Here is a 51800-nt window from a genome sequence, read left to right as displayed (position 1 = left end):
GTTGAGCAGCAGCGCGTCGGTGGCCTGCACCGGCCGCTCGAGAACGTGCGCGAGCACGCTCGGCTGCCCGGTGAGCCAGTCCAGCGGACCGACGGCCGCCTTGCCCAGCTCGAGGTAGATCTCCCAGTGCGAACCCGCAGGACCCGTGGTGTCCCGGTCGTCGACGGCGGTCATCGGGCACCTCCTACGGGTTCGGCTGGGGTTCGAACGAATGTAGGAATGCTACCCGAGGCCACCGACAGGCACAACCCCCAATCCCCAGCAATCCCAACGGATTTCGCCGATTCGTCGTCCACACCCTGTGGAGGAGCCGACGGGGGTCGACGCCGCGGAGCCGACAAGGGTCGACGCCGCGGAGCTGACAAGGGTCCACGCCGTCGAGACGTCGTCGGACGACATTCACCGGGACCAGCGCCACCCCCTCCTCGGCCGAACGTCGCCCCAGCGTGGGACGCAGCAGCGTGGCTCGTGACGGTCACCCTCGAGCCCGGCAGCCGGACCCGTGCGGTGCACGGCTCCGGCAGCCGGACCCGTGCGGTGCACGGCCGCAGCCAGCCGAGCCTCCGGGTGCGGTCGGCGCCTCGCGACCCTCCGCAATACAGTCGCGGCATGGCTGATCTGCTGCTCGGCGGGCGCATCGACCCCGCCACGGGCTCCCGCACGCCGGACGGTGCGACGAGTGCCGTCGCCTCCGCGGACCTGACGACGCACGGCGTCATCGTCGGGATGACCGGCTCGGGCAAGACCGGCCTCGGCGTGGTGCTCATCGAGGAGTGCCTGTCCAGCGGCGTGCCCGCGCTGCTCATCGACCCCAAGGGCGACCTCACGAACCTGTGCCTGATCTTCCCGGAGCTCGTGGGCAGCGAGTTCCGCCCGTGGGTCAACGCGAGCGACGCGCAGAAGGCCGGCCTCGACCTCGACGCCTTCGCCGACCAGCAGGCGGCGGCCTGGAAGGAGGGCCTGGCCGGCTGGGGGATCGAGCCGGAGCGCCTCGCGCAGCTGCGCGAGAAGGTCGACTTCACCATCTACACACCGGGATCGAGCGCCGGGCGCCCGGTGAACATCGTGGGCTCGCTGGCAGCCCCGCCCGCCGGCACCGACCCCGAGACGATGAGCGACGAGATCGACGGCTACGTCACGACGCTGCTCGGCATGCTCGGCATCGACGGCGACCCGCTCTCCTCGCGCGAGCACATCCTGCTGGCCAACATCATCCAGGCAGCGTGGTCGCAGCAGCGCGACCTCGACCTGCCCACCCTGCTCGCCCAGGTGCAGCAACCGCCCATGCGCAAGCTGGGCGTCCTCGAGCTCGACGTGTTCTTCCCGCCGGCCGACCGCGTGGCCTTCGCGATGAAGCTCAACGGCCTGCTGGCCTCGCCGTCGTTCCAGACGTGGCTCACCGGCGACCCGATCGACATCGGCCGGATGCTCATGACCGAGGACGGCCGTCCGCGCTGCGCGATCATCACCACCGCGCACCTCGACGACGCCCAGCGCCAGTCAGTGACCTCGCTCGTGCTCTCGAAGCTGGTCACCTGGATGCGCCGGCAGAGCGGCACCAGCGACCTGCGGGCGCTGCTCTACATGGACGAGGTCGCGGGCTACCTGCCGCCCACCGCGAACCCGCCCACGAAGAAGCCGATCATGCTGCTGCTCAAGCAGGCGCGCGCCTTCGGCGTCGGCGTGGTGCTCTCCACGCAGAACCCCGTCGACGTCGACTACAAGGCGCTGTCCAACGCCGGCACCTGGCTGGTGGGCCGTCTGCAGACCGAGCAGGACAAGGCCCGCCTCGTCGACGGCCTGTCGAGCGCGGCCGGCGACGTCGACGTCGCGCAGGTGGGGTCGGTGATCGGCGGGCTGGGCAAGCGGCAGTTCCTGCTGCGCCGGGCCGGCGGCGGCGCACCGGAGGTGCTCACCACCCGCTGGGCGATGAGCTACCTGCGCGGCCCCCTCGACCGCGCGCAGATCGGGCTCGCCCTCGCCTCCGGCGTCGCGTCGGGCGCCCCCTCCGCGTCACCGGCACCGGCCACGGCCGCGCCGGCCGCAGCCGCCCCGGCGCCCGCCACGGCGCCCGAGCCCAGCGCCACCGCGACAACGTCGCCCGTGCCGGCCCCCGCACCGGCAGCCGACCCGGCCGCGGCCACCGCGCCGCTGCCCTCCGGCCCGCCGGCGGTGGCCGGCGACGACGAGACCCCGGTGATGCCGGCGGTCGCCGCCGGTGTCCCGGTCGCGTTCGTCGACCCGGCCACGCCGTGGCTGGCGCAGGTCGGCGGGGTCCCCGGCGGTCAGCACCTGCGCGCGGCAGCGGTCGCACGGGTCGACCTCACCTACGACGACGGCGCGGTCGTCGTGGCGGAGGAGGAGTACGAGGCGGTGCTGCTCCCGCTCACCCAGGTGCCGGACCCGCGCGCGTTCCTCGCCGTCGACTACGACGACCGCGACCTCGTGGCGCAGGCGCCGCCCGGCGTCGTCTACGGCCTCGTGCCCGCGGAGGCCAAGACCAAGACCTACTGGACCCGGATGCAGAAGGCCCTCGTCGACGAGCTGGTCCGCTCGCGCACCACCGAGATCCTGGTGAACACCGACCTCAAGGCGGTGTCGCGCCCGGGCGAGACCCGCGAGGACTTCGTGGCCCGCTGCCGCACCCTCACCGAGGACGCGTCCACCCAGCAGATGACGGCGCTGCGGGAGCGCTACGGGCGCAAGCTCGCGGCCGCGCGCCAGAAGGTGACCGACGCGCAGATCAACGCGCAGATGCTCCAGACCGAGTACGACTCGGAGTTCGGGCTGGCGGCGACGTCGATCTCCATGCTGGGCAGCCTGCTCGGCGGACGACGGTCGCGCTCGTCCATGGCGGCGCAGGCCCGGCGCCAGTCGACCGCGAGCGCCAAGGTCGGCGCGGCCCAGCAGAAGGCGGTGGCGCAGGCCAACGCCTACGACGCCCTCGAGCGCGAGCTGGCGCAGGAGCTCACCGAGCTCGACGCCGAGTGGAACCGCAAGGCCGAGAACGTCACGACGAAGTCCGTGCCCCTGGAGAAGGCGGACGTCGTGGTGCGCGACTTCCGGCTCGTCTGGATCCCGGTGGCCTGACCCGCGCGGGTCAGGAGGCGGTGGGCGAGGGCGCGGCCGAGGCGGTCGGCTTGGTCGCGGTGACCGGCCCGGTCGTCGCGCACCCGGCACCGGTGGCCACGGGCACCGGCTTGGCGAGGCTGGCGTTGACCTTCTTCTGCGGGGCGACCGCGACGTACTTCTGGCCGAGCACGACGTCGATGCTGGCGTCGGTGCGCTTGTCGAGCACCAGCTTCATGCCGGGGACGTAGTAGCGCATGAGCAGGGCGTTGTCCCGCCCGCTCGGGCCGTAGCGGATCTCGCCGACGTTGGTGAGGTTCTTGCCGAGCGGGTCGTTGGCGATCGTGCCGATGACGAAGCCGCGGGCCTTGAGGTCGTTGGAGGTGCGCCGTGCGAGCCCTGCGCGGTTGGTGGCGTTGTAGACGTTGACCGTCACCGTCGCCGGCTTGGGCAGCACCGTGGAGGCCTTCACCGTGGTGGTGACGCAGGGGGCCGGGGAGCTCGTGGTGGGGCTCGGCGCCGCGGAGTCGGTCCCCTTGAGCAGGCGCACGGCACCGTAGGTGGCGCCGAACAGCACCGCCATCATGAGGACGACGATGATCGTCGTGGCGACGGGGTGACGCCGGCGCGGTCCCTCACCGCTGGGCCCGAGCACCGTTCCCGACAGCATGCTCAACGCCGTGCACCCCCCGTGGTCGCGGTCGTCCCGGCGAGGACCGCGGGGTCGTCGAGGTCGAGGACGCGCGCGTGCAGCACGGGCCGGCCGTGCAGCGCGCTGCGCAGCGCCCGGTGCAGCCCGTCCTCGAGGTAGAGCTGCCCCTGCCACTGCACCACGTGGGCGAACAGGTCGCCGTAGAAGGTGGAGTGCTCGTCGAGCAGCGCCTCGAGGTCCAGCGTGCGCTTGGTGGTGACCAGGTCGGAGAGCCGGATCTGGCGGGGGGCGCACGCGGCCCAGCCGGCGCCGTCGAGGCCGTGCTCGGGGTAGGGACGCCCGTCGCCCACCGACTTGAAGATCACCTCGGCGAGTCTACGTGGGGCGGTGCGCGCGCCCGTCCAGCGACGCCGTGTCGGCTGCGTCGCAGATGCGTCGTAGGACCGGCGTGGCGCGGCCCCGGGCGGCTCGCGTACAGTCGTGAGCGACCCCCCGTGCGGCGTCATCCCGCTGAACCCCCCCAGGGCCGGAAGGCAGCAAGGGTAAGCAGGCTCTGGCGGGTGTGCGGGGGGTCACGCGCGTCCCGGCCCGGGCGTCGCGCCGCACGCGCCCCGCGATTCGGCGTACGAGGCCGGCCCCCGTATCCTCCTCCGCGGAGGATTCGCCTAGTGGCCTAGGGCGCACGCTTGGAAAGCGTGTTGGGGGAAACCCCTCAGGGGTTCGAATCCCCTATCCTCCGCGGACCGAGGGCGGGAGCAGCGCTCCCGCCCTCGTCGCGTCCCCGGCGGGCCCGTCGGGTCGGAGGCGCCGCGTAGGGTGACGCCGTGTCCCTCGCCCTGTACCGCACCTACCGTCCGGGCCGCCTCGCGGACGTGATCGGGCAGGAGCACGTCACCGTGCCGCTGGCCCGGGCGATCGACACCGGCCGCGCGCACCACGCCTACCTGTTCACCGGCCCCCGCGGCTGCGGCAAGACCTCCACCGCACGCATCCTGGCCCGCTCGCTCAACTGCGAGCAGGGGCCCACGTCCGAGCCGTGCGGCCGGTGCGCCAGCTGCGTCGACCTCGCCCCCAACGGCCCCGGGTCGATCGACGTCGTCGAGATGGACGCCGCGAGCCACCGCGGCATCGACGACGCCCGCGAGCTGCGCGAGAAGGCGATGTACGCGCCGGCGGCGTCGCGCTTCAAGGTCTACATCATCGACGAGGCGCACCAGCTCACGGTCGACGCCGCCAACGCGCTGCTCAAGCTCATCGAGGAGCCGCCGCCGCACCTGATGTTCGTGTTCGCCACCACCGAGCCGGACAAGATCCTGCCCACCATCAAGTCGCGCACCCACCACTACCCCTACCGGCTCGTGGCCGCCCGCCCGCTCCAGGAGCACCTCGCGTGGGTCGCCGAGCAAGAGGGCGTGGCCGCCCAGCCGGAGGCGCTGGCGCTCGTGGCCAAGGCCGGCGCCGGGTCCGTGCGCGACGCGCTGTCGGTCCTCGGCCAGCTCGTGGCCGGCGCCGGCCCCGAGGGGCTCACCTACGCCGACGCCGTGGCCCAGCTCGGCTTCACCGACGCCGCGCTGCTCGACGAGGTGGTCGAGGCGCTCGCCGGGTCCGACGGCCCGACGATGTTCTCCGTGGTCGACCGCGTGGTCGAGGGCGGCCTCGACCCGCGGCGCTTCGCCGGCGACCTGCTCGAGCGGCTGCGCGACCTCCTGGTGCTGCACGAGGTGCCCGACGCCGTCGAGGCCGGGCTGATCGACGCCCCGGACACCCAGGTGGCCGCCCTGCGCGAGCAGACCGAGCGGCTCGGCCTCGCCCAGCTCTCGCGCGCGGCCGATCTCGTGAGCACCGGCCTGTCCGAGCTCAAGGGCGCCACGGCGCCGCGGCTCCAGCTCGAGCTGCTGTGCGCCCGCCTGCTGCTGCCCGCCGCCGACGACACCCAGGCCGGCGTGCTCGCCCGCGTCGACCGGCTCGAGCACCGGCTGGCCTACCTCGCCGACGCCCCCGCCGGCGCCGCGCACCCGCCGGTGACGCCGCCCGCCGTGCCCGAGCGCCCCGAGCCCGTGTCCCGGCCCGCCGCGACGCCGGCCGCCCCGCCGCCCGCGGCCGCCACCTCCCCGGCGCCCGCGGCTCCCGCCGCCTCCCCGGCCGCGCCCGCCCCGGCCGCCGCCGCGGGCGGACCGCCGCGGCTGTCGTCGGTCGCGCCGAGCACGGCCCGGCGCGCACCGGGGCCCGAGGCGCCGGCGTCCGACGCACCGGCGCCGGCCGATCCGCCCGCCCCCGCCGACCCGCCGTCCAGCCCGGCGTCGGAGGCGCCCGAGGCGGCACCGGCGCCGGCCCCCGCGGCGGCGGACCCCGGCTCCGGCCCCGGCGCACCGACGACGGCCGGCGACCTCGGCCCGGTCGTGGCCGGGTGGCCCGCGGTGCTCGAGGCGCTCAAGACGTCCAGCCGCGTGGCGCACACACTGGCCGAGGGCACCGTGCCGATCGGGCGCACGGCAACCGGCATCGTCGTCGCGCACCCCGACCGCGCGCGCATGGACTACCTGCGCACCAACAAGGGCCATTACGAGCAGCTGCGGCTCGCGGTGCTCGACGTCCTGCGCCTCGACGTCGAGCTCGACATCGTGCTCGACCCGGCGCGCGCCGCCGCCGACCCGGCGCCCGCGGCCCGCCCGGCCGCCCCGGAGCGCCCGGCCCCGGCCCCTGCCGCCCCTGCGGGGCCCTCGCCCCGTGAGCGGGCCGCCACGCAGGTGGCGCAGGAGGAGTCCGAGGCCGTCGCGCCCGCCGACGACGTCGTGAGCGTCGACGACCCCGACGCCGAGGGCGACCTGTCCGGCCTCGCGCTCGTGCAGCGCGAGCTCGGCGGCACCGTCATGACCGAGTACGACAACGGCTGAGGCGGGAGCGACCCGTGTACGAGGGCATCGTCCAGGACCTCATCGACGAGCTCGGCCGCCTCCCCGGAGTCGGCCCCAAGAGCGCGCAGCGCATCGCGTTCCACCTGCTCCAGGCCGACCCGGTCGACGTGCGCCGGCTGGCCCAGGTGCTGCTCGAGGTCAAGGACCGCGTGCGCTTCTGCTCGGTGTGCGGCAACGTCGCCGAGGACACCGAGTGCCGCATCTGCCGCGACCCGCGCCGCGACCCGTCGGTGATCTGCGTGGTCGAGGAGAGCAAGGACGTCGTCGCCATCGAGCGCACCCGCGAGTTCCGCGGCCGCTACCACGTGCTCGGCGGCGCGATCAGCCCCATCGAGGGCATCGGCCCGGACGACCTGCGGGTCAAGGAGCTCATGGTGCGCCTCGCCGACGGGACGGTCACCGAGCTCATCATCGCCACCGACCCCAACCTCGAGGGCGAGGCCACCGCCACCTACCTCGCCCGGCTGGTCAAGCCGATGGGCCTGGCCGTCACCCGGCTGGCCAGCGGACTGCCGGTCGGCGGCGACCTCGAGTACGCCGACGAAGTCACCCTCGGGCGCGCGTTCGAGGGCCGTCGCCGCCTCGACGTCTGACAGATTGGTGCCATGACCGACGAGCGCACCCCCAGCACCGGGACCGACGTCGAGCGCGGCGAGGGCGCACCCGCCGACCTCGCCGACATCGCCGCCGACATGGCGCACGCCTCGGCCCGCTTCGTGTCCTCGGTCGAGGCCGTCGCGGCCGCGGCCGACCCGGACGCCGCGATCTCGATCCTGCTGCTCGAGCTCTCCGCGCTGCTCGCCGCCGGCGCCCCGCTCGGCGCGCTGGCCGACGTCACCCCGCGCGACGAGTACGAGCCGGACGCCGGGGCCGAGCCCTCGCTCGACCGGGTGCGCGACGCCCTGCGCGACATGCTCGGCCCCGCGGACGAGTACGCCGAGGTGTTCGACCCGTTCTCCGGCCCCGAGGTCGTCACCGCGCGGCTGTCGGACGACCTGGCCGACGTCACGGCCGACCTCCTGCACGGGCTGGCGCACCACGCCGCGGGCCGCACGCTCGAGGCGCTGTGGTGGTGGCAGTTCAGCTACCTCAACAACTGGGGCCAGGCGGCGTCGGCCGCGGTGCGCGCGATCCAGTCGCTCATGGCGCACGTGCGCCTCGAGGTGCCGATCGACGTCGAGGCCGCGGACCCGGTCTGAGGCCGCGGCCGCCGCAGCGGCCCGGCGCCCGTCACGCGGACGGAGCACCCGGCACGTGCGCAGGGCGGACGAGGTCCTCGACGTTCAACCGCACCCGTGAGACGGTCGATGCTCATCGAGACGACCCCGCGGCACCCCGCCCGGGGTCGCGTCGGGCACGGGCGAGCGAGTGAGGCGGACCGGACCATGAGAGCGAGGCGCTCCCTCGCGGCGATCGCCGCCGTGCTGTGCGCGGCCGTGGTCGCGGGGCCGGCCTACGCCGCGGGCCCGACGGCGCCGGTCGCGGTCGACGACGCCGCCTCGGCACCGCTGGCCGCCACCCCGGAGCCCCTCGTCGTCGACGTGCTCGCCGACGACACCCTCGACGGCGACGCGGTGCTGGCCCTCGTCGACGCCGCGCCGCCGCAGCACGGCACCGCGTCGGTCACCACGGTGAGCACCGACGGCACCACGCGGCCGGCGCTGAGCTACCTGCCCGACACCGGCTTCACCGGCACCGACTCCTTCCGCTACGCCGTCACCGACTCCACGGGGCTCACCGCGCAGGCCACGGTGACGGTCTCGGTGCTCGGGCCGGCACCCGTCGTCGCCGACGACCAGGCGACGACCGGCCCCGGCGCCCCCGTGCGCGTGGCCGTGCTCGACAACGACAGCGACCCCGCGTCGGGACGGCTCACCGTCACCGCCGTCACCGCGCCGGGGCACGGCACCGCGGTGATCGACGCGGGCACCGCCGTCACGTACACGCCGGCCGACGGCTGGGCCGGCCAGGACACGTTCGGCTACACGGTCACCACGAGCTCGGGGGGCACGGCGTCGGCCACCGTCACGGTGACGACCCTGGACTCGACCCCCGGCCACACCGTGGAGTTCTCCGCGCCCCCGGCGGTCGCCGTGCTGCGCACCGTGACCATCACCGGCGCGGCGAGCCCGACCGACGCCGCCGTGCCGAGCGTAACGCTGCGGGTGCGCCGCACGACCTCCTCCACGTGGATCACCCTCGGGCACCCGGAGGTGGACGCCTCGGGCTCGTTCACGCTCACCTGGCAGCCCTCGAACCCCGCCTTCATGGTGCTGCGCGCCGACGTCGTGTGGCCGGACGGCTCCTCGGCCACGAGCAGCGCACGGATCACGATCAGCCGCTCGGTCGACCCGGAGGTCTCGGGTGCGCTCACCCGCGCGGACGTGCCGTGGTCCTACCGCCTCGGGTGCCCCGTGGGCCCGTCGTCGCTGCGGCGGCTGTCGGTGAACTACTACGACTACCGCGGCCACATCCGGCGCGGCGACATCATCCTGCGGTGGGACGCCGTGCCCGCCGTGCAGTCGGTGTTCGTGCAGGCGTTCCGGGCCCGGTTCCCGTTCAAGCAGATCGTGCCCACGGACCACTTCTACCGGAACGGCACGGTGAGCTCGACCGGCTCGGACATCGCCGCGATGAACGCCGGCGCGACGTCCGCGTTCAACTGCCGCAAGGTGACGGGCAACCCCAAGCGCGTGAGCCAGCACTCCTACGGCAACGCGATCGACGTCAACACCTACGAGAACCCGTACGCCACCGGGCGCCACGTGTACCCCGCGGCCGCGGCGCACAACTACTACTACTTCCGCGCGCACTACCTGCACCGGCGCGGCGTGATCCGGCCGGGTTCCGTGGTGGCGCGGGCCTTCGCCGCGCGGCACTGGTACTGGGGAGCACGCTGGTCCCACCACGACTACCAGCACTTCAGCTCGAACGGCGGGTGAGGTCATGAGCGGTCGGGTGCGTCCCGGTCTCGCCGCGGCCCTGGCCGCGGGCGCGCTGCTGCTCTCCGCCTGCGGCCAGGCGCAGGACTCCGCCTCGCCCGCGGCCGCGTCCTCGGCCACGGCGGCCACGGAGTCCGCGAGCGCGTCGGCCCCGACCGCGCCCGAGCCGTCCGCGTCGGCCACGGCGTCTCCCTCCGGCTTCGACCGCACGGCGGTGCCGGCCACCACGAGCGGCCCGCTCGGCGCCTCCACCATGCCCAGGGCAACGGCGCTCGGCCCCGGGTGGAAGGCGTACGTCGACAACGGCAGCCCGGAGGAGGGCTACACCGGCAACGGCACGCCCGTGGTGGCGCGCGACCCGCGCGACGTCACCGACGCGATGCTGCCGTTCGGCTGCCAGGAGGCCACGTACGCCACCCCCGTGCCCGTGCCGGTGCACGCGCTCGAGGCCGACTACCGGCACACCAGCGGCCGCCACGCCGTGGGCATCGCCCTGGACTACGGCACGCCCGAGGCGGCGCAGCGCTTCGTCGACGTCTACACCGCCGCGATGCGCGCCTGCGTCGCCGGCGGGGGAGCCACCACCGTGGTCACCGTGACCCCGGTGGCCGTGCCCGGCGCCTTCGCCGACGTCCAGCGCGACACCACGGACGGCACCGTCTACCGCGAGCTCGTGGTGCCGGCCGGCCGGGTGGTGCGGCTGCTCGACGTCGAGGGGGAGCACACCCCGCTCGCGCCGTGGACCGAGATCGCTGCGGCGTTCCCGCCTGCTCCGGCCTGAGGAATTCCGGCCGTGCGCGCCCCCGGACGGACATCCCACCAGTCGGACGCACGGGGCGTGCCGTTCTTGCGCCGGTAGGATGACGGCCGTTCGAACGTCGAGTCAGCGAAGGCGGATCCCACCGTGGGACTCGTGGTCCAGAAGTACGGCGGGTCCTCCGTGGCCGACGCCGCGAGCATCAAGCGCGTCGCCCGCCGCATCGTCGAGACCAAGCAGGCCGGCGACGACGTCGTGGTGGTCGTCTCGGCCATGGGCGACACGACCGACGACCTCATCGACCTCGCCGAGCAGGTGAGCCCGCACCCCGCAGCCCGCGAGCTCGACATGCTGCTGACCGCGGGCGAGCGCATCTCGATGGCCGTGCTCGCGATGGCGATCCACGACCTCGGGGTCGAGGCGCGGTCCTACACCGGCTCCCAGGCCGGCCTCATCACCGACTCCGTCCACGGCCGCGCGCGCATCATCGACGTCACGCCGGGCCGCATCCAGAGCGCGATCGCCGACGGCGCGGTGCCGATCGTGGCCGGCTTCCAGGGCGTCGCCCAGGACACCAAGGACATCACCACCCTCGGCCGCGGCGGCTCGGACACCACGGCCGTGGCGCTCGCCGCCGCGCTCGGCGCCGACGTCTGCGAGATCTACACCGACGTCGACGGCATCTTCACCGCGGACCCGCGCATCGCCCCGCGCGCCCGCCAGGTGCCGGCCATCACCTACGAGGAGATGCTCGAGCTCGCGGCCAGCGGCGCCAAGGTGCTGCACCTGCGCTGCGTCGAGTACGCCCGCCGCTTCGACCTCCCGATCCACGTGCGCTCGTCGTTCTCGGCGAAGACGGGCACGTTCGTGGTCTCCGACACCTCACGACCCGAAGGGGACGACGTGGAGCAGCCGATCATCGCCGGAGTCGCGCACGACCTCGGCGACGCCAAGATCACCGTCGTCGGCGTGCCCGACAAGCCGGGCATGGCGGCCGCGATCTTCCGCGCCGTCGCCGACGCCGAGGTCAACCTCGACATGATCGTGCAGAACGTCTCCGCGGCGGCCACCGGCCGCACCGACGTCACGTTCACCTGCCCCACGTCCGACGGGCAGAAGGCCCTCGCCGCCATCGAGAAGATCCGCCACGAGATCGAGTTCGAGGACCTGCGCTACGACGACGACATCGCCAAGGTGTCGCTCATCGGCGCCGGCATGCGCTCGCACCCCGGCGTGTCCGCGACGTTCTTCGCCGCGCTGTCCGAGGCGGGCGTCAACGTCGAGATGATCTCCACCTCGGAGATCCGCATCTCGGTCGTGACCCGCACCCAGGACGCCGGGCCGGCCGTGCGCGCCGTGCACGCGGCGTTCGGCCTCGACGCCGACGGCGAGGCCGTGGTCTACGGCGGCACCGGCCGCTGACCCTCCCGAGCGGCGCGAAACCGCGCCGGGCCGGGACGTACGCACGACCTACAGTGGGCGGGACCCGCGAAGGAGTGACCATGCGCAGCAACCCCACCGTCGCCGTCGTCGGCGCCACCGGGCAGGTCGGCGGCGTGATGCGCCGCCTGCTCGACGAGCGCGGCTTCCCCCTCGGTGCCGTGCGCTTCCTCGCCTCGGCCCGCTCGGCCGGCACCACCCTGCCGTGGCGCGGCACCGACGTCACCGTCGAGGACGCCGCCACCGCCGACCTCACCGGCATCGACATCGCGCTGTTCTCCGCCGGCGGGGCGACCTCGCGCGCGCTCGCGCCCCGCTACGCCGAGGCGGGCGCCGTCGTGATCGACAACAGCTCCGCCTGGCGCATGGACCCCGACGTCCCGCTCGTCGTGAGCGAGGTCAACCCGCACGCGCTCGACGAGGTCCGCAAGGGCATCGTCGCGAACCCCAACTGCACCACCATGGCCGCGATGCCCGTGCTGCGCCCGCTGCACCAGGAGGCCGGTCTGCGGCGCCTGGTCGTGAGCACCTACCAGGCCGTGTCGGGCAGCGGGCTGTCCGGCGTCGAGGAGCTCGAGTCGCAGGTGCGCGCCGCCGTCGACCAGGACATCGCCGGGCTGGTGCACGACGGCCGCTCGGTGATCCTGCCGGAGCCCAAGAAGTACGTGCGGCCGATCGCGTTCGACGTGGTGCCGCTGGCCGGCAGCATCGTCGACGACGGCTCCCTCGAGACCGACGAGGAGCAGAAGCTGCGCAACGAGAGCCGCAAGATCCTCGGCATCCCGGACCTGCTCGTGAGCGGCACCTGCGTGCGCGTCCCCGTGTTCACCGGCCACTCGCTGTCGATCAACGCGGAGTTCGACCGGCCGCTGCCGGTCGCGCGCGCGACCGAGCTGCTCGAGGCCGCGCCCGGCGTGGAGGTCACCGACGTCCCGACGCCGCTGCAGGCCGCCGGCGCCGACCCGTCCTACGTCGGCCGCATCCGGCAGGACTCCTCCGTGCCCGACGGCCGCGGCCTCGTGCTGTTCGTGAGCAACGACAACCTGCGCAAGGGCGCGGCCCTCAACGCCGTGCAGATCGCCGAGCTGCTCGTCGGCCGCTGAGGCGCGCAGGCCCGACCCCTGGGGGCCGCGCCCCGGCGCGCGGGCGGTCCGAGGCGCCGACCTACCCTGAGCGGGTGGAGGACGAGGCACCGGCGCGACGCCGGCACCCGGTGCTCGCCACCGTCGCGGTGCTGCTGTGCGCGCTCGTCGCCGTCCCCACCGTCTCGCGCGCGCTGGGCGCCGAGCCGGGGCTGCTCGGGGTGCTCACCGCCGTCATGCCGTTCGTGACGGTCGTCGCCGTCGTCGCCCTGCTGGTGGCGCTGCTGTCGCGCAACCTCGTCGTCATCGGCGTCGCGGCGCTGCTCGCGGTGGTCAACGTCGCGTGGCAGGTGCCGATCTACGTCGCCGACCCCGGCGACTCGGGCCACCCCGTGCTGCGGGTGATGGCGAGCAACCTGCGCTTCGGCAGCGCCGACGCCCAGGACGTGGTCGACCTCGTGAAGGCGCAGGACGTGGACGTGCTGGCCCTCGAGGAGCTGACGCCGGACGCCGTGCGCCGGCTGCACGACGCGGGGCTCGACGACCTGCTGCCCTACCACGTGGCCCGGCCGGAGGACTCCTTCACGGGCACGGGCCTGTGGTCGCGGCTCCCGCTCACCGACGAGCGCACGCTGGCCGGCACCATCTCGCAGACGGTGGCGGCCCGGGCGACCGTGGCGGGCACGGTGGTGACCGTGGTCGCCGTGCACCCCCTCGCGCCCGCGCCCTACGACCACACCGGCCGCGGCGAGGACTTCGCCGCACTGCGCACCGACCTCGCGCAGGTGAGCGGTCCGGTGGTGGTGGCCGGCGACTTCAACGCCACGCGCGACCAGGCCCCTTTCCGCGGGCTGGAGTCCGACGGCTTCCGCGACGCCGCGGACCAGGCGGGCGCGGGCTTCCAGCCGACGTTCCCGCACACCGGTGACAGCCGGCCGCTCGTGGCGATCGACCACGTCGTCGGGCGGGACCTGCCCTGGCGGGCCACCTCGTGGCAGACCTTCCCGGTGTTCCGCACCGACCACCTCGCCGTCGTCGCGACCTACGGCTGAGCGGGCCGCCGCCCCCGGGAGCGGCTCAGGGCCGCCGGGCGCCGAGCAGGGCGGCCGAGGTGAGCTTCGCGCCGTCGACGGCGTCCTCCACCGTGACCGCGAAGCGCCGTCCGTCCTTGAGCCGCAGGACGATGCCGGGACCCCGGCGGATCACCGCGGCGGACGCGCGGGCCCACGGGATCCAGCGGTAGCCCCAGCCGCCCCACTCGAGCGGCTCGACCACCACGGCGCTCGCGTCGGCGACGTCGGCGAGGGCGATCGTGCGCCGCGGCACGCCGACCGGGCCGAACCGCACAGTGAACGTCTCCTCGGTGAGGACGGCCACGAGCGAGGAGGCGACCCAGCCCGCGACGCCGACGACGAGGCCCACGACGGCGACGAGCCAGCCGACCCAGGCGGTACCCGCACCGCGCAGCGCGATCGCCGTGCCGGCGCCGACCGCCAGCACCACGAGCCCGATGCCGATGCCGAGCACGGCCAGGCCGCGGCTCTCGCACCGGCCGGTCCAGTAGGTCTGCACGGGGTCCACGCGCTCCACGGCGTCCACGCTACGGCCTCCGCCGTTCGGCCCCATCACGGGCGGTCCGGCCCGCGGCCGTCCCCGCGCCCCTAGGCTGCCCCGGTGCGCCTCGTCCTGCTCGGCGTGCGGGGGGCGACCCCCGCACCCGGAGCCGAGTTCGTCCGCTACGGCGGCCACACGTCGTGCGTGGCGGTGGTGCCCGACGGCGGTGACGTCCCCACCCTCGTCCTCGACGCCGGGACCGGCCTGCGCGAGCTCACCCCGCGCCTGGGCGGCGCGGCCTTCCGCGGCAGCATCCTCGTGAGCCACCTGCACTGGGACCACGTGCAGGGGCTGCCCTTCTTCGCCGCGGGGGACCGGCCCGACGCCGAGGTCGCGCTGCACGTCCCGGCCCAGGACGGCCGGTCCGGCCGCGACCTGCTGGCGACCTCGATGGCCCCGCCCAGCTTCCCGATCACGCCCGACGGGCTGCAGGGGTCGTGGGAGTTCCGCACGGTCGAGGAGGGCGAGCAGCTCGTCGAGGGGTTCCACGTCCGGGCGGCCGAGGTCGCGCACAAGGGCGGGCGCACCTTCGGCTACCGGGTCAGCGACGAGCAGGGCTCGATCGCCTACGTGCCCGACCACGTCATCTCCGCCGGCGTCGGGGAGCGGGTGCGCGACCTGCTCGACGGCGTCGACGTGCTGCTGCACGACGCGCAGTTCGTCGAGAGCGAGCGCCGCTGGGCCGACGCCTACGCGCACTCCACCGTGGAGGACGCCGTGGCGCTCGCCCGCGAGTGCGGCGTACGTCGGCTCGTGCTGTTCCACCACGGCCCGGCCCGCACCGACGACGCGCTCGACGCCATCGCCGAGTCCTACGCCGGCGACCGGCTGGTCTCGGTGGCGCGTCAGGGCGACGAGCTCGTCGTGCCCTCGCCCTGACCGACCCCGCTCAGCGCAGCAGGTGACCGGCCTGCTCCAGCAGCGCGCGACCGGCGGCGCGCCCGGACTCGACCATGCGGTCGAGCTGGTGGAACTCCAGCAGCCCCACGCCGCGCGAGGACGGCGTCACCACGACGGCGCCCGCCTCGCGCGCCGCCTCCGCGGCGCCGCCGCTGCCGATGAACAGCGTGCGCATGAGGGTCTCGCCCAGCGCGGGGATGCGCACCGGCCGGGGCGGGCCCGACGCCGAGGCGTCGCCGCGACGGGCCGGCGCCGCGCCCATGCCGATGTTCACGGCCACGACCGGGCCCTCGTCGCGCTCGGTCAGCAGGCGCACCGGCAGGTTGTCGAGGATGCCGCCGTCGAGGAGCAGGTGCTCGCCGTGGCGGCGCGGCGGGAAGAGCACCGGGAGCGCGATCGACGCCATCACCGCGTCGACCAGGTCGCCGCGCCGGTGGTCGAACGGCGAGCGGGTCTGCAGGTCCGTGCTGGTGCAGCGGAACTGCCGCGGCAGCTCCTCGATGTGCGCGTCGCCGAGGTGGCGGCGCAGCAGACGCTCGGTGCGCCGGCCCTTGGCGACCGACACCATCGGGAAGGTGAAGTCGTGGAAGGGGCGGCCGCGCACGAACTCCTGGTAGCACGCGGCCTCGACCTCGGCCGCGTCCAGGCCGGAGGCGTACAGCGCCGCCACGATCGAGCCCTGGCTGGCCCCGGCGACCCGGTCGACGACGACGCCGGCGTCCTCGAACTCGTGCAGCACGCCGATGTGCGCGAACGCCCGGGCCCCGCCGCCGGCCATGACCAGGCCTGTCGATCGCCCGGCGAGCCGGGCGGCGAGCGGGCGCAGCGCACCTCGCAGGTCGATCCCGTCGCTCTGCGTCACGGCGTAGGGCGCCACCGCCTCGGACCAGGCGCGCACGACCGAGCCGGCCGCCCGCGACGGCCCCACCAGCACGAGGTCGGCGTCCTCGCGGTCGAGCGCCGGGACGCTCCCGGGCGGCTGGTCCGCGCGGGCCACGAGCACGAGCTGGTCGGCCTGCCGCACGCAGCGGACCCACCAGTCGCTCGCGGCCTCCTCGGCCACGAGCAGCACGCGGTCGTGCTCCTGCTCGGCCCGCTCGAGCCCGTCGGGGCCGATCTCGCGCGACACGGTGACCCGCAGCGTGCGGGCCAATGCCGCGGCCAGCTCGTCGGCCACCTCCGCGGCGGGGGCGCCGGGGCCGGCGGCGACCACGGCCACCACGCGCGGCTGCGGCGTGCGGGCGCCGTCGTCCTCGGGCCGGTGCGCGTCGCGCAGCTGCTCGGCCAGCACCTCGGTGAGCGCGGACCGCGCGGCCGGGTCGGCGTCGAGGGCCGCGGTGAACGACGCGTGCGAGACCCGGAGCAGGTGGCTGTCGCGCTTGGCCCGCACCGTGGCCGACCTGCGTCCCCCGGTGAGCAGGGACAGCTCGCCGATGACGGCACCGGCGCCGAGCTCGCGCAGCACCGCGCCGCCGGAGACCACCTCGAGCCGGCCGGAGGACACGACGTACATGTCGTGCGCCGGGTCGCCCTCGCTCACGAGGACCTCGCCGGCGGGCAGCAGCACGGGGGTCGACCCCGCGGCCAGCCGCGCGCGCGACCCCGCGGGCAGACGGGACAGCAGCGGCGCCCCGGCCAGCGGCTCGGCGGCCGACGCCGGCTCGCGCGGCTCCGGCAGCCGCACGCTGGGCGGCGCCTCGTCGGCCTGCTGCTCGTCGCTCACGTCCGCGCGCACGCGGCCGACGAAGAGCGCCACCACCGCCGTGAGCGCGAAGCACGCGGCCGACAGCAGCCAGCCGTGGCGCAGCGAGTCGACCACCGCCGTGGGCGCCTGCGCCGTCGGCGAGCCGATGATGATGACCAGCACGGCGATGCCCAGCACCGCGCCGATCTGGCGGGCGCTGGAGTTCACCGCGGACGCCGTCGCGAAGCGCCCGCCGGGGACGGCGGCCAGCGCCGCCGAGCCCAGCACGGGCAGGGTGGCCCCCACGCCGATCCCCGACAGCAGCTGGCCGGGCAGCCAGGTGCCGAGGAAGTCCGGCGTCACCTCCACCCGCGTGGCGTACCAGAGGTAGGCCAGCGCCCACACCAGCGCGCCGGGGACGATCACCAGCCGGTAGCCGCGCCGCTGCGCCACCGGGCCGAGCACGGCTGCGAGGACCGCGGCGACCAGCGCGCCCGGGACGACCGCGAAGCCGGAGGCCAGAACGCTGTAGCCCCAGACGTACTGGAGCCACAGGATGTTGGTGAGCAGGTAGGCGTAGAAGCCCGCCCCGGCGACGATCGTCGCCGCGTTGCCCACGGCGAACGACCGGATGCGCAGCAGGGCAGGGTCGAGCAGCGGCACGGGATGGCGGCGCGAGCTGAGCACGAAGAGCACGAGCAGCACGGCCGACGCGCCGAACGAGACCAGCGTCCCGGTGGACGTCCAGCCCCAGTCGCCGCCCTTGACCAGGCCGAGGGTGAGCAGGCCGAGCATCCCGCTGGACAGCAGCGCGCCCGCGAGGTCGGGCATCCGCCGGCGTCCCGGCGCCCGGCTCTCGACGAGCAGGGTGCGCCCGGCCCACAGGGCGGCGATGCCGAACGGCACGTTGACCAGGAACGCCCAGCGCCAGCCGCCGGCCTCGACGAGCGCGCCCCCGATCGGCGGCCCGAGCCCGGAGGCCAGGGCCGCGGAGGCCCCCCACAGGCCGACCGCGTGCGAGCGCCGGTCGGACGGGAACGCCTGCACCACGAGCGCGAGCGAGGCGGGGACGAGGATCGCGGCGCCGAGCGCCTGCACGACGCGCGCCGCCACGAGGAACCCGACCGACCCCGACGCCGCGCACACCGCCGAGGCCAGCGTGAACACCAGCACGCCCGAGGTGAACGCCCAGCGCCGACCGAGGAGGTCGGCCAGGCGGCCGGACACCACGAGGAAGGCTGCGAACACGATGCTGTAGGCGTTGAGGATCCACGACAGCCCCGCGATGTCCGAGCCCGGGAACGAGACCCGGATGCTCGGGAACGCGACGTTGACGATCGTGGCGTCGAGGAACGCCAGGAACGCGCCGAACGAGGCCACCAGCAGCACGGTGCGCCCGGGGATGCGGCCCTTGGTGATGGCTGCCGGGCGACGGCGCTCGAGCGTGGTCGACATGAGTCCCTTCCGCGACGACCGTGGGCGGGCCCGCGCACGACACGGGCGGTGGCCACGGCGCCGAGGACGGGTCGTTCGACAGCGACGGAGGCCCGGACTCCGCAGCGCTGTCACCGTACGCTGCCGTCCCACCGGGCGCAGCAAGATCAACCATCGCGCCGAGGCCGCCCTCGCGACGGCGGGGACGGGACCCGTTTTGGCCGCCCCGGGGCGGACCCGTAGACTTCCCAGGCTCCACCGGGGTGTGGCGCAGCTTGGTAGCGCGCTTCGTTCGGGACGAAGAGGTCGTGGGTTCAAATCCCGCCACCCCGACATACGACGAGGGCCCGGCTTCATGCCGGGTCCTCGTCGTATCTCCGGGCCTCGGATTTGGGAGGAGGCGCACTCTCGTGCGCCGACGGCTCCCGCCACCCCGACATATGACGAGGGCCCGGCTTCATGCCGGGTCCTCGTCCCCTTTCCTGGGGTCCACGGCCCCGTCCGCTGGCGCGGAACGCGGAGGTCGGCGTCCGGGGGGCCGTGGTGGAATGCGCCCGTGCCGCCGTCCCGCTCCCGCCGCCCCCGGGCGGGTGGCCGGTGAGCCGGGCCCGGGCGCTCGTGCCGCCGGCCGGCCCGCAGCGCGTCCTCGCGCTCGGCACGCTGGTCAACACCACCGGCAACGGCATGTTCATGACGACGAGCGTCATCTACTTCACGCAGGTGGTGGGGCTCTCGGCCGCGCAGGTCGGGCTGGGCCTGACGATCGCCGGCGTGGTGGGCCTCCTCGTGTCGACGCCCATGGGCCACCTCGCCGACGTGCGCGGCCCGCGCGAGGTCTACGTCGCCCTCACCGTCGCGCTGGGCGTGCTGTCCCTGGGCTACCTGGTGGTGGGGTCCTTCGCCGGGTTCGTGGCCGCGGCGACGCTGGTGACCGTCGTCGACCGCGCGTCCGCCGGCGGACGCGGCGCGCTCATCGCGGCGCTGGGCACCGGCGAGGAGCGGGTGCGGCTGCGCGCCTACCTGCGCGCGGTGACCAACGTCGGCATCAGCGTGGGCGGCGTGGTGGGCGGGCTGGCCCTGGTGGTCGACACCCCCGCGGCCTACCGGGGCATGGTGGTCCTCGACGCCGTCACGTTCGTGGCCGCGGCGGCGATCGCGACGCGCCTGCCGCACGTGCCGCCCGTGCCGCACACGGGCGAGGGCCCGCGCCTGGTCGCCCTGCGCGACCGCCCGTTCCTCGTGCTGACGGGGCTCAACGCGGTGATGGCCCTGCACTACGGGCTCACCGAGGTGGCCCTCCCGCTGTGGGTCGTCACGCGGACGGAGGCGCCGCGGTGGATCGTCGCGGTGCTCGTGCTCACCAACACCGTGACCGTCGTGCTGCTCCAGGTGCGGGTGAGCCGCGGGATCGGCTCAGTGGGGCTCGGCGCGCAGGCCACCCGCCTGGCGGGGCTCGTGCTCGCGGGCTCCTGCGTGGTGTTCGCGTCGTCGGCCTCGGGCGGCGAGACGTGGGCCGTCGCCCTGCTCGTGCTCGGGGCGCTGGTGCAGGTCGGCGGCGAGATGCTGCAGGCGGCCGGCTCGTGGGCGATCGGGTTCGGGCTGGCCCCGGACACCGCCCAGGGGCAGTACCAGGGCCTGTACAACACCGGCTTCTCGATCAGCTCGATGCTCGCCCCCGCGGTGCTCACCGCGCTGGTGGTGGGCTGGGGCTGGCCGGGGTGGCTGGTGCTCGGCGCCCTGTCCGTGGTGGCCGGAGCCCTCGTGCCGCCGGCGTGCCGGTGGGCCCTGCGCGTGCCGGCCGGCCCCGGACTCGTGCGCTCGGAGGTCGCCGCCGCCTGACCGGGTTGCACCCCCCGGTGGGCGCCGGCGGGGTCAGGGCGTGGCGGTGAGCGTGAGCAGCGTGGCCTCGGGCGGGCAGGCGAAGCGCACCGGGGCGTAGGGCGAGGTGCCCAGCCCGGCGGAGACGTGCAGCACCGTGCCCCGGCCGTCGGCGCCGCCCAGCGACGGGTCGTCGTCGCGCGCCGGGCGGGCGTGGCGCGAGAGGCCCTTGGCCTGGGCCGGCGGCAGGTCGCAGTTGGTCACCAGGGCACCGACGCCGGGCACGCAGAGCTGGCCGCCGTGGGTGTGCCCGGCGAGCACGAGGGACGCGCCGTCGGCGGCCATCGCGTCGAGCACCCGGAGGTAAGGGGCGTGAGCGACGCCGAGGGCGAGGTCGGCATCGGCCGCGAACGGGCCGGCGACCTCGGCGTAGCGGTCGCGCCGGATATGGGGGTCGTCGACGCCGCGCACGTCGACCTGGCGGCCGTCCACCTCGAGCGTGGCGCGGGCGTTCGACAGGTCGGTCCAGCCCGCGCCGCCGAGCTCCTTGACCAGCTCGCCCCACGGCAGGGTCGGGCGCTGCTCGTCGAGGTCGGAGGGGCCGGTGAGGTAGCGCCAGGGGCGCACCACGCCGGGGGCGAAGTAGTCGTTGGACCCGAGCACGAACAGGCCCGGCCGCGCGAGCAGCGGCCCGAGGGCGTCGAGCACCGTGGGCACCGCGTCCGGGTGCGCGAGGAAGTCGCCGGTGACGACGACGAGGTCCGGCTCCAGGGCGTCGAGCCCGCGCACCCACGCCGCGCGGCCGCGGTGGCGCGGGGTCAGGTGCAGGTCCGACAGGTGCAGCACCCGCAGCGGCGGCTGCCCGGCCGGCAGCACCGGGGCGCTGGCGCGGCGCAGCGTGTAGCGGTGCGCCTCGGCGACCGACCAGGCGAGCCCGGCGGCGGCGAGGCCGGTGAGCCCGAGCAGGGCGGTCCCGGTGCGCGACATGCCGCCCAGGATCCCACGGACGGCGCCGGGCGCCGGCACGCACCGGCACCGGGCCGGACGCCGGTGCGCCCGGGCTACCCGGTTGCGGCCTGCGGGAGGATGGGCCCATGAGCGCTCTCGAGACCCGGCTGCACGACGACCTCACCACCGCGATCCGCTCCCGCGACGAGGTCGCGGCCGCCACGCTGCGCATGGCGCTGACCGCGGTGAAGAACGAGGCGGTCTCCGGCGACGAGGCCCGCGAGCTCTCCGACGACGAGGTGGTCGCCGTCCTCGGGCGCGAGGCGAAGAAGCGCCGCGAGTCGGCCACCGCCTACGACGACGCCGCCCGCCCGGAGCTCGCCGCGCGCGAGCGGGCCGAGCTCGCGGTGCTCGAGACCTACCTGCCCGCCCAGCTCTCCGACGACGAGCTCGCGACCCTGGTGGCCGCGGCCGTGGCCGAGACCGGCGCGGACTCCCCGCGGGCCATGGGGCAGGTCATGAAGGTGCTCACGCCTCGGGTGGCCGGCCGGGCCGAGGGCGGCCGCGTGGCCGCCGCGGTGCGGGCGGCGCTGGCCGGCTGAGCCCGGCCTGCCGGCCGACCCCGACGCGTCAGGGGCTCGCGCTCGAGGACGCGCGCGTGCTCGACGACGCGCGGGCGCTCGTGGTGGCGTGCGCGCCCGCCGTCGGGCTCTTCGAGGTGGTCGGCGTCGTGCTCGGGCTCGGCGTCGGGTCGTGGCTCGGCGACGGGGTCGGCGACGGCGACTTCGAGGGGCTCGGCGAGCCCGACGGCGAGCCGGACGCCGACGGCGAGGCCGAGGACGAGGGGCTCGGGCAGTCGGTGGGGCTCGCCCCCGGCGACGGGGTGCCGGTGGCGGCCGGGCTCGCCGACCCGGACGGCGAGGCGCCCGGGCTCGGGCAGGAGCCCGGCGGCGGGGGCGGGGTGATCGTGCCGATGCCGTCGAGCGGGCGCAGGTCGAAGTGGGTCGGCGGGGTGCCCTCGAGGGCGCCGAGCATCGCCATCTTCCAGATCGGCCCGGGCAGCGTGGAGCCCCACACCTGCGGGTAGTAGTGGCCCCCGATCGTCACGTTCTGCATCGGGTAGCGCGCCGCGCCGCGGGGGTCGTAGGTGGCGACGGCCGCGGCGAGGTCCGGGGTGAACCCGACGAACCACACCGACGCCGAGCTGTTCGTGGTGCCCGTCTTGCCGGCGGCGTCGCGGCCGAGCGACATGGCCTGCCCGGTGCGGCCGGGCAGCGGCCCGTCGACGACCTGCTTGAGGACGGCGGCGACGGAGTCGGCGACGGGGCGCGAGATCGTGCGCTTGCAGTCGGCCTGCGGGACGGCGAGCTTCTGGCCGTCGCGCGTCTCCACCGAGAGGATCGCGGTGGGCTGGCACAGGGTGCCGTGGTTGGCGAACACGCCGTAGGCCGAGGCCATGCCGAGCGGGGTGACCTCGTCGACGCCGAGGGTGAAGTTGGGCACCCGCAGCAGCGAGGAGCCGTCGCCCCGGCGCAGGCCCGCCTTCTCGGCCATGTCGGCCGCGGCGCACTGGGTGGTCTGCTGCTCGAGCGCCATGAAGTAGGTGTTCACCGAGTAGGCGGCGCCCTGGAGCATGTTGAAGGTGCCGGAGCTCGTGGAGTTGTGGATGGTCACCGGCGCGTAGGGCGCCCCGGTGTCGCAGTTCTTGAACCCGTCGAAGGTGTTGACCGACGGCGCGTCGATGTAGTCGTAGGGCGAGATGTTCTGCGCGAACGCCGCGGCCATCGTGAACGCCTTGAACGTCGAGCCGGCCTGGGCGCCGAGGCTGCCGCCGTACTGCGTGCCGACGTTGAAGTTGTACGTGGTGTGGCCGATGCCCTTGACGCCCCACGTGCGGTTCTCGGCCATGGCCACGATCTGGCCGGTGCTCGGCTGCACCATGCTGATCGCGGCGATCTTGCGGCTCGGGTCCTTCGGCGGGACGTACTTGTCGACGGCGCGCTGCGCGGCCCGCTGCGCCTTGGGCTGCAGCGTGGTGCGGATGATGAGGCCGCCGCGGTTGAGCAGCGCCTCGCGGTCGGCCGGCGTCTTGCCGAACGCGGGGTCGGTCTTGAGCAGGCGGTAGACGTAGTCGCAGAAGTACGGGGCGTAGGACGTCGTGCACCCGTTGTGGGGGACCGAGGGCTTGAGGAACGTCTTGGTGGGCACCGCCGACGCCGCGGTGGCCTGCGCCTGGGTGATGTAGCCCATCTCCACCATGCGCGTCAGCACCTGCTTGCGGCGGTACTGCGAGGACTTCGGGTTGCGGGTGGGGTCGTAGGCGACCGGCTGCTGCACCGCGCCGGCGAGGGTCGCGGCCTCCACCAGGGTGAGCTGGTTGGCGTGCTTGGAGAAGTACCGGCGCGCGGCGGCCTCGACGCCGTAGGCGCCGGCCCCGAAGTAGGCGATGTTGAGGTAGCGCTCGAGGATCTGCGCCTTGGTCAGCTCGCGCTCGAGGGCGAGGGCGTAGCGCATCTCCTTGAGCTTGCGGGTGACCGAGCGGGCGCGGGCGGCCGCGGCCTCCTCCGGGGTGGCCGCGGACTCGACGAACACGTTCTTCACGTACTGCTGGGTGAGGGTGGACCCGCCCTGCACGACGCCGCTGCCGCCGGCGTTGCCGATGAGCGCGCGGGTGAGGCCGCGCAGGTCGACGCCGCGGTGCTCGTAGAAGCGGCCGTCCTCGATCGCCACGATGGCCTGCTGCATCACCGGCGCGATCTTCGACAGCGGCACCTCGATGCGGTTCTGCTCGTAGATCGTCGCGATCGTGGTGCCGTCCGCGGCGAGGATGATGGAGCGCTGCGGCAGCGGCGGCGTGGTCAGCTGGTCGGGCAGCGCCTGGAAGTCCTCGAACGCGGTGCGCGCCGCGACGCCGGCGCCGCCGACGAAGGGCAGCGCCGTGCCGGCGATGACCACGCCGGCGACCATGCTCACGACGACGAACAGCGCGATGCGCGCGGTGGTGGCGGGCAGGCCGTGGCGGCGCCGCGGAGCCGGCTCCGGGGGGGCCACGCGCACGGCCGGCGCGGGGTGCTGGGGCTCTGACATGGCCTGACGAGGGTACGTCGGGAAGCGGCCCACCACCCACTCCGCACCGCGGCCGTGACCGTGCCGCAGCCCGCGTGCGGTCCGCAGGTGGCCGGTCCGGCGTCCGTCCATGGCACGAAATAACTACCAGATATGGTCAAGTCGAGCCTGACTCCCCGATCTTGATGTGCGTAGCGTCACCGTGTCGGCGCGACGGCGCGCCGGCGGCGTCGACGGCGCAAGACCGGGGCCGGTGCCGGGGGCTGGGGCTCTGACCTGCGTCGCAGCGTGGACGAGCGTGTGGGGGTGAGCTCCAGCGATGACCTGGACACCGGACTGGACCACGTCGGCGGCGTGCCGGTCGAGCGACCCGGACGCGCTGTTCGTCCAGGGGGCCGCGCAGAACCGCGCCAAGGCGATCTGCCTGTCGTGCAGCGTGCGCACCGAGTGCCTCGCCGACGCCCTCGACAACCGGATCGAGTTCGGCGTCTGGGGCGGGATGACCGAGCGCGAGCGCCGGGCCCTGCTGCGGCGGCGGCCGCAGGTCACCTCGTGGCGCCGCCTGCTCGAGACCGCGCGCGAGGAGTACGACGTCACCGTGGTCGACCTCAGCGACCACGCCCAGGACCCGCGCGTCGCCTCCTGACCCGCGCTCGCGGCCGGCGGCTCGCGGCCCCGGTCACTGCACCGCCAGCGACTCCCCGATCTCGCGCAGGCCGGTGAGGTCGACGACGTCCCCGGCCAGGGCCGGCACGGCCGCCACCGCGACGCCGCGGTGGGCGCTGGTGAACCGCTCGGCCAGCCGGCGCTGACGGGCCAGCGTGGCGACCCGGTCGGCGTGGATGCGCAGCAGCGCGGCGGTCACCGACGTCCCCGAGCCGGACTCCAGCCGGGTGGCCGCGGCCTGCGCGGTCGCGGCGTCGAGGTCCGGCACGGCGGTGGTGGCCACCCGGTTGAGCACCAGCCCCGCCAGCGGCATGTCGTCGCCCTCGAGCCGCTCGACGAAGTAGGAGGCCTCGCGCAGCGCGTCGCGCTCGGGCGCGGCCACCACGAGGAAGCGGGTGTCCGGCGCCTGGAGCATGGCGAAGGTGTCGTCGGCCCGCTGCCGGAAGCCGCCGAAGAGCGTGTCCACCGAGCCCACGAAGGTCTGGACGTCGGTGAGCACCTGGCCGCCGATGATCTTGCTCAGCACCGAGGTGAACATGCCGAACCCGGCGGTGATCACCTTGAGGTAGGCCTTGCCGCCCGCCTTGGCCGGCGCCGCGAGCAGCCGGATGAACCGCCCGTCGAGGAAGGAGCCGAGCCGCCTCGGTGCGTCGAGGAAGTCCAGCGCCGACCGCGACGGCGGCGTGTCGACCACGATGAGGTCCCACGCGTGCTCGGTCTCGGCCCGCCCGCGCAGCTGGCCGAGCTTCTCCATGGCCATGTACTCCTGCGTCCCGGCGAACGAGCTCGACAGCGACTGGTAGAAGGGGTTGGCCAGGATCGTCGCGGCCCGCTCCGGGTCGGCGTTGGACTCGACGAACTCGTCGAACGTCCGCTTCATGTCCAGCATCATCGCCGCGAGCGTGCCCTCGCCCCGGACGCCGTCGACCGGCCGCGGGTCGTTGTCGAGCTCGGTGAGCCCGAGCGACTGCGCCAGCCGGCGGGCCGGGTCGATCGTGAGCACCACGACCCGCCGTCCGCGCTCCGCGGCGCGCAGCCCGAGGGCGGCCGCCGTCGTCGTCTTGCCGACGCCGCCCGAGCCGCAGCACACGATGACCCGCACCTCGCGGTCGTCGAGCAGGGAGTCGACGTCGAGGCTGCGGCTGCGCGGGACCACCTCGCGCGCGTTCATCCGAACCCCTGTCCGCGCAGCGACTCCGCGAGGTCGTAGAGGGCGCCGACGTCGATCCCGTCCGGGAGGAACGGCAGCTCGTAGGTGGGGCGCTCGAGCTCCTCGAGCGTGTCGCGGCTGCGCTGCTCGAGCGCCACCCGCTCCGCGTGGTCGGCCGCCTCGGCGAGCAGCGCCGAGACGACGTCGTCGGTGGTGACGGCGCCCCGGGCGGTGGACAGCCAGCCGGCGGAGGTGACGACGTCGACCTTCTCGAGGTCGGCAGCCACGGCGGCCGCGTCGAGCTTGCCCTTGCGCGCCTTGGTCTGCGCCGAGGCCGACAGCAGCGGGCGGCGCACCTGGTTGACGATGACGCCGCCCACGGGGAGGTCGGCCTCCAGGAGGTCGCGGATGCCGTCGGCGGTCTCCTGCACCGGCATCTCCTCCAGCAGCGTGACGAGGTGCACGGCCGTGAGCGGCGAGGCGATCACCTCCATCACGGCGTCGGCCTGCGAGCGGATGGGGCCGGTGCGCGCCAGCCCGGCCACCTCGGTGTTGACGTTGAGGAAGCGGGCGATGCGCCCGGTGGGCGGCGCGTCCATGACGACGGCGTCGTAGACGTGGCGTCCGTCCTTCTTGCGCCGCACCGCCTCCTTGGTCTTGCCGGTGAGCAGCACGTCGCGCACGCCCGGCGCCACGGTGGTGGCGAAGTCGATGGCGCCCATGCGGCGCAGGGCCGTGCCCGCACGGCGCAGGTTGTAGAACATCTCGAGGAACTCGACGAGCGCCTCCTCGGGGTCGATGGCCAGCGCGTGCACCTCGCCGCCCCCGGGCGCCACGGCCACGCGCCGCTCCTCGTAGGGCAGCGGTGGCACGTCGAAGAGCTGGGCCAGGCCCTGGCGCCCCTCCACCTCCACCACGAGCACCCGGCGTCCGCCCGTGGCCAGCGCCAGCGCGAGCGCCGAGGCGACGGTGGTCTTGCCGGTGCCGCCCTTGCCCGACACGACGTGCAGCCGGACGCCGTCCCACTCGGGCCGCGGCACGGCACGGTCGGCGTCGGTGGGCACGGGGTCGAGCGTAGAGGCCCGGGCACCGGCTGGCAGGCCGGTCCCCGGGGCGCGGGCGACGCGACGGCCCTGACGGCCTAGGGTCGCCCCATGACGACGTGGGAGTACGCGACCGCACCGCTGCTGGTCCACGCGACCCAGCAGATCCTCAACACCTGGGGCGAGGACGGCTGGGAGCTGGTGCAGGTGGTGCAGGGCCCCAGCCCCGACCAGCTCGTGGCCTACTTCAAGCGACCGAAGGGCTGAGGCCGATGTCCGCAGTGGAGGACCGCCTCGCCGGCCTGGGCCTCACCGTGCCGGACGTCGTGCCGCCGGTGGCCGCCTACGTCCCGGCGGTGCGCAGCGGGTCCTACGTCTACACCTCGGGCCAGCTGCCGATGGTCGACGGCGCGATGGCGCACACCGGCAAGGTCGGCGCGGACGTCACCCCGGAGCAGGCGGTGGAGCTCGCCGCCACGTGCGCGCTCAACGCCATCGCCGCGGTGAAGTCCGTGGTGGGCGACCTCGACCGCGTCGTGCACGTCGTGAAGGTCGTCGGCTTCGTCGCCAGCGACCCGGGCTTCACCGGCCAGCCGGGCGTCGTGAACGGCGCGAGCCAGCTGCTCGGGACGGCCTTCGGGGACGCCGGGGTGCACGCGCGCTCGGCCGTCGGCGTCGCCGCGCTGCCGCTGGACGCGGCCGTCGAGGTCGAGATGATCGTCGAGGTCGCCGACTGAGCGCGACGCCCGAGCCGGGCCGGGTCGAGATGCCCCGGCTGCCCTCGCGGATGCGCGAGCGCGCCGAGGCGCTGGCGCGCGGGCAGGCCTCGTGGCAGCCCCCGGAGCCCCGCGACGCCGCCACGGTGTGCCTGCTGCGCGAGGCGGCGGCCGGCCTCGAGGTGTTCGTGCTGCGCCGCACCACGGCGATGGCCTTCGCGGCGGGCATGCACGTCTACCCCGGCGGCGCGGTCGAGGCCTCCGACGACGACGTGCCCCTCGCCGGCCGCGCCGACCTCGCGGCGGTCGGACGCCGTGTGAGCAGCCCCCGGCCCGGCGCCCTGCTGGCCGCTGCGGCGCGCGAGACGTTCGAGGAGTGCGGGGTGCTGCTGGCCCTCGGGCCCGACGGCGCCGCGGCGACCCCGGACGAGGGGCTCGAGCACGACCGCGCGGCACTGGTCACGGGCGACGTCGGCTTCGCCGCGCTGCTGGCCCGGCGCGGCCTCGTGGTGGACGACACCGCGGTCGTGCCGTTCGCGCACTGGGTCACCCCCGAGGTGGAGGACCGCCGCTACGACACCCGCTTCTTCATGGCCGCCGTCCCGGGCGGGCAGTCCGCCCGGCACGTCGGCGGCGAGTCGGAGGTGTCGGCGTGGTGGCGCCCGCAGGACGCGCTGACGGCGTACGACGCCGGCTCCATGGCGATGCTGCCGCCCACCCGCGCCGTGATGCACCTGCTGGCGGCGTGCGACGACGTCGCCACCGCGCTGCGCCGCGCGGCCGCCGCACCCGTGGTGCCGTTGATGCCCGCCCCCGTGCTGGGGGCCGCCGGCGAGGTCGAGTGGCGCATGGTCGACGCACGCACCCGGGCGGTGCTCGACCTCGGTGAGGAGCCCGCGGGCAGCGAGTCCGACGGCGTCGGCCCGGAGCCGGTGTGAGCGGCACGCCCGTTCCGCTGGGCGACGGCCGGCCGTGGACCGGCGGGCGGGCGACGGCGTACGCGGTGTGCGTCCTGGCGCCCAACCCGGGCCCGATGACGCTCGAGGGCACCAACACCTGGGTGCTGGCCGACGCCGGATCCGATGCGGTGGTGCTGGTCGACCCGGGCCCCGCGCTGCCCCGGCACGTCGAGGCCGTCGCGGCCGAGGTGGGGCACCGCCGGGTGGCCCGCATCCTGCTCACCCACGGCCACCCGGACCACGCCGAGGGGGCCGCGCAGTTCGCCGGCCGGTTCCGCGCCCCGGTCGCAGCCCTCGACCCGGCGCACCGGCTCGGCGACGAGGGCCTCGTGGGCGGCGACGTCGTGGCGGCGGCCGGCGTGGAGATCGAGGTGGTCGCGACGCCCGGGCACACCGCCGACTCGCTCACCTTCCGCCTGCGCGAGGACGGCGCGCTGCTCACCGGCGACACGGTGCTCGGGCGCGGCACCACGGTGGTGGCGCACCCGGAGGGACGCCTGGAGGACTACCTCGCGTCGCTGCGGCGGCTGGGCGACCTCGCCGCCGGCGACCGCCACGTGGTGCTGCCGGGGCACGGCCCCGCGCTCGAGGACGCGGCCGCGGCGGCCGCGGCCTACCTCGACCACCGCCGCGAGCGGCTCGAGCAGGTGCGCGCGGTGCTCGAGGCGGGCGCCGTCACCGCCGACGACGTCGTCGCCGAGGTCTACGCCGACGTCCCCCGCGCGGTGTGGCCGGCCGCCCGGCTCTCCGTGCTCGCGCAGATCGCGTACCTGCGCGGCGAGTGACGCGACCGCCTGACAGGCGGTGGGCCGCTCAGCGCGCGCGGCGCTGGAGGCGCTCGACGTCGATGAGCACGACCGAGCGCGACTCGAGCCGCAGCCACCCGCGCGAGGCGAAGTCGGCCAGCGCCTTGTTGACCGTCTCGCGGGAGGCGCCGACGTACTGCGCGAGCTCCTCCTGCGTCATGTCGTGCGACACGTGCAGGCCGTCGGGCTGCGACTGGCCGAAGCGCTCGCCGAGGTCGAGCAGCGCCTTGGCGACGCGACCCGGGACGTCGGAGAACACGAGGTCGGCCAGCGCCTCGTTGGTGCGGCGCAGCCGCTGGGCGAGCGCCTGGAGCAGCGCCTCGGCCACCTCGGGCCGGCCCGTGAGCCACGGGCGCAGCGCGGCGTGGCCGAGGCCGAGCACGGTGACGTCGGTGAGCGCGGCCGCCGTCGCGGTGCGCGGACCCGGGTCGAACAGGGAGAGCTCGCCGAACATCTCCCCCTCGCCCATGATCGCCAGCAGCGTCTCGCGGCCGTCGTTGGCCGCGTGGACGAGCTTGATCTTGCCGTCGGTGACGACGTAGAGCCGGTCGCCCGGGTCGCCCTCGGCGAAGAGGATGTCGCCCTTGAGCAGGCGGCGCTCCTCCATCGACGACTTGAGCGCCGCCGCGGCCTCGACGTCGAGTGCGGCGAACAGCGGTGCGCTCATGAGCACGTCGTCCACGTGCGGTCCTCTCTGGGGCGGCCGCGCAGGCGGCAGGTCCGACGCGCACAGTGTGGCGCATCCCACGCCGCGCGCGGTCAGGACTCCCCGGTTGCGCCGCCGCGTGGCGGACGCGGGTGCGCGGGACGGCCCGGGCTCAGGCGCCCATCGTCCGGCGCAGGGGGTCGTCCGGGAGGATCTGGAGCGCGAGCAGCGGCTGCTCGCGGTAGCGCGCGATGAGCTCGTCGGTCACCAGGTCGATGCGGCGGTGCAGCTCGCGGCGGTAGTCCGAGAGCTCCTCCTCGGCGTCGGCCAGGTCCTCCTCGAGCCGCGCCATCGCCAGCTCGTCGGACCGGTCCACCTGGCGGGCCCACACCTCGGCGAGGTCGGGCAGCGGCGGGATGTCGTCCACGGGGCGCACGTCGAGGTGGGCCAGCCGCCCCACCGACGACCGGGCGTCGGAGAGCACCCGGGTGAGGTCGGCCACCGGCGTCCCCTCCGGCAGGTGCGAGCGCACGACGTCGAGCCGGGCCTGGATGATCCGGCGCCAGTACGAGACCCGGGTCTCCTCGTCGCCGAGCTCGGAGCGCAGGCCGCGCAGGTCTCCCAGCGACAGGCTGTCGTAGACGGCGTCGCGCTCCGGGGGCGGCGCCGCGGCCCGGGCCGCCTTGCGGGCGGCACGGCGCTCCTTGGCCAGCCGGGCCCGCTCCTCGGGGGTGATCGCCGTGGCCGGCTCGGGTGGAGCGCCGGGTGCGTCGAGCCCGGTCCTGCGCTGCGCGGGCACCGTCTGCTGCGTGGGCACGGCGGCGGGCCGCCCGCCCGTGCTGCTCATGACCGCCTCCCTCGCCGGCGATCTGCCCCGCGCCGACCCGGCCAGGCTAGGAGTTCTGCCGGGCCGGAGGCCCGCCGAGCGCCGATTCCGGGGTGTCGCGAATCCGACACCCGGATGGCTCAAGCCCCGCGCTCGTGCGGTGAGGGGCCGGCTCGGGCTGCCTCGTCGCGGGACCGCGGCGTCGGGAGGCCGACGTAGGCTGAGCGCGCGATGACGACAGCCGAGCTCACCACGCCCACGGGCGAGACCCGGACGGCGCTGGTGCGCCGCGCCCGGCGGATGGACCGCGTCCTGGCCGACACCTATCCGGACGCGCGCTGCGAGCTGGACTTCACCAGCCCGCTCGAGCTGCTCGTCGCCACCATCCTCTCCGCGCAGACCACGGACCGCCGGGTCAACCTCGTCACCCCGGCCGTCTTCGCCCGCTACCCGGACGCCGCGGCGTACGCCGCCGCCGACCGCGACGAGCTCGAGGAGCTCATCCGCAGCACCGGGTTCTTCCGCAACAAGGCCACCTCGCTGATCGGCCTGGGCCAGGCCCTCGTCGAGCGCTTCGACGGCGAGGTCCCGGGCCGCCTGCGCGACCTGGTGACCCTGCCCGGCGTCGGGCGCAAGACGGCCAACGTGGTGCTGGGCAACGCGTTCGGGGTCCCCGGCATCACGGTGGACACCCACTTCGGCCGGCTGGTCCGCCGGTTCGGCTGGACCGAGCAGACCGATCCGGACAAGGTCGAGGCCGAGGTCGGCGCGCTCATCGCGCGCAAGGACTGGACCATGCTCAGCCACCACGTCATCTGGCACGGCCGCCGGCGCTGCCACGCGCGCAAGCCGGCGTGCGGGGCGTGCCCGCTGGCGCGGCTGTGCCCGTCCTACGGCGAGGGCCCCACCGACCCGCTCGAGGCCGCGGCGCTGGTCACCACCGAGGGTCGGCTGTGACCGGCCCCGCCCCGGCCGCGCCCCGGGGCCGGTCGTGCTGAGCGACGCCGCGGACCCCGTCGTCCCGGACCTCCCCGACTGGATGCGGCCGGTGCTCGACGTGGCCCGCACCGTCACCGCCGAGCAGCTCTCCCGGTTCGTGCCGCCGGCCGAGGGCGGGCGGCAGTCCGCCGTCCTCGTGCTCTTCGGGGAGGGCTCCACCGGTCCGGACCTGCTGCTCATCGAGCGCGCGGCCACGGTCTCGAGCCACGCCGGTCAGCCGGCGTTCCCCGGCGGGGCGGTCGACGACACCGACGCCGACGTCGTGGCCGCGGCGCTGCGCGAGGCCCAGGAGGAGACCGGGCTCGACCCGTCCGGGGTCGCCGTCGTGGCCACGCTGCCCCCGCTGTGGCTGCCGCCGAGCGGGTTCGTCGTCACCCCCGTGATCGGGTGGTGGCGGCACCCCTCGCCGGTGGGCGTGGTCGACCCGGGCGAGGTCGAGCGCGTCGTGCGCGTGCCCCTCGACGAGCTGCTCGACCCCGCGCACCGGGTCTCCGTCCGCCATCCGTCCGGCTACCTCGGCCCCGGGTTCGCCGTGCAGGGCCTGCTCGTGTGGGGCTTCACGGCGCTCGTGCTCTCCCGCCTGTTCACCCTGTGCGGCTGGGACCGGCCGTGGGACGCCGACGTCGTCGTCGACCTGCCGGCCCGATGAACCTCGTCGACCTCCTCCTCGTCGTCCTCGTGGCGCTCTCGGTCTGGACCGGCTGGCGCAACGGGCTCGTGGCCGGCGTGCTGTCCTTCGCCGGGTTCCTGGGCGGGGCGCTGGCCGGCGCCACCCTGGCCCCGCACCTCGTGGGCGGTCTCGACGGGTTCCTCGCCGCGGCCCTGGGCATCGGGATCGTGGTGGTGTGCGCGGGCATCGGCAACGCGCTGATGTCGGTGCTGGCCCGGTGGATCCGCTCCCGCGTCACCTGGCGCCCGGCCCGGCTGGTCGACTCGGTGGGCGGCTCGGTGTTCGGCGTTCTGTCGGTGCTGCTGCTCGCGTGGGTGATGGCCTCGGCGCTCGTGGTGGTGCCGCTGGGCCCGGTGTCCTCCGAGCTGCGCGGCTCACGGGTGCTCGACGGCGTCGACCACGTGCTGCCCGGTACGGCCAAGGACTGGGTGAGCGGGCTGCGCTCGGCGCTGGACTCCACCGGCTTCCCCGAGGCGTTCGGCGGCTTCTCGCTCGACCCCCTCATCCCCGTCGCGGCCCCGGACCCGGCGCTGCTCAAGGTCCCCGCGGTGCGCGCGGCGTGGGGCTCGCTGGTCAAGGTGGAGGGGATGGCCGCCGCGTGCGGCACGCAGGTGGACGGCTCGGGCTTCGTCTACGCCCGCGACCACGTGATGACCAACGCCCACGTGGTCGCCGGGCTCCTCGACCCCGTCGTGCTGGTGCGCGGCGTGGGCGAGCGGTGGCAGGCCCGCGTCGTCTACTTCGACCCCGACATCGACGTCGCGGTGCTCTACGTGCCGGGCCTGGACGCGCCCTCGCTCGGCTTCGCCCCGCCCGCGTCGCGCGGGGACGCGGCCGTGGTGGCCGGGTTCCCGGGCGGCGGCGCCCTCGACGCCTCGGCCGCGCGAATCCGCGGCACGATCACGGCCCGCGGCAGCGACATCTACGGGCGCGGCACGGTCACGCGCGAGGTGTACTCCGTGCGCGGCACGATCCGGCCGGGCACCTCCGGCGGCCCGCTGCTCGACCCGCAGGGCCGGGTCGACGGCGTCGTGTTCGCGGCGTCCGTGCAGGACCCGGACACCGGCTACGCGCTCACCGCGGCCCAGGTGTCCTCGGCGGCCACCGCGGGGGCCCGGGCCACCCGTGAGGTGGCCACCGGGTCGTGCGCCACCCGCTGAGCCGCTCGGCGCGTCGGCGTCCCGGTCAGGTCTGGCCGATGTCGCTGGAGGCCAGCCCCTCCTGCCAGGCGCGGGAGGCGGCGTCGTGGCCGTACTCGGACTCCAGCCGCTCCCACAGGCTGCGCAGCGCAGCCGGGCCCTCGGGCGCGGTCGCGGCCACCAGCGCCACGAGCTCGTCGTGCTCCGGGCCCGCCGACCTGCGCAGCTCGTCCGCCATGGGCACCTCCCGGGGTCCGCTCCCCACTGTAGGTGCGGTCCCGGGCTGCCGCAGGGGCGTGCGCGGGCGCCGTCGGAGGGCGGACGCCGGGGGTCAGCCGGGCAGGGCCGCCAGCGAGTCGCGCTGCTGGGCCACGAACTGCCCGATCGCGGCGGTGTCGGCCGCCGAGAACGACGAGCGCTGGCTCACCCAGACCACGCTGAGGTAGCGCCCCTTGACCTGCACCGTGGCGCTCGACCACAGGGTCACGCGGGTGCTGCCCTGCTGGGCCGACCACCGCGCGACGACGGCGCGGCCGGAGACCCCGGACTGCGTCGGGATCGCGTCGCTGCTGGTCACGGTCTGCGTGGCCGGGGAGCCGGCGACGGTGACCGTGACACCGCGGCAGCTCGCCGAGTTGCGGGTGAACTCCGCGAGGGCCGCCCGGGCCGCCGCGGGGGAGCGGTAGGCGACCGCCTCGATCGACAGCCCGGTCGACTGGCCGGCCTGGTCGAGCGTCCACTGACGCCGCGCGACCCGGTCCTTCTCGCTCGCGTAGGAGTCCGAGCACCAGCCGTCGAGGGTGGCCTGCCCGGTGACGGAGTCGCCGTTCGGGATCAGCGTCATGGCCATGCCCTGGGGCAGCAGCGCGTCCGTGGGCACCAGGCTCTCCAGCGCCGCCGCGTCGCCGGTGGCGGCGGGAGTGGGCGACGCCGACGGTGCCGACGACGAGCCCTGCCCGCCGGGTGCCGTCGGCGTCGCGCCGACCGCCGGGCCGCCGTCGTCGCCCGGGCCGGCGATCGCGCCCGGGCGCAGGTCGGAGTCGCCGCGGGCGTTCCACACGAGCACGCCCGCCACCGCGGCGATGAGCAGCGCGAACGCCGCGACGCCGGCGATGAGCCCGGCGCTCGAGCGCCGTCGGACCGGGTCGGCGGCAGCGGCGGAGCCCACGGTCTCGTAGCCGCCCAGCGGCGGGACGAAGGCCGGGTCCGGCCCCGCGTCACCGCTCGGGGGTGCCGGGGGGACCCAGGTGGGCGGTCCGCCGACCGGCTGGGTGGTGCGGTCGACCACCTGCGTGTCGACGGCGTCGACCGGCAGCGCCAGGGTGTCGTGCCGGACGTCGCCGGCCGTCGTGTCCTCGGGCTGCTGGGGCGCCCACACCGAGAGCGGGTCGCCCGCCGCGGCGGCGGGAGGGGTGGCGCCGTCCTCGACCACGTGCGCCGTCGCGGCGCCGTCGTACGGCCGGGTGTGCTCGGTCCAGCGCTGCCCGTCCCACCAGCGCACCAGCCCGCTCGCCTGCGGGTCGGGGTACCAGCCTGCGTCCGGCATGTCGTCCTTCGCTGCGAGGGCCCGGCCGGCGCCGACCACGGACGCGGTCGCGGCCCGGACCTGTGACGTCCAGTGTCTCAGGCGGTCGGCAGGGCGCCCAGCCACGGCAGCAGGGCCGCATCCAGGGCCTGCGGCGCCTCCTCCTGCGGGAAGTGCCCGACGCCCTCGAGGTCGACCCGGGTGTAGGCCCCGCCGGCGTAGGACTCGGAGCCGTCGACGCTGCGGGCGAGCACGGCGCGGTCGCCGACGCCGTGCACCTGGAGCACCGGCACCGCGACCGGGGCCGCCACCGCGGCCAGGAACCGGCGCCCGTCGCGGCGGGGGATCGAGCGCACCGCCCAGCGGTGCGACTCGATCGAGCAGTGGGCGGTGTTGGGCACGAGCATCGCCGCGCGGTAGGTGGCGGCGGTGGCCTCGTCCGGCCAGTCGGAGCCCGACCAGCGGCGCAGCAGCGTCTCCACGAGCGCGGCGTCGTCGCGGGTGAGCTGCCGCTCGGGCACCCACGGCCGCTGGAAGCCCAGCACGTACCGGGCCAGCCGGCGCTGCTCGCGGTCGGAGAGCAGGGCGCTACGCAGCACGGCGGGGTGCGGCATGCCCACGGGGACGATCGCGCGGACCACCTCGGGGTGGGTCGCGGCCAGGGTCCACGCGACCAGGCCGCCCCACCCGTGCCCCACCACCACCGCGTCCGCCTCGCCGAGGGTGCGGATCAGGCCGGCGACGTCGTCGGCCAGGGTGAGCGGGTCGTAGCCGTGCGGTGTGTGGTCGCTGCCGCCGTAGCCGCGCAGGTCGACGGCGACCGCGCGGTAGCGGTCGCCGGCCAGCGAGCGCAACTGGTGGCGCCAGGTCCACCAGAACAGCGGGAAGCCGTGCAGGAGGACGACGAGCGGGCCGTCACCGGCCTCCACGAGGTGGAACCGGCAGGCGTTCGCGGTGACGTCGCGATGGGTCCACGGTCCGTCGGCCCGCACGACGTCGTTCGGGTCCGGGAGCACGGCGGGCTGACCTACCCGACGTCGGGGGTGCTGCGCTGCAGGACGGCCTTGGTCTTGGCGATCGAGGCCTGGGTCAGCTCCGGGCCCTTCACCTTCTGGAGCCGGTTGCGGCCGAGCAGCGCGAGGATCCCGGTGACGACGAGCAGCAGCAGGGCGACGATGCCGAACCCGGCCCAGGTGGGCAGGCCGAGCGCCACCAGCACCCACGCGAGCGTGAGCAGCACGAAGATGAGGCCCAGGAACCCCAGCACCGCGGCGCCCACCAGCAGGCCGGTGCCCATGCCGGCGCTGCGCGCCGACTCGGCGAGCTCCGCCTTGACCAGCTCGATCTCGCCGCGCACCAGCGTGGAGATGTCCTCGCCCACGCCGGACACGAGGGACCCGAGCGTCTGCTTCTCCGCCATGTCCGGTCCTTCCTGTCCTGCCGAGTGGGGCCTCCGGCCAGGCTATCGACTGGGCGGCGGTTGCGCCCCGGCACCGTCGGAGACGTCCGGCAGGCCGTCGTCGTCGGAGTCGTCCGCGTCGTCCGCCAGGTCGTCCTCCCCGCCGGACCCGGCGTACGCGCGCCGGCGCAGGGCGAGCACGACCGAGGCGACGAGGGCCGCGAGGACCGACGCCGCGAGCACGCCGATCTTGGCCGAGGTCTCGCGCAGGGCGTCGTCCTCGAAGGCGAGCTCGGAGATCAGCAGCGACACGGTGAAGCCGATCCCGGCCAGCACGCCCACCGCCAGGACGTCGGCCCAGCGCAGCGACGCCGACAGCGACGCCCGGGTGAAGCGGGCCACCAGGCGGGCCCCGCCGTAGACCCCCAGCGGCTTGCCCAGCACCAGGCCGACGACGATCGCGACCGCCACGGGCTCGGTGATCGCGGAGGTCTCGAGCCCCACGAAGGTGACGCCGGCGGAGAAGAACGCGAACAGCGGCACGCAGACGCCGGCCGACAGCGGCCGGACGGCGTGCTCGTAGCGATCGGCCGGCGACGCCGCCTCGCCCGGATCCGGGCGCACCCGGGTGAGCAGCCCCAGCGCGACGCCGGCGACCGTGGCGTGCACGCCGCTGGCGTGCTCGAGGCCCCACACGACCAGGGCGAGCGGGACGTAGACGAGCCAGGTGTCCACGCGCATGCGCTGGAGCACGAACCACAGCGCCATGCCCAGCACCGAGAGCGCGAACGGCACCGCCGAGAACCCGTGGCTGTAGAACACGGCGATCACGAGGATCGCGCCGAGGTCGTCGACGACGGCGAGCGTGAGCAGGAACGCGCGCAGCGCCACTGGCAGCCGGGACCCCATGACGGCGAGCACGGCCAGGGCGAACGCGATGTCCGTCGCCATGGGGATGCCCCAGCCCAGGGCGTCGCGCGAGTCGCCCATGACGCTGACCGTGACGGCGTAGAGGATCGCCGGCACCGCCATGCCGCACAGCGCGGCGACGACGGGGACGACGGCCTGGGAGGCGTCCTTGAGCGTGCCGAGCACCAGCTCGTGCTTGAGCTCGAGTCCCGCGACGAAGAAGAACACCGCGAGCAGGCCGTCCGCGGCCCACACGGACAGCGGCAGGTCGAGGTGCAGCGCCGCCGGGCCCACGACGGTCTGGGTCAGCTCGTGGTAGCTGTCGCGCCAGGGGCTGTTGGCCCACACGAGCGCCAGCACGGCGGCCCCGAGCAGGAGGGCGCCGCCCACGGTCTCCTGCCGCAGCGCGGCGAGGACGTGCCGGCGCTCCGCGCGCGGCACCCGGCCGAAGACGACCTTGTCGGTCCCCACCACGCCTCCGTCGGTCGGTCGTCAGGGCGTCGTCGTACGACGCGCCGACCAGGCTTCCCGGCTCCCCGGTCCCAGCCTGTCACACCCCGGAGAAGCAGCAGGACGGGCCGCCCCCAGGGGCGGCCCGTCCTGTGCGGTGCGGTCCGGCGTCAGTCCTCGCTGGCGCTGCTGCTCGCGAGGCCCTCGCCGATGAGCGCCATGATCGCGGGGTCGGCCAGGGTGGTGGTGTCGCCCACGGCGCGGTTCTCCGCGATGTCGCGCAGCAGGCGCCGCATGATCTTGCCGGACCGGGTCTTGGGCAGCTCCGGCACGACGAGGATCTGGCGCGGCTTCGCGATCGGGCCGATCTCGTGCGCGACGTGGTTGCGCAGGTCCTTGGCGACGTCGTCGACCGGTGCGACGCCCTGCCGCAGGATCACGAACGCCACGATGCCCTGGCCGGTCGTGTCGTCGGTGGCGCCCACCACGGCGGCCTCGGCCACCGACGGGTGCGAGACGAGGGCCGACTCCACCTCGGTGGTGGAGATGCGGTGGCCGGAGACGTTCATGACGTCGTCCACGCGGCCGAGCAGCCAGATGGCGCCGTCGTCGTCGAGCTTGGCACCGTCGCCGGCGAAGTAGAGGCCCGGCCAGCGCGACCAGTACGTGTCGACGTAGCGCTGGTTGTCGCCCCAGATGCCGCGCAGCATCGAGGGCCACGGCTCGGTGAGCACGAGGTAGCCGCCGCCGCCGTTGCCCACCGCGTGGGCCTCGTCGTCGACGACCTGCGCGCTGATGCCGGGCAGGGGGCCCATGGCCGAGCCGGGCTTGGTGGCGGTGACGCCGGGCAGCGGGCTGATCATCATGGCGCCGGTCTCGGTCTGCCACCACGTGTCGACGATCGGGCAGCGGTCGCCGCCGATGACGCGGCGGTACCACATCCACGCCTCGGGGTTGATCGGCTCGCCGACCGACCCGAGCACGCGCAGCGAGGACATGTCGAACTTCGCCGGGATGTCCTCGCCCCACTTCATGAACGTGCGGATCGCGGTGGGCGCGGTGTAGAGGATCGACACCTTGTACTTCTCGACCAGCTCCCAGAACCGGCCGTTGTGCGGGGTGTCGGGCGTGCCCTCGTACATGAGCGAGGTGGAGCGGTTCGCCAGCGGCCCGTAGACGACGTAGGAGTGGCCGGTGACCCAGCCGATGTCGGCCGTGCACCAGAACACGTCGGTGTCGGGCTTGAGGTCGAACACGTTGCGGTGGGTGAAGGCGGCCTGGGTGAGGTAGCCGCCGGTGGTGTGCAGGATGCCCTTGGGCTTCCCGGTGGTGCCCGAGGTGTAGAGGATGAACAGCGGGTGCTCGGCGTCGAAGGCCTGCGCCTCGTGCGTGGCGGGCTGGGCGTCGACGAGCTCGTGCCACCAGGTGTCGCGCTCGGTCCACTCGATGTCCGACTGCCCCGTGCGCTTGACGACGAGGACGTTCTTCACCGAATGCGTCTGCGCCACTGCCTCGTCGACGGCGGGCTTGAGCGCCATCGGCTTGCCCTTGCGGTTGCCGCCGTCGGCGGTGATGACCAGGACCGCCTCGGCGTCGTCGATGCGGCTGCGCAGCGCCTCGGCCGAGAACCCGCCGAAGACCACCGAGTGCACCGCGCCGATGCGGGCGCACGCGAGCATGGCGACCGCGGCCTCCGGGATCATCGGCAGGTAGATCGCGACCCGGTCGCCCTTGCCGACGCCGAGGGACTCGAGCGCGTTGGCTGCGCGGCACACCTCGTCGAGCAGCTGCGCGTAGGTGATCTCGCGGGTGTCGCCGGGCTCGCCCTCGAAGTAGAAGGCGACCTGGTCGCCGTGGCCGGCCGCGACGTGGCGGTCGACGCAGTTGACGGCGATGTTCAGGGTGCCGCCGTCGAACCACTTCGCGAAGGGGGCGTTGGACCAGTCGAGCGCCGTGTGCCACGGCGTCTCCCACTGGAGCTCGCGCGCCTGCTTCTCCCAGAAGGCGATCCGGTCCGCCTTGGCCTCGTCGTACATGGCGGCGGTGGCGTTGGCCTGCGCGGCGAAGTCCGCGGGCGGCGGGAACGCGCGGTCCTCCTGCGACAGGTTCTCGATGGCGTCGTGGCTCACGTCGCTCCTCGTCGGTGTGCGGGGCTGTCCCGGTGCGGTGACGGTCTCCTCACGTTCTACCTCACCGTGGGCGGCCGGGGGGAGGGGTCGGGGATACGGGTGCTGGGCCCCGGAGCCGCCCTACGGCCGCGGCTCCGGGACCCAGGCATGGGGTCAGCGGGGGGCGCCGGTGGGCAGCACCTGCCGCTTGAAGGTGGACGCCGTCACGCCGGCGGCCGAGGCGTACCAGGCGAGCAGGGCGGTGAGGATGCCGGCCCAGCCGCCGAGCTTGTGGATCGCGTCGCTGCCGGCGAACTCGCCGATCGTCAGGAGCAGGAAGGTGATCGAGAGGACGACGAACACCGAGATGAGGATCGGCGTGGTCTTGAGCGCGGCCAGCGTCATGTAGAGCGTGAAGATGGTCCACGCGAGCAGGAACACGCCGACGCCCTTGGCGGCGTCGGCGGCGGGCAGGTCGCCGGCGATGAACTTCACGAGCGCGGCGAACGAGAGCCAGAAGGCGCCGTAGGAGGTGAACGCCAGGGCGCCGAACGTGTTGTTCTTCTTGAACTCCCACATGCCCGCCAGCACCTGCGCGGTGCCGCCGTAGAAGAGCGCGAGCGGCAGGACGACGGCCGAGACGGTGGCCGGGAGGATGCCGGAGTTGAACGTGCTCAGCACGAACGTCGTGAGCGCGAACGCGGCCAGGCCGAGCGGGCCCGGGTCGGCGATGGAGGCGCTGTCGGACGCCGGGGCGGGAGCGGACGAGCGGTCGTTCTCGACGACGGTGGCCATGGAGGTCCTCCGAGAGTGGGGGCTTGTGACGCCCGTCACGCTAGGAGCGCCGGCACCGCCACCGAAGGGCTTCGCGCGCCGGTGCGCCTTGCGGTGCAACCGCGTCGACGGGCGGGGACCGGGCACCGCTCGTCGCACGACGAAGGGTCGGTCCGGCGCGACGAGCGGTCGGGCGGCGTCCGGCGGATGACGGGCGGGCCACCGTCGCGTGACGCGCGGGTGACGTCGTCAGCGGCGCAGGTCGAGCTCCTCGGGCGCGTGCAGCCGCACCATGGCCGCCGCCGCGGCGGACGGGTCGCGGTCGCGCGTGAGGACGGACACGACCACGGCGGTGACGAAGGCGAGCGGGACCGTCCATGCCGCCGGCTGGTCGAGCAGGGCGCCCACGAAACCGTCGAACGGACCGAGTGCGAGCACCAGCGACACCGCCACGAGAGCCGTGACGCCCCCGACGAGCAGCGCGGCCATCGCCCCGGACGTGCTCAGCCTCGGCCACCAGATCCCGAGCACGAGCAGGGGGCAGAAGGTGGACGCGGCCACGGCGAACGCGAGCGTGACGGTCTGCGCCAGGTCGAGGCGGCCGGCCGAGAGCGCGAGCACGAACGGCACGAGCACGGCGATGACGGCGCCGATCCGGAACCGGCGCACCCCGTCGCCGAGCTCGCGCCCGCGGCCGAGGAGGTCCTGGCTCAGCACCCCGGCGACCGACACCGACAGGCCGCTCGCGGTCGACAGGAACGCCGCGAACGCGCCGGCCGCGACCAGCGCCGACAGCGCCTCGCCGAGCCAGCCGTGGAACACCCGCCCCGGGAGCAGCAGGACGACGGTGTCCGACACCCCGGGCGTCGCGAGGTCCGGCGCGTACACGCGGCCGAGGGCGCCGAACACCGGCGGGAACAGGTAGAAGAGGCTGAGCAGCCCGAGCACCGAGAGCGTGGTGCGGCGCGCGGCCGCGCCGTCGGGGTTGGTGTAGAAGCGCACGAGCACGTGGGGCAGTCCCATCGTGCCGAGGAACGTGGCGAGCACGATCGAGTACGTCTTGTACACGGGGTAGTCGCGACCGCCGTACCCCGACAGCGGCGTCCCCCAGTCGCCGTTGGCGAACAGCGGCGCGCCGTCGTGGTACCAGGCGGCCACGAGCAGCACCGCCGGCAGCGCGATGGCGGCGAGCTTGAGCCAGTACTGGAACGCCTGGACGACGGTGATGGAGCGCATGCCGCCGGACGCGACCGTGATGCCCACGACGACCGCCACGAGCAGCGCGCCCACCCACTCGTTCGCGCCGGTCAGCGCGTGCAGGGTGATGCCGGCGCCCTGGATCTGCGGGAGCAGGTACAGCCAGCCGATCAGCACGACGAGCACGGACGACACCAGGCGCAGCCGCGGCGAGGCGAAGCGCATCTCGGCGAAGTCCGGCAGCGTGTAGGCGCCGGAGCGGCGCAGCGGCGCGGCGACCAGCACCAGCAGCACCAGGTAGCCGACGGTGTAGCCCACGGGGAACCACAGCATGTCGACGCCGTAGCTGAGCACGAGACCGGCGATGCCGAGGAACGACGCCGCCGAGAGGTACTCGCCCCCGATGGCGGAGGCGTTGACGAACGGGGTGACCGAGCGCGAGGCGACGAGGAAGTCCGACGTCGTGCGCGACACCCGGACGCCGAAGGTGCCCAGCACGCCGGTCAGCACCACGACGAGCAGGATCGCCGCGACCGGCCAGCCGCCGCTCATGACCTGTCGACCAGCTCGACGAACGCCGCCTCGTCGCGCTCGGACGCCCGCACGTAGCCCCAGGCGGCCAGGCAGATGCCGGGGAACACGAGCACCCCGAGCAGGATCCAGCCCAGCGCGAGGCCCCCCACGCGGGCCTCGCGCACGGCCGGGAAGGCCAGGAACACCAAGGGGATCGCGCCGAGCACCACGGCGGCGCCGAGCCCGACGATGAGCGCGAGCCGCAGCTGGGCCCGGCGCAGCGAGCGGATCATCGTGACGCCGAGCTCGGTCTGCTCGGTGACGTCGCGGCGCACCCCGCGACGGGGCGCCCCGCGGGCGGCGGCGGTGCGGGGGTGGGTGACGACGACCCTGCGGGGCGGCCGGTCCGGGGTGCTCACGGCGTCACCGCCCGGGCCGGGCGGCGCGCACCAGGCGGTCGCGCAGCTCGCGGGTGTGGCGGCGCGAGACGGCCAGGACGGCGTCGCCCACGCGCAGGCTCATCCGTCCGCCGTCGGAGCGCACCTCGTCGATGGCGTCCAGCGACACCAGCCAGCGGCGGTGGATGCGGACGAACCCCACGGGCGCCCACTCCTCCTCGAGGTGCGCGAGCGAGACCCGCACGAGGTGCCGGCCCTCGGCCGTCACCAGCCGGGCGTAGTCGCCGTGCGCCTCGACGTAGCGGACGTCGGAGCGCTTGACGAACCGCGTGACGCCGGCGAGCTCCACGGCGATGGTCTCGTCGTCGGCCTCGGGCTCGGGCGGCGCCGGCGGCGCGGCGGCCGCCGCCTCCGCGAGGAGCTTCGACTCCAGCACCCGTCCGACCGCGGCCGCGAGCCGTGTCTCGCGCACCGGCTTCATGACGTAGTCGACGGCGCGCAGGTCGAACGCTTCGAGGGCGTGCGCGTCGTACGCCGAGACGAACACGACGGCGGGCGGCTCGGAGAAGCGGCGCAGCACCCGTGCCAGGTCCAGCCCGTCGAGCCCCGGCATGCGGATGTCGACGAACAGCGCGTCGACGGTCGTGGACTCGAGCACCCGCAGCGCGTCCGCGCCGTCGGACGCCGTGAGCACCGACTCGATCCGCGCGTCGCGTCCGAGTAGATACGCCAGCTCGGCCAGCGCCGGCGCCTCGTCGTCGACCGCGAGCACGCGCAGGCGCGCCGCTCCGTCCGCTCCGCTCATGCGTGGACTCCCGGGGAGAACTTGGGGATGCGCATGGACACCTTGGTCCCCAGGCCCGGCCCTGTCTCGACGACGAGGCCGTACTCGTCGCCGAACACGCTGCGCAGCCGCTCGTCGACGTTGCCCACCCCCACCGAGTCCGCGTCCCCCTCGCCGGACATCGCGAGCCGCACCTGCTCCGGGTCGGCGCCGACGCCGTCGTCCTCGACCGAGATCGTGCAGAACGAGCCGGCGTCCTCCGCGAGGATCGTGATGCGCCCCGGCCCGGGCTTGCCCTCGAGCCCGTGCCGCACGGCGTTCTCCACCAGGGGCTGGAGGCACAGGTAGGGGACGGTCACCGGCAGCACCTCGGGTGCCACGCGCACCGTCACCTCCATGCGGTCGCCGAACCTCGCGCGCTCGAGGGTGAGGTAGCGGTCGATCGAGCGCAGCTCCTCCGCCAGCGTGGTGTACGCGCCGTGGCGTCGGAAGGAGTAGCGGGTGAAGTCCGCGAACTCGAGCAGCAGCTCGCGGGCGTGCTCGGGGTCCGTGCGCACGTACGACGCGATCGCGGTGAGGGCGTTGTAGATGAAGTGCGGGGAGATCTGGGCGCGCAGCGCGCGCACCTCGGCCTCGGCCGCTCGCGTGCGCGAGGCGTCGAGCTCGGCGAGCTCGAGCTGCGACGAGACCCACCGCGCGACCTCGCCGGTGGCGCGCACGAGCGACGCGGTGACGTCGTCGGCGAGGGCCACGAGGGTGCCGACCACGCGGCCGTCGACGAGCAGCGGCGCCACGACGAGCCGGGCGCCGCGCTCGGTGCGCACCACGGACGCCCGACCGCTCTCGAGCACGCCGGCGACGTCGGCCATGTCGAGCACGTGCGCCGTGGTGCCGTCGGTGGCCAGGACGCGATCGGTGTCGGTGAGGGCGATGCCGGCCGAGCCGAGCAGCGTGTGCAGGTGGCGCACGGCCCCGCCGGCCGCGGCGGAGGTGAGCCCGAGGCGCAGGCTGGGCGCGGCCAGCGAGGCGCGGTGCAGCGTGGCGAAGGTGGCGCGGTCCGCCTGGCTCCCGAGGTCGCGGCGTCGGACGAGCCGCACGATCACGTAGGCCGCCACGACCGCGAGCAGCGCCACCACGACGCCGACGAGCGCGGTCACGGCGCGACCACGACCTCCGGCGTCATGGGGGCGACCGTAGTCCGGCGGCGGGGCCGGCGAGGGCCGGGCCGGTGCACCGGGTCCAGGCCGTGACCCGCAGGGGCACCGGCGTGCCGGGCCGGCGTCCCGGCTCGTAGCGTGGCCGCGTGGCCACCGACCCGCTCGCCGACCTCGCCGCGCTCCCGGGGGTCGAGGCGGCGCTCGCGGCGGCGCGCGACCGGGTGGACGCGGTGCTGTGGGACCGCGCGGTGCGGGCGCGCGCGGCCGAGGTGGCCGCCGGGTCGCGGCTGCGCGGCGCCTGGGCGAGCGCGGCCCTCGACGGCGCGGAGGTGCGCCCGGACGCGCTCGTCTCCGGCGACGCCCTCGACGGCTCGCCCATCGGGCGCGTCGTCGCGGCGTCCCTCGCGCTGCAGGCCGAGGTGCCCTCGCAGGCCGACCTCCTCGGCCGCGCCCCCCTCCAGGTGCTCTCGCACCTGCACGCGGTGGTGTCCGCGGGCTTCGTCCCGGATGCCGAGCGGGGCCGGCCGCGCGGCGGCAGCGACGTCGACGACCCGTTGCGCCTGGGGCCCGCGCCGTCGCCGGCGGAGGCGTCGGCCCGGATGACGGCGCTGGGGCGGCTGCTCGCCGCCCCGACGTCGGCGCCCGCGATGGTGCTCGCCGCGGTCGTCCACGCCGAGGTCGCTGTGGTCCGCCCGTTCGCGTGGGGTTCCGGCCTGGTCGCGCGCAGCCTGTCCCGCCTGGTGCTGGCCGCGCGCGGTGTCGACCCGGACGGGCTGACGGTGCCGGAGGCGGGCCTGTTCGCCGCCGGGCGTCCGGCGTACACCTCCGCGCTGACGGCGTACGCGGGCGGCGACCCCGAGGGCCTGGCGCGGTGGCTCGTGCTGCACGCGGACTGCGTGCGCGTGGGTGCCGAGGAGTCGTACCGGATCCTGCGCGACCTGCCGGCCTGACGTCGGCACCGGGCCTGGACAGCGAACGACGCCCCGCGCGCTGGGGCGTCGTCGCGGGCACGGCATTCCGGGTTATCAGGGCGCTGGCGAATTCGTCCGGCCGGGTGCGCTGCCGCTGTCCCGACACGTGACTCCCGTTACGTGGGTGACCGCCGCGTGGGTGCTCGGAGTGTGCCGTGCTCTGTCCTTGTGTGCCCTCTCCTCGATGAGTGCCATCTCCCGTTCAGGGGAGCTCGACTCCCTGTGTACTCCTCCCGAGCCGAGGGCGGAACCCCTGGCGCCCCTTGACATCCGGGCGATCGAGGGATCCGTACGGATGCCGTACGCGGACCCCATGCGACGCCGCGCGCGGCGTCAGCCGATGGTGACGACGGTGGGGCTCCCGCCCACGACGAGCGAGCTGCCGGATCCGTCGTCGGGGGCGGCGCCGGAGTCCCAGCCGAGCGACGCGAGCAGGCCGGGGCCGAGCTGAGGGCACATGCGGTGGTAGGCGTTCGTCATCACGCGGTCGCCGAGCTGCGCGCGCACCGGGAAGGTGCGACCCCCACGCGTGAGGAGCAGCTGCAGCGTGGGCGGGTTGGTCTGCAGCTCGCACGACGTGAGCCAGTCGACGGGGACGGACGCCGTGCCGTCGTGCACCACGGCGTGCGCGGTGCCCACGGTGGCGACGGCGCCGGTGAGCAGCTGGTCGCGCGGGGTGGGGTCGGTGATGGTGACGTGGTCCGCGTCGGTGCGGATGCGGAGCTCGCTGCGCAGCACCGTGTAGTCGGGCACCCCGAGCGCCGGGCCGTCGTGCAGCAGCGGCGAGGCGGGCGCCGGGTGCGCCGAGATCACCTGGAGCTCGGCGTGCGGTGCGCCCGCGCACATGCGGGCGACTGCGGCGTCGATGCGGCGCTGCGTGGCGGCGCTCCACGTGAGCGACACCTGGCCGCCGCCCACGCCCGGACGGTCGAGCAGGCCGCCGTACATCTGGAGGCCGCGCCCGTAGGCGTCGCCGTACCAGTACCCGTCGTAGAACTCGGGCCGCGAGCAGTCGACCATCGTCAGGCGCAGGGGCACCAGGGTGACCGCGCGGGGGTCGAGCAGCACCTGGGTCTGGTCGGCCAGCAGGGTCGAGCCACCGGCGTACACGTCGAGCGCCACCGGGGTGTCGAGGCCGTTGCGCACGTCGATGTCGAGCTGCAGCGAGAACCGGCTCGGGGTGCTCACGCGCACCGACGTCGTGACGATGCGCTCGTCGAACCAGCGCTGGAGGCAGTGCTGGAAGATCGTGCCGGCCCAGTCGGCGGCGGTCGCCACGGGCAACGGCACGGTCGTGTCGACGCTGCGCCCGAGACCGTCGGTGCGCACCACGTGCAGGGCGTAGTCGGCGTACGTCGCGGTGCGCAGGGCCGGGTCGTCGCAGTACGGGACGACGCCCACGGTGTCGATCTCGGCCTGGCCCGGCACCGGCGTGCCCTCGGGGGCGGCGGTCGTCGCGCCGACGCCGGGGCCGGTGACGCCCAGCACGCGCACGGTGTCGCCGGGGCGCGGCGCGAAGACCGAGTAGGGGAACGACAGGACGCCGTGCTCGTCCTCCGTCGCCGTCCCTGCGGCCGCGGCGCCGGGGGCGTCGGCCACGTGCAGCTCGACGGTGCCGTCGTCCGGGGCCGGCTGCCGCGACGTCGCGACCCAGGCGGATCCCGCGGCCAGCACCACGACGACGGCCAGCGCCGCGAGCGGGACGCGGTGGCGGCGCAGCCAGGGCAGGATCCCCAGCGCCTCGAGGCGCTCGCGCAGCGTGGCCCGCTCGTCGTCGCCCACGACGTCGGCGGGCGTCTCGCCGTCGAGCGTCGACGCGCCGGCGATGATGCCGCCGAGGTCGTCGAGCTCGAGGCGGCCGTCGCCTCCCCCGTGGTCGATCGTCATGCCCGGACACTACGTCGAGCCCGGCGGTGGTCGTGCCGGGCGCTCCGGCGGCGCGTCAGCCGGCGCGGCAGGCCGCCTGGACGGCGGACACGAGCGCGGGCCCGTCGACGGGCACCTCGTAGGGGACGGCGGACCCGTCGGCCATGGACACCCGCACCGCGACGGTGGCCGGTGCGTCCTGGGTGACGGTGTCGCAGCTCGCGCCGGACCAGTGCAGCCCGACGTGGCCGGCGCCGTAGTCGAGCCGGGTCGGCTCGAGGCGCCACGAGGCGTCCTGGTCGGCGACCGCCGGGGTCGTGAGCACCGAGCCCTGGCCGTCGGGCGGGCCGGTGAAGTGCTCGCGGCCCACGGTGACGCCGATCCCCGTGGTGCGCACGCGCAGCGTGGCGGTGAGGTCCCACCCGCCGCCGGCGGCCCGGGCGCGCACGTCGGTGACGGTGGCGGCGATCCGGGCCGGCCGCTGGCAGCCGGCATCGCGCAGCCGGGCGGCCAGGTCGCGAGCCGCCTCGGGGAGCGCCAGCGACGTGAGCGCGGTGCGGTCGCCGATGCCGATCCGCAGCGTGAGCCCGGCGGGCGCGGCGGCGTCGGCGTACCGCGTGGGGGTCACCGGGTTGGGCAGGCTGCCGAGCGCGGGCAGCACCGCGGGGGAGGCGCAGTCGTGCACCAGCACGCGGGTGCGCAGGTCGGCCACGCCGTGCTGGGCGACGAGCACCGTGGGCGAGAGGTCCACCTCGACGCCGCTGGACGGGGTGCGCTCGGTAGCGACGGTGGCCGGGACGCCGGAGTCGTTGCGCACCAGCAGCGAGACGTCGACGACCGAGGACCCGGGGTGGCCGGTGAGCGCGACGGTCTGCACCGAGAGCGACCGCGGCAGCGAGGTGACCAGGCAGTGGTCGCGGACGGCGCTGCGCAGGTCGGTCGTGCCGGCGTCGAAGGGGAACGACTGGGTGGATCCCGCCGTGGCGGCCGAGGGCGGGCGGTGCAGCACGAGCGCGTAGGAGGCGGGGGTCGCGGTCGCGAGCGCGGGGTCGTCGCAGTCGGTCGCGGCGTCGAGCTGGAGGAACTGCGGCCGGCCCGGAGTCAGCGGGGCCGTGGCCGAGCGCAGCACGCCGTCGCGCAGCCCGGGCCCCTCGATGCCGTAGACGAGCAGGCCGCCGGCGTCCGGGCCGGGAGTGGCCCAGTAGGCCACCGACAGGCGTCCGTCGGCGTCGATGCTGGGGCCGCCGAGGTCCGCGCCGACGACGGGGGCGTCGGCCAGGGCGAGCAGCGGCGCAGGGGGCGGCGGGCTCGGGCGCGACGCGGCCCACCCTCCGGCCAGCCCCGCGGCGACCGCGACGGCGGCCACGGCGGAGACGAGCCGGCGGTGCCGGCCGACCCAGGGCGCGGCCGAGCGGCGCACCCAGCCGTCGAGCGGGGTGGTGTCGAGCTGCTCGGTCGCGTCGGCGTCGTCGAGGTCCACCGGGACGACCGCCGTGGCCGTCGGCGTCGCACCCACCGGGTCGAGGGGTCGCGGTCCCGGGGGCGTCGCCCTCGGGGACGCCGAGCCCGGGGACGCCGAGGTGCCGGGTGGCTCCACCACCCGGCCGTCGTCGTCGAGCTCGAGGCGGCCCTCGTCCACGCGCTCGACCGTAGCCGGGCCCGGCCGATCCGGCACCAGGGCGCACCACCCGCTCGCGCCGGTGGCTGGACGCGAGCGACGGGCCGCCGATTCGCCTGTCCGGGTGCCGGACCGGTCGACGTGCCGGCTCTCTGCCGCGATGCTGGTCCACCGCCGGCCACCCGCCGGCCGGGTGGCGTGACCATCGGCGTCTCGCCCGAGAGCGGAGGATCGATGCCGGCCGACGACCGCGCGCGACGCTCGGACGCATCAACGCCGGCGGCACCCGGTCGCCATGGCGCGCCGTTGGCCGACGAGAGGCCCATGACCCGGCTGAGGACCCATGTGCTGGCCTGGGCTGCGCTGATCTCGGTGCTCGTGTGGTTCTGGCTCCCGGTTCTCTTCGGCTGGCACGCCCTGGACCTGGTGCTCCTGCTCGTGGGCCTGGCGTGCCTCGTGGGTGCCTTCGCGACGTCGACGCGCGGCAGCACCGGCCGCAGGGTGTCCGTGGTGGCAGCCGGGGTCGCGGCGATCGAGGGCCTCGTCGTCGTGGGCGGGCTGGTCCTCGCCGGGATCCTGTCGGCAGGCTGGAGCGGCGGCTGACTGCGTCGGTCGGCCCCCACCGACGCCCCCCCACCGACGCCCCCGCACCGACCGGGTCCCCGCACCGACCGGGTCTCCGCCCGTGCACGGGGATGCACACGCAGCGACAGCGGATCGAGCAGACGCATCCGGCGGTCGCGTCAGGGTGCGGCGGCGTCGGGGTCGTCCTGCGTCGACCAGCACTCCTCACGCGGGCACGTCGGAAACACGGCGGCGCAGGCAGCACAGCGGCTCAGCGATCGACGTCGGATCAGAACGGCGGCCGCTCCGGCGGATCCGCGTCGTCGGCGCTCGAGTCACGATCGTCGTCAGCGCGTGCCCGGAGGATCGGGCGTGGCGCTGCGGCGTCGGGCGGTGCGGGTGGCCGGGCGGGCGACGCGGTTCGTCGTGGTTCGAGCACCGACTGGGCCGGGATGCGGATGCGCTGCCGCCATCGGGTGACCCACGTTCCGGATCCGTCGGGGGCGCTGTCCTCGATGGTGGCGTGCCCGGCGGTCTTGACCTGGTGGCAGCGCGAGCACAGGCCGCCGCAGTTCGCGGTGTCGCTGGATCCTGCGGGGAACGGGAGGGCGTGGTCCATCTCCTGGGCGCGGCGGGTGCAGCCGGGGCGGCGACACACGGGGTCGCGGTGCAGCACGTGCTCGCGTAGGGCGGCGGGCAGGTACTGGCGGGTGCCGTAGTCCAGCAGGTGCCCGTCCACCGGATCCACGACCAGACGGCGCCACCAGTCGGCGACCGCGGCGACCTCCCGCGCGATCGGCGCCGGGATCGGCGTGCCGTTCAGCAGTGCGAGGCCGTCGCGCTCTCCGCGGAGGGTGTCGAGGTCCATGACGACGTGCAGCTCGGTCTGCGTCCGGGACGCGTCGTAGACCAACGACCCGTCCTCGCCGCGGTCGCCGAGGACCAGCGCGGCCAGGGCGTCCGCGCGGCAGGCGCCCGATGCGGCGTCCTCGTTCCCCGCCCGCAGCGCCTCGGCCCCGCCACGCTGGGCGCGCAGCGACTTGCCGGCCGCCTCGATCGCGTCGAACACCGCGTCGATCACGGGAGCCTGGTGGGTGACGCCGAGGAAGGCCATCCCGTCGCCGATCGGCTGCCGGTACACGTCCCGCGTCGCCGCGGCCTTGTTGGCGCGGACCGTGGCGTCGGGGTCGTGGCGCGCGATGAGCTTGTCGAGGTGCTTGCGCAGCTCCGACGCGGTCAGGGTGCGGGCCTTCTCCAGCGCCGCGGCCTCGATCCTGGCCAGCACGTCGGTGTCGGTGATGTACCGGGTCTGGTCCACGAGGACCGTGCAGTGGCGCTCGGTGATCTCACCCGCAGCCAGCGCGGCACGGAACCCCGGGAAGATCTCCTTGAGCGCCCGGCCGCGGTCGATCTCCTTCGACGCGCCGTAGACGCTGTTGCGGGTGGCGTAGGCGACCTCCTGCTCGGCCGCGGCGTCCGCGTACGACGCGTGAGTGCTCGTCGAGTCCGGGCACGCCTTGGCCGCGAACGCAGCCTCCGCCGCGAGTCGCATCGAGGCCAGCCGTGCCTCGAGCCGCCCCACCACGGAGAGGTAGTCGATCAGCTCGGCCGGCTCGGTGATCGCCT

General features: G+C 75.2%; 46 protein-coding genes, 2 tRNA genes and 1 other RNA gene. 25 read left to right on the top strand and 24 right to left on the bottom strand.

The window, feature by feature from the left end; genetic code table 11:
* Positions 1 to 219 precede the first annotated feature (219 nt).
* Positions 220 to 3090 carry a DUF853 family protein gene (locus tag GC157_15460; protein ID MBI1378854.1) on the top strand — a complete coding sequence of 957 codons (2871 nt, stop codon included), beginning with the start codon at positions 220 to 222 and terminating at the stop codon, positions 3088 to 3090.
* Positions 3091 to 3100: 10 nt separating this feature from the next.
* Here GC157_15460 and GC157_15455 read toward each other — a convergent pair whose 3' ends face one another.
* Together GC157_15455 and GC157_15450 are read right to left on the bottom strand one after the other, a co-directional pair.
* The gene (locus GC157_15455; protein MBI1378853.1) at positions 3101 to 3739 is read right to left on the bottom strand and encodes a hypothetical protein; all 639 of its coding nucleotides are present in this window, start codon (positions 3737 to 3739) and stop codon (positions 3101 to 3103) included.
* A gap of 2 nt (positions 3740 to 3741) precedes the next feature.
* On the bottom strand, positions 3742 to 4086 hold the full coding sequence (locus GC157_15450; GenBank protein MBI1378852.1) for a type II toxin-antitoxin system VapB family antitoxin: 345 nt from the start codon (positions 4084 to 4086) through the stop codon (positions 3742 to 3744).
* A 118-nt stretch (positions 4087 to 4204) separates the two neighbouring features.
* Here GC157_15450 and ffs point away from each other — a divergent pair.
* The 10 genes from ffs (at position 4205) to GC157_15400 (ending at position 13909) form a co-directional block, all read left to right on the top strand.
* An RNA gene (gene ffs / locus GC157_15445) (signal recognition particle sRNA small type) lies at positions 4205 to 4301 on the top strand.
* A gap of 74 nt (positions 4302 to 4375) precedes the next feature.
* Positions 4376 to 4460, top strand: a tRNA-Ser gene (locus GC157_15440).
* 85 nt (positions 4461 to 4545) lie between these two features.
* Positions 4546 to 6615, top strand: coding sequence for a DNA polymerase III subunit gamma and tau (locus tag GC157_15435; protein MBI1378851.1), 2070 nt, complete (start codon positions 4546 to 4548; stop codon positions 6613 to 6615).
* 14 nt (positions 6616 to 6629) lie between these two features.
* On the top strand, positions 6630 to 7229 hold the full coding sequence (gene recR / locus GC157_15430; protein ID MBI1378850.1) for a recombination protein RecR: 600 nt from the start codon (positions 6630 to 6632) through the stop codon (positions 7227 to 7229).
* A 12-nt stretch (positions 7230 to 7241) separates the two neighbouring features.
* Complete coding sequence (locus tag GC157_15425) at positions 7242 to 7835, top strand: DUF5063 domain-containing protein (GenBank protein ID MBI1378849.1); 594 nt, start codon at positions 7242 to 7244, stop codon at positions 7833 to 7835.
* 186 nt (positions 7836 to 8021) lie between these two features.
* The gene (locus GC157_15420) at positions 8022 to 9578 is read left to right on the top strand and encodes a hypothetical protein (protein MBI1378848.1); all 1557 of its coding nucleotides are present in this window, start codon (positions 8022 to 8024) and stop codon (positions 9576 to 9578) included.
* Between the two features lie 4 nt (positions 9579 to 9582).
* On the top strand, positions 9583 to 10359 hold the full coding sequence (locus GC157_15415) for a hypothetical protein (protein ID MBI1378847.1): 777 nt from the start codon (positions 9583 to 9585) through the stop codon (positions 10357 to 10359).
* Positions 10360 to 10482: 123 nt separating this feature from the next.
* Positions 10483 to 11757, top strand: a complete 1275-nt coding sequence (locus GC157_15410) for an aspartate kinase (GenBank protein MBI1378846.1) — start codon at positions 10483 to 10485, stop codon at positions 11755 to 11757.
* An 80-nt stretch (positions 11758 to 11837) separates the two neighbouring features.
* Positions 11838 to 12878 (top strand): aspartate-semialdehyde dehydrogenase, encoded by a 1041-nt coding sequence (locus tag GC157_15405; GenBank protein MBI1378845.1) that lies wholly within the window; start codon positions 11838 to 11840, stop codon positions 12876 to 12878.
* 74 nt (positions 12879 to 12952) lie between these two features.
* Positions 12953 to 13909, top strand: coding sequence for an endonuclease/exonuclease/phosphatase family protein (locus GC157_15400; GenBank protein ID MBI1378844.1), 957 nt, complete (start codon positions 12953 to 12955; stop codon positions 13907 to 13909).
* A 25-nt stretch (positions 13910 to 13934) separates the two neighbouring features.
* On the opposite strand, the gene GC157_15395 is transcribed toward GC157_15400, so the two are convergent.
* A complete protein-coding gene (locus GC157_15395; GenBank protein ID MBI1378843.1) occupies positions 13935 to 14447 on the bottom strand; it encodes a hypothetical protein in 513 nt (170 codons plus the stop codon).
* Positions 14448 to 14531: 84 nt separating this feature from the next.
* On the opposite strand from GC157_15395, the gene GC157_15390 reads away from it, so the two are divergent.
* On the top strand, positions 14532 to 15350 hold the full coding sequence (locus tag GC157_15390) for an MBL fold metallo-hydrolase (protein ID MBI1378842.1): 819 nt from the start codon (positions 14532 to 14534) through the stop codon (positions 15348 to 15350).
* Between the two features lie 10 nt (positions 15351 to 15360).
* Here the strand turns inward: GC157_15390 and GC157_15385 are convergent, their stop codons facing one another.
* Complete coding sequence (locus GC157_15385) at positions 15361 to 18510, bottom strand: DHA2 family efflux MFS transporter permease subunit (GenBank protein MBI1378841.1); 3150 nt, start codon at positions 18508 to 18510, stop codon at positions 15361 to 15363.
* A 238-nt stretch (positions 18511 to 18748) separates the two neighbouring features.
* On the opposite strand from GC157_15385, the gene GC157_15380 reads away from it, so the two are divergent.
* A tRNA-Pro gene (locus tag GC157_15380) sits at positions 18749 to 18822 on the top strand.
* Positions 18823 to 18948: 126 nt separating this feature from the next.
* Complete coding sequence (locus GC157_15375) at positions 18949 to 20328, top strand: MFS transporter (protein MBI1378840.1); 1380 nt, start codon at positions 18949 to 18951, stop codon at positions 20326 to 20328.
* A 33-nt stretch (positions 20329 to 20361) separates the two neighbouring features.
* Here GC157_15375 and GC157_15370 read toward each other — a convergent pair whose 3' ends face one another.
* Positions 20362 to 21294 carry a metallophosphoesterase gene (locus GC157_15370; GenBank protein ID MBI1378839.1) on the bottom strand — a complete coding sequence of 311 codons (933 nt, stop codon included), beginning with the start codon at positions 21292 to 21294 and terminating at the stop codon, positions 20362 to 20364.
* 107 nt (positions 21295 to 21401) lie between these two features.
* On the opposite strand from GC157_15370, the gene GC157_15365 reads away from it, so the two are divergent.
* Positions 21402 to 21857 carry a GatB/YqeY domain-containing protein gene (locus GC157_15365; GenBank protein ID MBI1378838.1) on the top strand — a complete coding sequence of 152 codons (456 nt, stop codon included), beginning with the start codon at positions 21402 to 21404 and terminating at the stop codon, positions 21855 to 21857.
* Positions 21858 to 21885: 28 nt separating this feature from the next.
* Here GC157_15365 and GC157_15360 read toward each other — a convergent pair whose 3' ends face one another.
* Entirely contained in the window at positions 21886 to 24453 is a 2568-nt protein-coding gene (locus GC157_15360) for a hypothetical protein (protein MBI1378837.1), read from the bottom strand.
* Between the two features lie 187 nt (positions 24454 to 24640).
* Here GC157_15360 and GC157_15355 point away from each other — a divergent pair, with 187 nt between their 5' ends.
* Complete coding sequence (locus GC157_15355; GenBank protein ID MBI1378836.1) at positions 24641 to 24967, top strand: WhiB family transcriptional regulator; 327 nt, start codon at positions 24641 to 24643, stop codon at positions 24965 to 24967.
* 33 nt (positions 24968 to 25000) lie between these two features.
* Here GC157_15355 and GC157_15350 read toward each other — a convergent pair whose 3' ends face one another.
* Together GC157_15350 and GC157_15345 are read right to left on the bottom strand one after the other, a co-directional pair.
* Positions 25001 to 26158 (bottom strand): AAA family ATPase, encoded by a 1158-nt coding sequence (locus GC157_15350; protein ID MBI1378835.1) that lies wholly within the window; start codon positions 26156 to 26158, stop codon positions 25001 to 25003.
* Positions 26155 to 27237, bottom strand: a complete 1083-nt coding sequence (locus GC157_15345; protein MBI1378834.1) for an AAA family ATPase — start codon at positions 27235 to 27237, stop codon at positions 26155 to 26157. Before GC157_15345 ends, GC157_15350 begins: the two co-directional genes overlap by 4 nt.
* Positions 27238 to 27291: 54 nt before the next feature.
* Here GC157_15345 and GC157_15340 point away from each other — a divergent pair, with 54 nt between their 5' ends.
* The 4 genes from GC157_15340 to GC157_15325 all read left to right on the top strand — a co-directional run bounded on the left by GC157_15340 (position 27292) and on the right by GC157_15325 (position 29640).
* A complete protein-coding gene (locus GC157_15340; GenBank protein MBI1378833.1) occupies positions 27292 to 27447 on the top strand; it encodes a DUF4177 domain-containing protein in 156 nt (51 codons plus the stop codon).
* A 5-nt stretch (positions 27448 to 27452) separates the two neighbouring features.
* The gene (locus tag GC157_15335) at positions 27453 to 27917 is read left to right on the top strand and encodes a RidA family protein (protein ID MBI1378832.1); all 465 of its coding nucleotides are present in this window, start codon (positions 27453 to 27455) and stop codon (positions 27915 to 27917) included.
* Positions 27918 to 27946: 29 nt separating this feature from the next.
* Positions 27947 to 28834: an NUDIX hydrolase gene (locus GC157_15330; GenBank protein ID MBI1378831.1), complete on the top strand. Its 888-nt coding sequence runs from the start codon at positions 27947 to 27949 to the stop codon at positions 28832 to 28834.
* 95 nt (positions 28835 to 28929) lie between these two features.
* Entirely contained in the window at positions 28930 to 29640 is a 711-nt protein-coding gene (locus tag GC157_15325; GenBank protein ID MBI1378830.1) for an MBL fold metallo-hydrolase, read from the top strand.
* 28 nt (positions 29641 to 29668) lie between these two features.
* On the opposite strand, the gene GC157_15320 is transcribed toward GC157_15325, so the two are convergent.
* The gene (locus tag GC157_15320) at positions 29669 to 30343 is read right to left on the bottom strand and encodes a cyclic nucleotide-binding domain-containing protein (GenBank protein ID MBI1378829.1); all 675 of its coding nucleotides are present in this window, start codon (positions 30341 to 30343) and stop codon (positions 29669 to 29671) included.
* Positions 30344 to 30479: 136 nt separating this feature from the next.
* Positions 30480 to 31154 carry a hypothetical protein gene (locus GC157_15315; protein ID MBI1378828.1) on the bottom strand — a complete coding sequence of 225 codons (675 nt, stop codon included), beginning with the start codon at positions 31152 to 31154 and terminating at the stop codon, positions 30480 to 30482.
* 210 nt (positions 31155 to 31364) lie between these two features.
* Between GC157_15315 and nth the strand changes: the two genes are divergently transcribed.
* From nth to GC157_15300, 3 genes are all read left to right on the top strand, one after another.
* Positions 31365 to 32090 (top strand): endonuclease III, encoded by a 726-nt coding sequence (gene nth, locus GC157_15310; GenBank protein MBI1378827.1) that lies wholly within the window; start codon positions 31365 to 31367, stop codon positions 32088 to 32090.
* Between the two features lie 82 nt (positions 32091 to 32172).
* Positions 32173 to 32781 (top strand): NUDIX domain-containing protein, encoded by a 609-nt coding sequence (locus GC157_15305; GenBank protein MBI1378826.1) that lies wholly within the window; start codon positions 32173 to 32175, stop codon positions 32779 to 32781.
* Positions 32778 to 33962 carry a MarP family serine protease gene (locus GC157_15300; protein MBI1378825.1) on the top strand — a complete coding sequence of 395 codons (1185 nt, stop codon included), beginning with the start codon at positions 32778 to 32780 and terminating at the stop codon, positions 33960 to 33962. Before GC157_15305 ends, GC157_15300 begins: the two co-directional genes overlap by 4 nt.
* 25 nt (positions 33963 to 33987) lie before the next feature.
* Here GC157_15300 and GC157_15295 read toward each other — a convergent pair whose 3' ends face one another.
* The 11 genes from GC157_15295 to GC157_15245 form a co-directional block, all read right to left on the bottom strand.
* The gene (locus tag GC157_15295; protein MBI1378824.1) at positions 33988 to 34179 is read right to left on the bottom strand and encodes a hypothetical protein; all 192 of its coding nucleotides are present in this window, start codon (positions 34177 to 34179) and stop codon (positions 33988 to 33990) included.
* Between the two features lie 93 nt (positions 34180 to 34272).
* On the bottom strand, positions 34273 to 35487 hold the full coding sequence (locus GC157_15290; GenBank protein MBI1378823.1) for a DUF2510 domain-containing protein: 1215 nt from the start codon (positions 35485 to 35487) through the stop codon (positions 34273 to 34275).
* 77 nt (positions 35488 to 35564) lie between these two features.
* A complete protein-coding gene (locus GC157_15285) occupies positions 35565 to 36482 on the bottom strand; it encodes an alpha/beta fold hydrolase (protein ID MBI1378822.1) in 918 nt (305 codons plus the stop codon).
* 11 nt (positions 36483 to 36493) lie between these two features.
* On the bottom strand, positions 36494 to 36886 hold the full coding sequence (locus GC157_15280; GenBank protein MBI1378821.1) for a phage holin family protein: 393 nt from the start codon (positions 36884 to 36886) through the stop codon (positions 36494 to 36496).
* 42 nt (positions 36887 to 36928) lie between these two features.
* The gene (gene nhaA / locus GC157_15275; GenBank protein ID MBI1378820.1) at positions 36929 to 38248 is read right to left on the bottom strand and encodes a Na+/H+ antiporter NhaA; all 1320 of its coding nucleotides are present in this window, start codon (positions 38246 to 38248) and stop codon (positions 36929 to 36931) included.
* Between the two features lie 146 nt (positions 38249 to 38394).
* Complete coding sequence (gene acs, locus GC157_15270; GenBank protein MBI1378819.1) at positions 38395 to 40353, bottom strand: acetate--CoA ligase; 1959 nt, start codon at positions 40351 to 40353, stop codon at positions 38395 to 38397.
* Between the two features lie 153 nt (positions 40354 to 40506).
* Positions 40507 to 41127, bottom strand: a complete 621-nt coding sequence (locus tag GC157_15265; protein MBI1378818.1) for a hypothetical protein — start codon at positions 41125 to 41127, stop codon at positions 40507 to 40509.
* A 228-nt stretch (positions 41128 to 41355) separates the two neighbouring features.
* Positions 41356 to 42855, bottom strand: a complete 1500-nt coding sequence (locus tag GC157_15260; protein ID MBI1378817.1) for a cation acetate symporter — start codon at positions 42853 to 42855, stop codon at positions 41356 to 41358.
* Positions 42852 to 43235, bottom strand: a complete 384-nt coding sequence (locus tag GC157_15255; GenBank protein MBI1378816.1) for a hypothetical protein — start codon at positions 43233 to 43235, stop codon at positions 42852 to 42854. The genes GC157_15260 and GC157_15255 overlap by 4 nt, the downstream gene beginning before the upstream one ends.
* A 4-nt stretch (positions 43236 to 43239) precedes the next feature.
* Positions 43240 to 44019 (bottom strand): response regulator, encoded by a 780-nt coding sequence (locus GC157_15250; GenBank protein MBI1378815.1) that lies wholly within the window; start codon positions 44017 to 44019, stop codon positions 43240 to 43242.
* Positions 44016 to 45155: a sensor histidine kinase gene (locus GC157_15245; GenBank protein ID MBI1378814.1), complete on the bottom strand. Its 1140-nt coding sequence runs from the start codon at positions 45153 to 45155 to the stop codon at positions 44016 to 44018. The genes GC157_15250 and GC157_15245 overlap by 4 nt, the downstream gene beginning before the upstream one ends.
* Positions 45156 to 45301: 146 nt before the next feature.
* Between GC157_15245 and GC157_15240 the strand changes: the two genes are divergently transcribed.
* The gene (locus GC157_15240; protein ID MBI1378813.1) at positions 45302 to 46105 is read left to right on the top strand and encodes an oxidoreductase; all 804 of its coding nucleotides are present in this window, start codon (positions 45302 to 45304) and stop codon (positions 46103 to 46105) included.
* 354 nt (positions 46106 to 46459) lie between these two features.
* On the opposite strand, the gene GC157_15235 is transcribed toward GC157_15240, so the two are convergent.
* Both GC157_15235 and GC157_15230 read right to left on the bottom strand, forming a co-directional pair.
* Positions 46460 to 48013: a hypothetical protein gene (locus GC157_15235; protein MBI1378812.1), complete on the bottom strand. Its 1554-nt coding sequence runs from the start codon at positions 48011 to 48013 to the stop codon at positions 46460 to 46462.
* Positions 48014 to 48068: 55 nt separating this feature from the next.
* On the bottom strand, positions 48069 to 49631 hold the full coding sequence (locus tag GC157_15230) for a hypothetical protein (GenBank protein MBI1378811.1): 1563 nt from the start codon (positions 49629 to 49631) through the stop codon (positions 48069 to 48071).
* A 303-nt stretch (positions 49632 to 49934) separates the two neighbouring features.
* On the opposite strand from GC157_15230, the gene GC157_15225 reads away from it, so the two are divergent.
* Complete coding sequence (locus tag GC157_15225; GenBank protein MBI1378810.1) at positions 49935 to 50213, top strand: hypothetical protein; 279 nt, start codon at positions 49935 to 49937, stop codon at positions 50211 to 50213.
* 250 nt (positions 50214 to 50463) lie between these two features.
* Here GC157_15225 and GC157_15220 read toward each other — a convergent pair.
* Positions 50464 to 51800: DUF222 domain-containing protein (locus tag GC157_15220; GenBank protein ID MBI1378809.1), on the bottom strand; the 1337-nt coding region annotated here is incomplete at its 5' end.

The sequence above is a fragment of the Frankiales bacterium genome, assembly GCA_016125335.1.
Classification (GTDB): domain Bacteria; phylum Actinomycetota; class Actinomycetes; order S36-B12; family CAIYMF01; genus Longivirga.
Note: the sequence above shows the minus strand (reverse complement) of the source record. Positions and strands in the feature narration are given on the sequence as shown.

What these genes read in the sequence shown, in the direction of transcription:
- GC157_15330 (MBI1378831.1), top strand. Translation starts at nt 27,947, where the DNA reads ATGCCCCGGCTGCCCTCGCGGATGCGCGAGCGCGCCGAGGCGCTGGCG.
- GC157_15385 (MBI1378841.1), bottom strand. Translation starts at nt 18,510, where the DNA reads ATGTCGACCACGCTCGAGCGCCGTCGCCCGGCAGCCATCACCAAGGGC.
- GC157_15290 (MBI1378823.1), bottom strand. Translation starts at nt 35,487, where the DNA reads ATGCCGGACGCAGGCTGGTACCCCGACCCGCAGGCGAGCGGGCTGGTG.
- GC157_15425 (MBI1378849.1), top strand. Translation starts at nt 7,242, where the DNA reads ATGACCGACGAGCGCACCCCCAGCACCGGGACCGACGTCGAGCGCGGC.
- GC157_15295 (MBI1378824.1), bottom strand. Translation starts at nt 34,179, where the DNA reads ATGGCGGACGAGCTGCGCAGGTCGGCGGGCCCGGAGCACGACGAGCTC.
- GC157_15340 (MBI1378833.1), top strand. Translation starts at nt 27,292, where the DNA reads ATGACGACGTGGGAGTACGCGACCGCACCGCTGCTGGTCCACGCGACC.
- GC157_15235 (MBI1378812.1), bottom strand. Translation starts at nt 48,013, where the DNA reads ATGACGATCGACCACGGGGGAGGCGACGGCCGCCTCGAGCTCGACGAC.
- GC157_15280 (MBI1378821.1), bottom strand. Translation starts at nt 36,886, where the DNA reads ATGGCGGAGAAGCAGACGCTCGGGTCCCTCGTGTCCGGCGTGGGCGAG.
- GC157_15250 (MBI1378815.1), bottom strand. Translation starts at nt 44,019, where the DNA reads ATGAGCGGAGCGGACGGAGCGGCGCGCCTGCGCGTGCTCGCGGTCGAC.
- GC157_15365 (MBI1378838.1), top strand. Translation starts at nt 21,402, where the DNA reads ATGAGCGCTCTCGAGACCCGGCTGCACGACGACCTCACCACCGCGATC.
- GC157_15305 (MBI1378826.1), top strand. Translation starts at nt 32,173, where the DNA reads ATGCGGCCGGTGCTCGACGTGGCCCGCACCGTCACCGCCGAGCAGCTC.
- GC157_15415 (MBI1378847.1), top strand. Translation starts at nt 9,583, where the DNA reads ATGAGCGGTCGGGTGCGTCCCGGTCTCGCCGCGGCCCTGGCCGCGGGC.
- GC157_15225 (MBI1378810.1), top strand. Translation starts at nt 49,935, where the DNA reads ATGACCCGGCTGAGGACCCATGTGCTGGCCTGGGCTGCGCTGATCTCG.
- GC157_15455 (MBI1378853.1), bottom strand. Translation starts at nt 3,739, where the DNA reads ATGCTGTCGGGAACGGTGCTCGGGCCCAGCGGTGAGGGACCGCGCCGG.
- GC157_15265 (MBI1378818.1), bottom strand. Translation starts at nt 41,127, where the DNA reads ATGGCCACCGTCGTCGAGAACGACCGCTCGTCCGCTCCCGCCCCGGCG.
- GC157_15325 (MBI1378830.1), top strand. Translation starts at nt 28,930, where the DNA reads ATGACGCTCGAGGGCACCAACACCTGGGTGCTGGCCGACGCCGGATCC.
- GC157_15315 (MBI1378828.1), bottom strand. Translation starts at nt 31,154, where the DNA reads ATGAGCAGCACGGGCGGGCGGCCCGCCGCCGTGCCCACGCAGCAGACG.
- GC157_15360 (MBI1378837.1), bottom strand. Translation starts at nt 24,453, where the DNA reads ATGGACGGACGCCGGACCGGCCACCTGCGGACCGCACGCGGGCTGCGG.
- GC157_15300 (MBI1378825.1), top strand. Translation starts at nt 32,778, where the DNA reads ATGAACCTCGTCGACCTCCTCCTCGTCGTCCTCGTGGCGCTCTCGGTC.
- GC157_15375 (MBI1378840.1), top strand. Translation starts at nt 18,949, where the DNA reads ATGCCGGGTCCTCGTCCCCTTTCCTGGGGTCCACGGCCCCGTCCGCTG.
- GC157_15350 (MBI1378835.1), bottom strand. Translation starts at nt 26,158, where the DNA reads ATGAACGCGCGCGAGGTGGTCCCGCGCAGCCGCAGCCTCGACGTCGAC.
- GC157_15335 (MBI1378832.1), top strand. Translation starts at nt 27,453, where the DNA reads ATGTCCGCAGTGGAGGACCGCCTCGCCGGCCTGGGCCTCACCGTGCCG.
- nth (MBI1378827.1), top strand. Translation starts at nt 31,365, where the DNA reads ATGACGACAGCCGAGCTCACCACGCCCACGGGCGAGACCCGGACGGCG.
- GC157_15460 (MBI1378854.1), top strand. Translation starts at nt 220, where the DNA reads ATGCTACCCGAGGCCACCGACAGGCACAACCCCCAATCCCCAGCAATC.
- GC157_15370 (MBI1378839.1), bottom strand. Translation starts at nt 21,294, where the DNA reads ATGTCGCGCACCGGGACCGCCCTGCTCGGGCTCACCGGCCTCGCCGCC.
- GC157_15260 (MBI1378817.1), bottom strand. Translation starts at nt 42,855, where the DNA reads ATGAGCGGCGGCTGGCCGGTCGCGGCGATCCTGCTCGTCGTGGTGCTG.
- GC157_15420 (MBI1378848.1), top strand. Translation starts at nt 8,022, where the DNA reads ATGAGAGCGAGGCGCTCCCTCGCGGCGATCGCCGCCGTGCTGTGCGCG.
- GC157_15405 (MBI1378845.1), top strand. Translation starts at nt 11,838, where the DNA reads ATGCGCAGCAACCCCACCGTCGCCGTCGTCGGCGCCACCGGGCAGGTC.
- GC157_15355 (MBI1378836.1), top strand. Translation starts at nt 24,641, where the DNA reads ATGACCTGGACACCGGACTGGACCACGTCGGCGGCGTGCCGGTCGAGC.